Annotated in this window: 58 protein-coding genes and 1 riboswitch (2 of these 59 only partly in view); of the genes, 15 read left to right on the top strand and 43 right to left on the bottom strand. The window is 40.8% G+C overall.

Annotation, left to right across the window (positions count from 1 at the left end):
• The 7 genes from sigK to AC2YHV_RS01330 form a co-directional block, all read right to left on the bottom strand.
• Positions 1-179 carry the 5' end (the start) of an RNA polymerase sporulation sigma factor SigK gene (gene sigK, locus AC2YHV_RS01360; protein WP_034308596.1) on the bottom strand. It extends 544 nt beyond the left edge of the window, so 179 of the gene's 723 nt are visible here — the first part of the coding sequence; the start codon lies at positions 177-179; its stop codon lies beyond the left edge, outside the window.
• A 699-nt stretch (positions 180-878) separates the two neighbouring features.
• The gene (locus AC2YHV_RS01355) at positions 879-1,019 is read right to left on the bottom strand and encodes a YrzI family small protein (protein WP_076365157.1); all 141 of its coding nucleotides are present in this window, start codon (positions 1,017-1,019) and stop codon (positions 879-881) included.
• Between the two features lie 486 nt (positions 1,020-1,505).
• Entirely contained in the window at positions 1,506-1,772 is a 267-nt protein-coding gene (locus AC2YHV_RS01350; RefSeq protein ID WP_268563517.1) for a YrhC family protein, read from the bottom strand.
• 116 nt (positions 1,773-1,888) lie between these two features.
• Positions 1,889-3,025, bottom strand: coding sequence for a bifunctional cystathionine gamma-lyase/homocysteine desulfhydrase (locus tag AC2YHV_RS01345; protein ID WP_034308604.1), 1,137 nt, complete (start codon positions 3,023-3,025; stop codon positions 1,889-1,891).
• A gap of 1 nt (position 3,026) precedes the next feature.
• Positions 3,027-3,950, bottom strand: a complete 924-nt coding sequence (locus AC2YHV_RS01340; protein ID WP_487372459.1) for a PLP-dependent cysteine synthase family protein — start codon at positions 3,948-3,950, stop codon at positions 3,027-3,029.
• Between the two features lie 94 nt (positions 3,951-4,044).
• A complete protein-coding gene (mtnN, locus tag AC2YHV_RS01335) occupies positions 4,045-4,740 on the bottom strand; it encodes a 5'-methylthioadenosine/S-adenosylhomocysteine nucleosidase (RefSeq protein ID WP_034308609.1) in 696 nt (231 codons plus the stop codon).
• A gap of 16 nt (positions 4,741-4,756) precedes the next feature.
• Positions 4,757-5,395 carry a class I SAM-dependent DNA methyltransferase gene (locus tag AC2YHV_RS01330; protein ID WP_487372458.1) on the bottom strand — a complete coding sequence of 213 codons (639 nt, stop codon included), beginning with the start codon at positions 5,393-5,395 and terminating at the stop codon, positions 4,757-4,759.
• A 154-nt stretch (positions 5,396-5,549) separates the two neighbouring features.
• Here AC2YHV_RS01330 and AC2YHV_RS01325 point away from each other — a divergent pair, with 154 nt between their 5' ends.
• The gene (locus tag AC2YHV_RS01325) at positions 5,550-5,762 is read left to right on the top strand and encodes a DUF2536 family protein (protein WP_076365145.1); all 213 of its coding nucleotides are present in this window, start codon (positions 5,550-5,552) and stop codon (positions 5,760-5,762) included.
• 70 nt (positions 5,763-5,832) lie between these two features.
• Here the strand turns inward: AC2YHV_RS01325 and AC2YHV_RS01320 are convergent, their stop codons facing one another.
• The 8 genes from AC2YHV_RS01320 to mltG all read right to left on the bottom strand — a co-directional run bounded on the left by AC2YHV_RS01320 (position 5,833) and on the right by mltG (position 14,425).
• Positions 5,833-6,540 (bottom strand): YrrS family protein, encoded by a 708-nt coding sequence (locus AC2YHV_RS01320; protein ID WP_454861499.1) that lies wholly within the window; start codon positions 6,538-6,540, stop codon positions 5,833-5,835.
• An 88-nt stretch (positions 6,541-6,628) separates the two neighbouring features.
• The gene (locus AC2YHV_RS01315; RefSeq protein ID WP_487372457.1) at positions 6,629-8,380 is read right to left on the bottom strand and encodes a peptidoglycan D,D-transpeptidase FtsI family protein; all 1,752 of its coding nucleotides are present in this window, start codon (positions 8,378-8,380) and stop codon (positions 6,629-6,631) included.
• Positions 8,381-8,724: 344 nt separating this feature from the next.
• A complete protein-coding gene (gene greA, locus AC2YHV_RS01310) occupies positions 8,725-9,201 on the bottom strand; it encodes a transcription elongation factor GreA (RefSeq protein ID WP_034308617.1) in 477 nt (158 codons plus the stop codon).
• Between the two features lie 304 nt (positions 9,202-9,505).
• Positions 9,506-10,144, bottom strand: a complete 639-nt coding sequence (udk, locus tag AC2YHV_RS01305; protein ID WP_034308619.1) for a uridine kinase — start codon at positions 10,142-10,144, stop codon at positions 9,506-9,508.
• Between the two features lies 1 nt (position 10,145).
• Positions 10,146-11,417 (bottom strand): peptidase U32 family protein, encoded by a 1,272-nt coding sequence (locus AC2YHV_RS01300; RefSeq protein ID WP_034308621.1) that lies wholly within the window; start codon positions 11,415-11,417, stop codon positions 10,146-10,148.
• Positions 11,418-11,449: 32 nt separating this feature from the next.
• On the bottom strand, positions 11,450-12,379 hold the full coding sequence (locus AC2YHV_RS01295; RefSeq protein WP_487372456.1) for a peptidase U32 family protein: 930 nt from the start codon (positions 12,377-12,379) through the stop codon (positions 11,450-11,452).
• Entirely contained in the window at positions 12,366-13,031 is a 666-nt protein-coding gene (locus AC2YHV_RS01290) for an O-methyltransferase (protein ID WP_034308624.1), read from the bottom strand. The genes AC2YHV_RS01295 and AC2YHV_RS01290 overlap by 14 nt, the downstream gene beginning before the upstream one ends.
• Before the next feature lie 257 nt (positions 13,032-13,288).
• Positions 13,289-14,425, bottom strand: coding sequence for an endolytic transglycosylase MltG (gene mltG, locus AC2YHV_RS01285; protein ID WP_487372455.1), 1,137 nt, complete (start codon positions 14,423-14,425; stop codon positions 13,289-13,291).
• A gap of 695 nt (positions 14,426-15,120) precedes the next feature.
• On the opposite strand from mltG, the gene AC2YHV_RS01280 reads away from it, so the two are divergent.
• Positions 15,121-15,276, top strand: a complete 156-nt coding sequence (locus AC2YHV_RS01280) for a hypothetical protein (protein ID WP_487372454.1) — start codon at positions 15,121-15,123, stop codon at positions 15,274-15,276.
• Between the two features lie 277 nt (positions 15,277-15,553).
• On the opposite strand, the gene AC2YHV_RS01275 is transcribed toward AC2YHV_RS01280, so the two are convergent.
• The 14 genes from AC2YHV_RS01275 to cymR form a co-directional block, all read right to left on the bottom strand.
• Positions 15,554-15,844 carry a DUF1292 domain-containing protein gene (locus AC2YHV_RS01275; RefSeq protein ID WP_034308630.1) on the bottom strand — a complete coding sequence of 97 codons (291 nt, stop codon included), beginning with the start codon at positions 15,842-15,844 and terminating at the stop codon, positions 15,554-15,556.
• 11 nt (positions 15,845-15,855) lie between these two features.
• Positions 15,856-16,281 carry a Holliday junction resolvase RuvX gene (ruvX, locus tag AC2YHV_RS01270; protein ID WP_034308633.1) on the bottom strand — a complete coding sequence of 142 codons (426 nt, stop codon included), beginning with the start codon at positions 16,279-16,281 and terminating at the stop codon, positions 15,856-15,858.
• Positions 16,281-16,550, bottom strand: a complete 270-nt coding sequence (locus AC2YHV_RS01265) for an IreB family regulatory phosphoprotein (RefSeq protein WP_034311358.1) — start codon at positions 16,548-16,550, stop codon at positions 16,281-16,283. The genes ruvX and AC2YHV_RS01265 overlap by 1 nt, the downstream gene beginning before the upstream one ends.
• 65 nt (positions 16,551-16,615) lie before the next feature.
• The gene (gene alaS / locus AC2YHV_RS01260) at positions 16,616-19,252 is read right to left on the bottom strand and encodes an alanine--tRNA ligase (protein ID WP_268565104.1); all 2,637 of its coding nucleotides are present in this window, start codon (positions 19,250-19,252) and stop codon (positions 16,616-16,618) included.
• Positions 19,253-19,562: 310 nt separating this feature from the next.
• Positions 19,563-20,639: an AI-2E family transporter gene (locus AC2YHV_RS01255; protein ID WP_487372453.1), complete on the bottom strand. Its 1,077-nt coding sequence runs from the start codon at positions 20,637-20,639 to the stop codon at positions 19,563-19,565.
• 226 nt (positions 20,640-20,865) lie between these two features.
• The gene (locus AC2YHV_RS01250; RefSeq protein WP_034311361.1) at positions 20,866-21,081 is read right to left on the bottom strand and encodes a hypothetical protein; all 216 of its coding nucleotides are present in this window, start codon (positions 21,079-21,081) and stop codon (positions 20,866-20,868) included.
• Positions 21,071-21,529 (bottom strand): PRC-barrel domain-containing protein, encoded by a 459-nt coding sequence (locus AC2YHV_RS01245; RefSeq protein WP_487372452.1) that lies wholly within the window; start codon positions 21,527-21,529, stop codon positions 21,071-21,073. Before AC2YHV_RS01245 ends, AC2YHV_RS01250 begins: the two co-directional genes overlap by 11 nt.
• A gap of 363 nt (positions 21,530-21,892) precedes the next feature.
• Positions 21,893-22,663, bottom strand: coding sequence for a TPM domain-containing protein (locus AC2YHV_RS01240; protein ID WP_487372451.1), 771 nt, complete (start codon positions 22,661-22,663; stop codon positions 21,893-21,895).
• The gene (locus AC2YHV_RS01235; RefSeq protein WP_372464783.1) at positions 22,663-23,232 is read right to left on the bottom strand and encodes a LemA family protein; all 570 of its coding nucleotides are present in this window, start codon (positions 23,230-23,232) and stop codon (positions 22,663-22,665) included. The genes AC2YHV_RS01240 and AC2YHV_RS01235 overlap by 1 nt, the downstream gene beginning before the upstream one ends.
• Positions 23,233-23,314: 82 nt before the next feature.
• On the bottom strand, positions 23,315-25,720 hold the full coding sequence (gene recD2 / locus AC2YHV_RS01230) for an SF1B family DNA helicase RecD2 (protein WP_487372450.1): 2,406 nt from the start codon (positions 25,718-25,720) through the stop codon (positions 23,315-23,317).
• Between the two features lie 36 nt (positions 25,721-25,756).
• Positions 25,757-26,422 (bottom strand): tetratricopeptide repeat protein, encoded by a 666-nt coding sequence (locus AC2YHV_RS01225; protein ID WP_487372449.1) that lies wholly within the window; start codon positions 26,420-26,422, stop codon positions 25,757-25,759.
• A gap of 121 nt (positions 26,423-26,543) precedes the next feature.
• On the bottom strand, positions 26,544-27,659 hold the full coding sequence (mnmA, locus tag AC2YHV_RS01220; protein WP_370021581.1) for a tRNA 2-thiouridine(34) synthase MnmA: 1,116 nt from the start codon (positions 27,657-27,659) through the stop codon (positions 26,544-26,546).
• Positions 27,660-27,689: 30 nt separating this feature from the next.
• Positions 27,690-28,835: a cysteine desulfurase family protein gene (locus tag AC2YHV_RS01215; protein ID WP_487372448.1), complete on the bottom strand. Its 1,146-nt coding sequence runs from the start codon at positions 28,833-28,835 to the stop codon at positions 27,690-27,692.
• A 60-nt stretch (positions 28,836-28,895) separates the two neighbouring features.
• Positions 28,896-29,315, bottom strand: a complete 420-nt coding sequence (cymR, locus tag AC2YHV_RS01210) for a cysteine metabolism transcriptional regulator CymR (RefSeq protein ID WP_034308657.1) — start codon at positions 29,313-29,315, stop codon at positions 28,896-28,898.
• Between the two features lie 327 nt (positions 29,316-29,642).
• Here cymR and AC2YHV_RS01205 point away from each other — a divergent pair, with 327 nt between their 5' ends.
• A complete protein-coding gene (locus tag AC2YHV_RS01205) occupies positions 29,643-30,914 on the top strand; it encodes a replication-associated recombination protein A (protein ID WP_194719339.1) in 1,272 nt (423 codons plus the stop codon).
• 446 nt (positions 30,915-31,360) lie between these two features.
• Here the strand turns inward: AC2YHV_RS01205 and AC2YHV_RS01200 are convergent, their stop codons facing one another.
• From AC2YHV_RS01200 to AC2YHV_RS01180, 5 genes are all read right to left on the bottom strand, one after another.
• Positions 31,361-31,765: a hypothetical protein gene (locus AC2YHV_RS01200; protein ID WP_487372447.1), complete on the bottom strand. Its 405-nt coding sequence runs from the start codon at positions 31,763-31,765 to the stop codon at positions 31,361-31,363.
• A gap of 191 nt (positions 31,766-31,956) precedes the next feature.
• Positions 31,957-32,223 (bottom strand): hypothetical protein, encoded by a 267-nt coding sequence (locus tag AC2YHV_RS01195; RefSeq protein ID WP_487372446.1) that lies wholly within the window; start codon positions 32,221-32,223, stop codon positions 31,957-31,959.
• A 241-nt stretch (positions 32,224-32,464) separates the two neighbouring features.
• Complete coding sequence (locus tag AC2YHV_RS01190) at positions 32,465-33,157, bottom strand: ABC transporter ATP-binding protein (RefSeq protein WP_487372445.1); 693 nt, start codon at positions 33,155-33,157, stop codon at positions 32,465-32,467.
• Positions 33,154-33,531 (bottom strand): GntR family transcriptional regulator, encoded by a 378-nt coding sequence (locus tag AC2YHV_RS01185; RefSeq protein ID WP_487372444.1) that lies wholly within the window; start codon positions 33,529-33,531, stop codon positions 33,154-33,156. The genes AC2YHV_RS01190 and AC2YHV_RS01185 overlap by 4 nt, the downstream gene beginning before the upstream one ends.
• A gap of 3 nt (positions 33,532-33,534) precedes the next feature.
• On the bottom strand, positions 33,535-34,326 hold the full coding sequence (locus AC2YHV_RS01180; RefSeq protein WP_487372443.1) for a hypothetical protein: 792 nt from the start codon (positions 34,324-34,326) through the stop codon (positions 33,535-33,537).
• Between the two features lie 155 nt (positions 34,327-34,481).
• Between AC2YHV_RS01180 and tagU the strand changes: the two genes are divergently transcribed.
• Positions 34,482-35,411 (top strand): polyisoprenyl-teichoic acid--peptidoglycan teichoic acid transferase TagU, encoded by a 930-nt coding sequence (gene tagU, locus AC2YHV_RS01175; RefSeq protein ID WP_034308672.1) that lies wholly within the window; start codon positions 34,482-34,484, stop codon positions 35,409-35,411.
• A gap of 463 nt (positions 35,412-35,874) precedes the next feature.
• Here the strand turns inward: tagU and AC2YHV_RS01170 are convergent, their stop codons facing one another.
• The 5 genes from AC2YHV_RS01170 to AC2YHV_RS01150 form a co-directional block, all read right to left on the bottom strand.
• Complete coding sequence (locus AC2YHV_RS01170) at positions 35,875-36,333, bottom strand: hypothetical protein (protein ID WP_487372442.1); 459 nt, start codon at positions 36,331-36,333, stop codon at positions 35,875-35,877.
• A 203-nt stretch (positions 36,334-36,536) separates the two neighbouring features.
• Positions 36,537-36,668 (bottom strand): YwzD family small protein, encoded by a 132-nt coding sequence (locus AC2YHV_RS01165; RefSeq protein WP_255294649.1) that lies wholly within the window; start codon positions 36,666-36,668, stop codon positions 36,537-36,539.
• Positions 36,669-36,939: 271 nt separating this feature from the next.
• Complete coding sequence (locus AC2YHV_RS01160) at positions 36,940-37,077, bottom strand: hypothetical protein (RefSeq protein WP_487372441.1); 138 nt, start codon at positions 37,075-37,077, stop codon at positions 36,940-36,942.
• Between the two features lie 507 nt (positions 37,078-37,584).
• Positions 37,585-37,689, bottom strand: coding sequence for an anti-repressor SinI family protein (locus tag AC2YHV_RS01155; RefSeq protein ID WP_283915243.1), 105 nt, complete (start codon positions 37,687-37,689; stop codon positions 37,585-37,587).
• 18 nt (positions 37,690-37,707) lie between these two features.
• Positions 37,708-37,791: riboswitch (cyclic di-GMP riboswitch) on the bottom strand.
• A gap of 524 nt (positions 37,792-38,315) precedes the next feature.
• Complete coding sequence (locus AC2YHV_RS01150) at positions 38,316-38,453, bottom strand: hypothetical protein (RefSeq protein ID WP_328166278.1); 138 nt, start codon at positions 38,451-38,453, stop codon at positions 38,316-38,318.
• 402 nt (positions 38,454-38,855) lie between these two features.
• On the opposite strand from AC2YHV_RS01150, the gene purF reads away from it, so the two are divergent.
• The 11 genes from purF (at position 38,856) to AC2YHV_RS01095 (ending at position 52,346) form a co-directional block, all read left to right on the top strand.
• Positions 38,856-40,226, top strand: a complete 1,371-nt coding sequence (gene purF / locus AC2YHV_RS01145) for an amidophosphoribosyltransferase (protein WP_487372440.1) — start codon at positions 38,856-38,858, stop codon at positions 40,224-40,226.
• 1,698 nt (positions 40,227-41,924) lie between these two features.
• Positions 41,925-43,100, top strand: coding sequence for an acyltransferase family protein (locus tag AC2YHV_RS01140; RefSeq protein ID WP_487372439.1), 1,176 nt, complete (start codon positions 41,925-41,927; stop codon positions 43,098-43,100).
• A gap of 56 nt (positions 43,101-43,156) precedes the next feature.
• Positions 43,157-43,900 carry a YveK family protein gene (locus AC2YHV_RS01135; protein WP_487372438.1) on the top strand — a complete coding sequence of 248 codons (744 nt, stop codon included), beginning with the start codon at positions 43,157-43,159 and terminating at the stop codon, positions 43,898-43,900.
• Entirely contained in the window at positions 43,890-44,510 is a 621-nt protein-coding gene (locus tag AC2YHV_RS01130) for a CpsD/CapB family tyrosine-protein kinase (RefSeq protein ID WP_487372437.1), read from the top strand. Before AC2YHV_RS01135 ends, AC2YHV_RS01130 begins: the two co-directional genes overlap by 11 nt.
• 17 nt (positions 44,511-44,527) lie before the next feature.
• A complete protein-coding gene (locus AC2YHV_RS01125; protein WP_057276580.1) occupies positions 44,528-45,166 on the top strand; it encodes a sugar transferase in 639 nt (212 codons plus the stop codon).
• A 22-nt stretch (positions 45,167-45,188) separates the two neighbouring features.
• Positions 45,189-46,181, top strand: coding sequence for an NAD-dependent epimerase/dehydratase family protein (locus AC2YHV_RS01120; RefSeq protein WP_487372436.1), 993 nt, complete (start codon positions 45,189-45,191; stop codon positions 46,179-46,181).
• A 17-nt stretch (positions 46,182-46,198) separates the two neighbouring features.
• Positions 46,199-47,665, top strand: a complete 1,467-nt coding sequence (locus tag AC2YHV_RS01115; protein WP_487372435.1) for an oligosaccharide flippase family protein — start codon at positions 46,199-46,201, stop codon at positions 47,663-47,665.
• Positions 47,646-48,866 (top strand): O-antigen ligase family protein, encoded by a 1,221-nt coding sequence (locus AC2YHV_RS01110; RefSeq protein ID WP_487372434.1) that lies wholly within the window; start codon positions 47,646-47,648, stop codon positions 48,864-48,866. The genes AC2YHV_RS01115 and AC2YHV_RS01110 overlap by 20 nt, the downstream gene beginning before the upstream one ends.
• Positions 48,844-49,647, top strand: a complete 804-nt coding sequence (locus AC2YHV_RS01105; protein ID WP_487372433.1) for a glycosyltransferase family 2 protein — start codon at positions 48,844-48,846, stop codon at positions 49,645-49,647. Before AC2YHV_RS01110 ends, AC2YHV_RS01105 begins: the two co-directional genes overlap by 23 nt.
• 5 nt (positions 49,648-49,652) lie before the next feature.
• A complete protein-coding gene (locus AC2YHV_RS01100) occupies positions 49,653-50,699 on the top strand; it encodes a glycosyltransferase family 4 protein (RefSeq protein WP_487372432.1) in 1,047 nt (348 codons plus the stop codon).
• Positions 50,700-50,804: 105 nt separating this feature from the next.
• Positions 50,805-52,346 carry a hypothetical protein gene (locus tag AC2YHV_RS01095; RefSeq protein WP_487372431.1) on the top strand — a complete coding sequence of 514 codons (1,542 nt, stop codon included), beginning with the start codon at positions 50,805-50,807 and terminating at the stop codon, positions 52,344-52,346.
• A gap of 172 nt (positions 52,347-52,518) precedes the next feature.
• Here AC2YHV_RS01095 and AC2YHV_RS01090 read toward each other — a convergent pair whose 3' ends face one another.
• The 4 genes from AC2YHV_RS01090 to AC2YHV_RS01075 all read right to left on the bottom strand — a co-directional run.
• Entirely contained in the window at positions 52,519-53,442 is a 924-nt protein-coding gene (locus tag AC2YHV_RS01090) for a hypothetical protein (RefSeq protein ID WP_487372430.1), read from the bottom strand.
• Positions 53,443-53,807: 365 nt separating this feature from the next.
• The gene (locus AC2YHV_RS01085; RefSeq protein ID WP_487372429.1) at positions 53,808-54,839 is read right to left on the bottom strand and encodes an SDR family NAD(P)-dependent oxidoreductase; all 1,032 of its coding nucleotides are present in this window, start codon (positions 54,837-54,839) and stop codon (positions 53,808-53,810) included.
• Entirely contained in the window at positions 54,814-56,190 is a 1,377-nt protein-coding gene (locus tag AC2YHV_RS01080; RefSeq protein WP_487372428.1) for a UDP-glucose dehydrogenase family protein, read from the bottom strand. Before AC2YHV_RS01080 ends, AC2YHV_RS01085 begins: the two co-directional genes overlap by 26 nt.
• Positions 56,191-56,403: 213 nt before the next feature.
• Positions 56,404-57,671: the 3' portion of a nucleotide sugar dehydrogenase gene (locus AC2YHV_RS01075; RefSeq protein WP_487372427.1), read on the bottom strand. 52 nt of this gene lie beyond the right edge of the window; only the last 1,268 of its 1,320 coding nucleotides appear in the window; the start codon falls outside the window, past its right edge; it ends in the stop codon at positions 56,404-56,406.

Genomic DNA, 57,671 nt, shown 5'->3' with positions numbered 1-57,671 from the left:
CTGAGATTATGCTCGATCAGGATGTTACGGGCATCACCGTCCCCCTCACTCATAAGCTTCAGATATTTCTTTTCATCCTGAGATGACAAGGGCTGGGGAAAAGCATTGTTTTTCACATAGGAAACGAATAAGTAAAATTCTTTGATAATATAACCGACAACTGTAAGTATTCCGGGCATTGGCTTCATCCCCCGTTTCTTTGGCTTCCCTATTCATACCTATGCAACAGTGGGCTTGTTCGTGCCTGTCCCGCTAAAAGAAATCGTGAAAGTGTTAAATGTTCAAACCAGCCTGGATGAATTCCCAAACGAACGAAGGCAAATGTTCATATAATGATAGGGAATTTTTTAGGGAAAGGGGGTTTTTGCGATGGGATATAACTATGGACCATACGGATGCAGCTATGGTTATCCGGCTCCTGCGCCTTGTTATTCAGGGTCCGGTTACGGCTTTGGTTATGGCCTGTTTATTGTCCTCCTGATTTTATTGCTCATCTTCGGGTTTTGGTGGTTGCCGGGATGTGGATTTGGTTATGGTGGGTCAGGTCCGTGCTGCTGATTCAGGCAAAAAAAAACTCGGCCATCAGGCCGAGTTTTCCCATTTTACCTATTCATATCTAACGTTGGCGTTCCGAGTTGATCAGCGTCATGACCATCTTGATCAACATCTCTTCAATTCATCACGTTTCCAATGGCATTTTCCGCTGTTCTTATACATACAAACCATGACAATGCTGGCCATGCACCGGCAAACACGTTAGCCGGTATCCTTCTCCTGCCAATAGCAACGCTTCTCTCCTTTTACGTAAAACAAGTTCAACATATTAACCTCCACCTTTCTTTATTTTTTTAAGAACGGAATACCTACCTCATATGTTTTTAGAAAAAAGGACGATGCTTCAACGCTTTATCTAGATGTTCTTCTCGAATCTTGTGGATTCTCTCCTGTTGCAAACATTCCTCGGCAGTCATTTTTTTCATTTTAATCGTGATTGTGAAAAAAAGCATATTCAGTGTCATACTATCACCTCCTTTAAGGGAGCGGCCCAACAAAAAGGCATAAAAAGGCCGCAGAAAGTTACGTCCTCCTGCGGGCTTTTTTAGAGAATATAAAAAGACCGCAGGATAAAACACTTCTCCCTGCGGCCGCTATGTCTGAATGATTAATAAAGCCAAATTGCTTTAGAAATATTCCGCTTGGCACAGGTCGAATGTTATGTGATTGTCATTTGAAACGGACCGGCTGATTGCGACGACTCCATGTAGATACAATGTCATTTTCTTCGACCTCCTTTGGAATATTTTTTATTACTTGGTAAGTATATCCACAAATTCGATATTTGTAAACGGCTTTTGCCTATTTTTTTGAAAATTTCAATCTTTCTACCCATTTTCATGAGCTATTATTACCTAAAGGAGGTAATTTGTATGTTAAATCTGCCCCTTAATGGGCTACAACACTAGAAAAATAAAAAACCTGATTCTTTAAAAGAATCAGGTTTGCTTCTATTGTTGTAGAGTGTCCTGGTCATCCATTTCGGCCAAGATCTTCTTATATTTCTTTGATAATGAGAAAAATACTATGGATATGCCCAGGAACATGATTGTCGCTCCCATATAGACATATGTGTCAATCATCGCTTTTTCGCCAGTGGGAAGGATGGTTCCTATATAGAAGAACGAACCCACACATAACAAAGTGATCGCAAATTGTTTAAAATCGACCATTTTCGAACGCAGCATTGCCGCCGTTTGTTTTTTGCGGTTTTTCATGCCATTCCACCTTCTTTCAAGCTAATAAGATATCGATATCTCATTCTACCATATTTATTCCAAATGACAGGGTGTAAATAATGGCAGTCAGCTATGAATTTCGGGTCCCTAAACGATTATCCTTGCAGCGCTTGTTCCAAGTCTTCCAATAAGTCTTCAACATCTTCCAGACCTACTGAAATACGAATCAACCCATCCGTTATCCCAAGTTCTGCACGACGCTCAGCCGGAATGGAAGCATGTGTCATCAAAGCCGGAATGGAAATCAAGCTCTCCACTGCCCCCAGACTTTCCGCAAGTGTAAAGTATCTCACTTTGTTCAAAACGGACTCGGCCTTTTCCGCACTGCCGACATCAAATGAAACCATACCGCCGAATCCACGCGATTGTTTTTTGGCAATATCATGATTTGGGTGGTTTTCAAGACCTGGGTAATAGATTTTCGAAACGCCTTCATGCCCGGATAGGAAACGAACGATTTGAGATGTGTTTTTTTCATGTTCTTCCATCCTGATTCCCAGCGTTTTAATGCCTCGCATCAGCAACCATGAATCCTGGGGCCCTAGCACGCCTCCTGTGGAGTTCTGGATGAAATGAAGGTCATTGCCAATCTTTTCATCATTCACCACGACAAGACCCGCTACAACATCGCTGTGTCCCCCCAGATACTTCGTTGCACTATGAAGCACGATATCGGCTCCAAGTGAAAGCGGATTTTGCCAGTAAGGCGTACTGAAGGTATTGTCCACAATGGTGAGGATGCCGTTTTCTTTTGCTATTTTTGATACTTCTTCCAAATCGGTGATTTTCAATAATGGATTCGTCGGAGTTTCAATGAACAGTGCTTTCGTATTGTCCTTTATCTCTTTTTCGATCGAGTGTATGTCACTCGTATTGATGAACGTAGCTTCCACCCCGAAGCGGTTTAGCACTTTAGTGATGACCCGGAAAGAACCTCCATAAACATCATCTGTCATCAATACATGATCACCATGACTGAACAGCATCATAACCGCAGTCATCGCTGCCATTCCTGATCCGAAGGCGAAACCTCTTTTTCCTTCCTCGAGATCCTTGATCAATTCTTCGAGGGCATGGCGGGTCGGGTTGCCTGTACGGGAATATTCATAGCCCCGATGATTCCCCGGACCATCCTGTTTATAGGTGCTCACTTGATAAATCGGCACCGAAACCGCTCCTGTTTGTTCATCCCCAAAAATGCCGCCATGGATCAATTGTGTTTTTTTTCTCATTTTACATTCCTCCCTGATAAATTTTTTTACTTAAGTAACGTTCACTTGAATCCGGGAATATGACGACGATATTCGCCCCCGGGGAAGCCTTGGCCGCTTCTTTCATGGCCGCTGCAAATGCCGCACCGGAAGAACTGCCGACAAGAAGGCCTTCTTTAATCGCCAATTCCTTCACCATATCGAAAGCGTCACGATCGCTTATCGTATGGATTGCGTCAAAATACGTTTCATCCATATAGGCGGGTAGAAATTCCATCCCGATCCCCTCTGTTTTATGGGGTCCGGCTTTTCCGCCGTTTAAAATCGATCCTTCTGGTTCGACAATGACCGTTTTGACAGCAGCGTTCTTTTCTTTCAAATATCGCGATGTTCCCATGAATGTCCCGCCCGTCCCGGCACCGGCAACAAACACATCCACATCGCCTTCCATCTGTTCCCATATTTCAGGTCCCAGCGTTTTATAATAGGCATCAGGATTGGAAGGGTTGGCGAACTGCTGGGGACAATATGATCCCGGAATTTCAGCCAGCAGCGCCTTAGCCTTGGCGATTGCTCCTGTCATCCCTTCCTCTGTCGGGGTTTGGATCACATTCGCTCCAAGGGCACGCATCAATTCCTGTTTCTCGGTACTGAATTTCTCCGGAACGCAAAATATCACGTCCACCCCACTGTTTACCGCAGCCAACGCCAAGCCAATCCCGGTATTCCCGGCAGTCGGTTCGATGATCGTCCCGCCCTTTTTCACCTTCCCTGTCTGCAGCGCTGTGGCTAACAGTTCTTGACCAAGCCGATCCTTCACACTGCCTCCCGGATTGAAGTATTCCAGTTTGGCAAAGATACGGACTTCATCCGGAAGCGGGAAATGGGTGATTTCCATCATCGGCGTTTCCCCTATCAGCTCATGAATATTTTTAAAGACTTTCATATTCGGACATCCTTTCATAGTTATCCTACCAATTTAATAAGGATTATGCAATAAAGAATGATCAGCAGAAAAGCTTCCGCTGATCACTTACCATTCATTTCATTTTTTCAACCATTTTCAAAATCAGTGCCGCTGAATGAAGAGCCGCAGTTTCCAGGAATTTATCAAAGGAAATATTGGACTCCTTACCTGCGATATCCGAAAGGGAACGAATGATGACAAACGGTGTTTTGAATTGGAAGGCTACCTGTGCAATGGCTGCCGCTTCCATTTCCACCGCGTATAAATCAGAGAATTTCCCTCTGACGAATTCAACCCTGTCAGGATCATTCATGAAAGAATCCCCCGTCACGATCAACCCTTTCGCCACTTGTATATCCTCGATTTCTTTTGCTGCTTCTTCTGCGATTGCAAAAAGCTTTTCATCCGGTGTAAAAGCTGCAGGCAGCTGAGGGACTTGACCGTATTCATATCCAAAAATCGTCACATCGACATCATGGTGCCGCACTTCCGTGGATATGACCACATCCCCTACGTTCAGATCTGGATGATAACCGCCGGCAGAGCCAGTATTGATGACCGCATCCGGTTTGAATTTTTCTAACAGGATTGCAGTGGACATTGCCGCATTCACTTTACCGATACCCGATTTAAGTAAAATGACCTCGATACCATTCAGTGTGCCTGTATTGAACTCGGAACCGGCAATGGTCACCTGCTCCAACCCTTCCAATTTATCACGTAAAATCGTAACTTCTTCTTCCATTGCTCCGATTATGGCTACCTTCATTAGTAAAAACCTCTTCCTATAATTTTTCCGCCTCCATGATCCAGACGAATTGATTGCAGCGCTCGAAGTTCACTTTATATCCATTTGCTTCAAGCACTTTTTCCAAAAAAGGAATCGTAGTATAATATTCCGTTTGCAAATCGTTCGCCAAATTATGAAAGCCTGCCTGCCTTGCATCTTGAATCGCTCGTTCATGAGCTTCCTTTGATTGATACATTGTGTCAGCAAACACTATTTTACCACCAGTATTCAGTAACTTTCCATAGTTGGCTATCGCTTTTTCTTTTTCTTCATCGGTTAAATGATGAAACGCGTACGTACTCACAATCGAATCAACTTGTTCCGGCTTCGGAAAATCGATAAAATCACCATCTACAATTTCTGTTTTTCCGCTCAGCTTGCTTTCCGCTATTTCCCTCATCGCAGGAGAAGGTTCTATTCCCGATACCTTTAGGCCCTTCTTCAAAAGTCTTTCCGTCAAATTCCCGGTACCCACCCCGAACTCCAGCACATGACCAAAAGCCCGATTGGTGACGCTGTCCAATATGCCATCATAATGTTTAAAAACCTCTTGATACTCAATATCGTGTCCACCAACCGTATCATCATACGATTTCGACCATTCTTCAAATAAATCGATAAATTCTCTGCCCATTTTTAATCACCTTTTATAATAAGATAATAAAACCTATAAGCATAATATGAAATAAACAGAGAAACAGTTCTTGTTTTTAGGCAAATTCATTAGGTTCAGATTCGGACAAAATGGTGTTAAACTAACAGTATCTGAATGTTGGAGGGGAATAGTCATGAGTTTTCAACTCGACTTAAACTTATTCGAAGATAAAATAGAATTTTTCGAGGCAGAAAGCATCAAGAATCTTGAAGAAAAAATCCAAGCACAAATTGAAATCAATAAAGCGATCATGCTTCAGGTGGAATCCGTGTCACACCAAATGTATGTAAGTGAAGAAGGCAGACGTTTTTATAGTGCAGTCGTCCACTTTAAAGCTAAAAAATGATCACCATGAAAAACCCCCGAAAAGCGGAATACCTTTCGGGGGTTTTTCGTATATACATTTTTTCTGAACATTATCTTTTATCGTTTGTCTTCAGCTCTTCGACTTTTACAGGTTTCCAACCTGATCCGTCCACCCATTCAATATAAACCCGGAATGTTTTAGGGTTGTCTCCTTCAGAAACCGTACCGATTGCCGTGGTCGACGAACCGCCGTTTTGCAGCCACCATAGCTTCATATTGCCTTCATCGATTCCAGCTCCGCTTGCTATCGCTTTACTCATTTCATTCCAATCGACCGAGCCCTTTTCGAAGCTGGTAGTGTGCTCCCCGGATTGCTCCGTTCCTACTGGTTTCCAACTCTCACTTGTATATGTAGACGCAACATTGCCATCGCCGCTGCCTTCCACTTCCACAAGTTGGGCATCTCCTGCTTTTTCTGAATCTGCATCATCTTCAGCCTTCTCTTCTGCATCTTCCTCTGTTGCTTTACTATCTTCTTTTTCGGCATCCTCTTTTGTTGCTTCACTATCACCTACTGCGTCTTCCTTCTCTGAATCCGTTTCTTCCTCTTTGCCAGAAGGTTTGTCCACTACTTTCCCTTTTTCTGTCTCGGCGACTTGCTTTGGTTCAGTCGTGGCTTTTTTTGTTTCGGTGCCACCATCACTTAAGAAAATCGAGACTGCGACAATGACGATTAAAATGGAAACGATGGTGATTGCAATATTATATATTTTATTTACTTTTCTTTTTTGATCTCTCTGATTGAAACGTGAGCCCAAGGTCCATTCCTCCCCTTACCATTTCTTACTGCCTCATTTTAACATGATTTAGCCAGAGATAGAAGGGAAGGGTTTCCTACACTTTTCGTCAATTCTCGCTAATGTCCTGGTCCTTCGAGTACAGGACTTTTACAATATCTGAAAAAAGAGGCGTCATGCTGGAACTGTTTTCCTTCGTTTCAAAACTTACGGTAACAAGAGCATATTTGGGATCTTTATAGGGAAAGTAGCCTGCAAACCATTTATTGAGCTCCCCTTTTTCGATATTGGTCTGAGCTGTCCCGGACTTGCCGGCGACCTCCACAGGCAAATCTCTCAAGGAGGCGCCCGTCCCTTTCTCTTCCGTCACGACCTTCCTAAGAAGATGCTGCATCTTCATCGCTGTATATGGAGACAGTTTCTCGCCGCCAATGCTTTGATTGGGAAAATCGACTACGGTCGTACTATTGTTAAATTCGACCTTGGAAACGGCTTTGACCTGTTCCTTCTTGCCGCCGCGGGCAATCGTTGCCATCATATTCGCGATCGCGAGCGGCGTCGTTTGGACATCCTGCTGGCCAATTGCCGTTTTGGCAACCATTTTGGGATCTTTTTTTAAATCGTCATCATACCAGACCTTTCCTGTTTGCTCATGATGCAGCTGAGTGACTTCCGTGTGATATACGTCCCCTTGCCAGCCCGTTTCACCAACCAGCCCTAACATTTTTGCATATTTGTCCAAAAAGTCCGGATCCTTCTCCGCTATTTCCTGTGACAATTCGGCAAACGTCCTATTACAGCTTTGGGCAAAGCTATTTTCAAAATTAAGTACGCCCAGTTCCCTCTGTTTATCCGTTTTGCCGTCTATCGTCAAATTACAGTTAAATGTCCTGGTGGGACTTGCCGCTTCATAATCGATGGCCGCTGCTGCCGTGACCGTTTTAAAGACGGAACCCGGCGTTTTTTGAGTCAGCATCATGTTGACGGCCCCTTCGCCATTTGGATCTTTTATATTAAGCGCCGGACGTGATACCATGGCGACGATTTCACTTTTTTCGATATCGATCAGGACGAGACCGCCTTTTTTTATCCCGCGTTCATCGACGAGCTTCTCCGCTTTCTCCTGAATTTCTTTATCGATCGTCGTCATGACCTTCACCGGGTAAAGCGGATTTGCTGGTTCCACATATTTAACATCGACACCGAACATCGGTCCTCCGCTGGCGTCCACGTGAAAAACGAGCTTCGATTCCCCAGCGGAAAGCAAGAACTCATCGAAGGTCCTTTGCAGTCCCGTATTGCCTATTTTCGTTTCAGGAGATAAATTCATGTCCGGGTAACGTTTTTTCTTCTCCGCATCAGATATATTCGTCGTTCCGATCAATTGTGCTGCAGGCATTCGATCATGATATAATTTCTCATTCACGGCAAAGACCCCGGGAATCTTCAATTCATTGATTGCCTTCGACTGGCTGGACGTCAACTCTATCGGTTCATCCCCGCCAAATACGAATGGTTCATCCGCTTCTTCTATCGCCCTTTTTAACTCCGCTTCCGATTTCCCTATTATCGAGGCCACTTCATCTATGGGCCAAGTCATTTTTTTTAGAAAGGGAAAAAGGACGAGCGTCGGGATTTCTTCATGTGCCAGCGGTTCTCCATTTCTGTCATAGAACTTTCCGCGTCCATCATCAATCTTTAATATTTGTGAACGCTGATTCACGCTTGCTTCCAACAGGTTCACATCATGCTTTGAAAAAGATTCTGTCGATACAAGTTGGATGTAGGCAAGCCTGCCTATGAGCATCAGCATGAAAGTGGTCAAAAAAAGTGCCAGCAACCTCATTCGTTTCTTTTTCATAAAATACACCTCGATAACCATTGTTGACGAGGTGCGAATTTTTAAACAATTATGAACAAATTTAACGCGTCACTTTTCCATAAGGCTCTTTTCGTAAAGATTGTTTTTAAATGAAACTATTTAAGGTTGATTGGAGCGGAAGTGCGAGACTCCTGCGGGAGCAGCGGGACAGGTGAGACCCCACAGGCGTTTACGCCGAGGAGGCTCACCGCCCGCACCAAGGAAAGCGAGCTTCTTGAGGGGAAATCAACCACAACTCACTACTGGTAAATAGCAACAAAGTATGTGAAAACAGCCTTACATAAAAAAAGGATGCCCCGATGGACATCCCTTTTGCATTTTATTTAGTCGATGGATACAATCTTGACGCTCATTTCGCCGCCAGGTGTCATGATCGATACCTTGTCGCCGACCCTTTTTCCTATCAGGCTTTTCGCGATCGGGGAATCATTGGAGATTTTTCCTTCGAATGGGTCCGCTTCAACGCTTCCTACGATGGAATATGTTTCTTCGTCACCATTTGGAAGTTCCACGAAGGTTACCGATTTTCCAAGTGAAACTGTATCTGTATTCGAATCATTGCCTTCAATGATTTTTGCATTGCGGATCATGTTTTCGATCGTTGTAATACGTCCTTCAACGAAAGCCTGCTCTTCTTTTGCGGAATCGTATTCTGAGTTCTCGGAAAGGTCGCCAAAACTGCGGGCGATTTTGATTCTTTCCACCACTTCTTTACGTTTAACCGTTTTTAACTGTTCCAGTTCCTGTTCAAGCTTTAACTTACCTTCTTTAGTCATTGGATATTCTTTTTCAATTGCCAAAACCCTTCACTCCTTCTAATTCTTTACAGCAAGCATTCGCTGTGACAAGTTTATGTACTATATCGTGCTTAACCCTAAATCGAGTCAAAAAATATATAATTGCGCGACTTAAAAAGTCGCGCTTCGATACTAAGAAACAATCCGTTCCTTAGTATATAAACCGACTGCGGTGAGCAGCCGGTTCGTTCTGTATCAAGAATAGAGTATTGCGTTTTCCAACATTTGTCCAGTCTTTCCCAATAAATAAATGGGATTTTTAAATAAACGAAGGAAAATGGCACCTATCATTATTTATGCTATGTTATTACAAAAAAGACTTTTGTTCAAGGATTGTTTGAATTTTTGTCACCATAAGGTCAATCGCCACATGGTTTTGGCCGCCTTCTGGTATGATGATGTCGGCATAACGCTTCGTCGGTTCTATGAACTGATTATGCATCGGACGGACGACACTGATGTATTGTTCGATGACGGAATCTATGGAACGGCCGCGTTCTTTAATATCACGGGTCATCCGGCGAAGGATCCGCAGGTCTGCGTCCGTATCGACATATAGCTTCATATCCATCAGGTCTCGCAGGCGCTCATCCTCCAGTACAAGAATCCCTTCAAGGATGATGACATCCTGTGGCTCAACTGTGATGACTTCTTCCGAGCGCGTATGGATAGAATAATCATAAACCGGTTTTTCTATCGTTTCATAGCGCAGCAATGCGTTAATGTGATCGATTAACAAATCATTATCAAATGCAAGCGGATGATCATAGTTCGTTTTCAGGCGCTCTTCAAAAGGCAGATGACTTTGATCTTTATAATAATAATCTTGTTCGATCATCAAGATGGAATGTCCTTGGAAGAATTCAAAAATGGAACGGGTAACACTTGTTTTACCTGATCCCGACCCTCCGGTAACTCCGATGACCACTGGTTTCTTTCTTGTCATATCAATTCTCCTTCCGCATCATATTGTTCACATAAACTCTATTATCTACTTGAATGCGGACAATTTGAAGCGGATGGCGGGCTGCCTCCAGCTCCTTACCTGACTCATCCCAGATCGTACCGATTTTTTGAGTGAAGTTTTCGATTTCCGGTCCAAAAAACTCCACTTCATCCCCAGGCTTGAAGAAATTACGTTGCTGCATGGTGACGATTTTAGTTTCCTCGTTGTAATCAAGCACCAATCCTGCGAAGTCGAAGCGAGTCTTTACGGTATGATTCCCGAACATTTGCTGTTTATACCCAGGAATTTCCCCTTCCATGAACGATGATGCCGTCTCACGGTTCGCACACTTATCAAGCTCTTCCAGCCATTCTTGTTTAATCTTGAAATTGTCGGGATCGGCACAATACGCATCAATCACTTTACGATACACGCTAACAACCGTTGCAATATAATGAATCGATTTCATTCTTCCTTCAACTTTTAAGCTGTCTATGCCAATTTCAATCATGCCAGGCAGTGATTCAATCAGCTTCAAGTCTTTTGGACTCATTGCGAATGGAGCATCTTCTTTATCGAATAAAGCCTTTTCCCCATCTTGATCCAACTCATATAAATCATAATCCCAACGGCAAGACTGACAGCAGCCGCCGCGGTTCGAATCACGCGCCGTCATATGGTTCGAAAGGGTGCAGCGTCCAGAATAGGCAATGCACATGGCCCCATGAACGAAAGCCTCGATTTCGATATCGACCTTTTCCTTCATTTCACGGATTTCATCAGCACTCGTCTCACGTGCCAAAACAACACGCTCCAAGCCTTCCTCTTTCCAATACTGAACAGCCTTCCAGTTCGATAGCGATTGCTGTGTGCTTAAATGGATCTCGACTTTCGGAGCGACCCTTTTACAGGTTTCGATGATTAATGGGTCGGCGACGATGATACCATGGACCCCTGCCTCCTGAAGACCTTCCAGATATTCATCAAGACCATCGATATTTTCATTATGTGCGAAGATATTTGTAGTTACATATACTTTGGCACCATACTTATTAGCGAATTCGACGCCTTCCTTCATTTCCTCAAACGTGAAGTTACCGGCATTGGAACGAAGGCCATATTCCTGACCGCCAATGAACACGGCATCTGCGCCGTAATGGACGGCAATTTTTAATTTTTCCAGGTTGCCGGCCGGAGCCAGCAATTCCGGTTTTTTTACAATGACTCTCTTTCCATCAACGATCTTGGAAATTTTATCAGCAATAGCATTCAAGGCTATTCCTCCTCTTTCTCTTACCCTTTTCTTTAATAAACCGATTCTTTAAAGAAGAACCCAGTATCCAACTCACGGTTATCCGGCTGAACCGCTTTGACTTTTTCAAAAAGTTCCAATTTGATATCATCATAGCGGTCAGGGTCTTCAGCACATACGTCAATCGCTTCCCGATATAACCTTGTCATTTCAATGACATATTCCGGAGTTTGTAGTAACCCTTCGATTTTCAGTGAATCAATTTCCGCTTCAATCAATTCCTGAAGTTCATCAATCATGCACATATCATTCGGACTCATGATATGTGTACCATTTTCATCTTCATAAATCGGGTATTTATTTTCGCGTTCCTTATCATGCAAGAACATATTTCTATGTTCCTTCCGATTTTCCACTTCCAATGCCTTGCCTTGGTATTCAAAGTAATTACCTAGGAGCGTTCGCTTCGATTGGAACATGCATGTCATGCCATGCACTTGCACTTCAATCTCCACTTCGGCATTTTCCTTCATTTCCACGATCTCGTCCAGACTTATCTCACGGGCAGCAACGGCACGGACAGCACCGCGTTTTCCCCAGTAATTACATGTGTACCAGTTCGTTACCGTCATCTCTGTATTCCAGTGCAGGGGCATATCAGGTGCCACGGCACGGACAGCCATCAAGACTGCGGGATCACCGAAAATGATCCGGTCGGCACCAGCCTCTTTAAGGAATGTAACATACCCTTCAAGCTCGTCCACTTTTTCATTATGAAAAATGGCGTTCATGGATACGTACACTTTCTTGCCCGCAGCATGTGCAAGTTCAATTGCCTTCTCTACATCTTCACGATTGAACTCCCCTGCCAGCCTTAGTGCATAACGTTGTTCGCCAATGACAAAGGCATCAGCGCCAGCATCGATGAGTTCTGTTATATGATCGACATTTGTCGGAGTCACGAGTAATTCAGGCTTTTTCATTTTTGTCACCTCTATGTTTACTAATGGCCACACCATCACCAATCGGCAAAATTACAGTATCGAAATGGGGATGGTCATGTAACCAGATGTTAAAGTCTCTGATTTTTTTGATAAGAGCTCGCTTTCTTCTCGTCATTTCCATTTCTTCAATGTTTTCGGCAACCAAGCCTTTGAATAAAACATTGTCAGTAATGATGATGCCAGCATCAGCAAGGAATGGTTCAAACAGTTCAAAGAATCGCTTGTACTGCCCTTTAGCTGCATCAACGAAGATGATATCGAACGGGCCATGCTCCATCACTTTCGGTCCCGCTTCAAGGGCATCCCCTTCAATGAGGGTGATCCTTTCCGACAGTCCCGCCTTCTTGAAGTTAGCCCTTGCCTGCTCAATGCGGGCTTCATTCCGTTCAAGTGTGACGATTTCTGCTTCCGGAAGGGTCTCAGCCATCCTTATGGCCGAATAGCCAATTGCCGAACCTACTTCCAATATCGCTTTTGGCTGATGAAGCCTTAAAATCTGAAGCAGCACTTCAATTCCTTCGGGCTCCATGATCGGCACATTATTTTCCATCGCAAAATCTTCCAACTCCTTAAGCAAACCCGTACGCTCCGGAATTAAGGAATGAAGATATTGTTCTATTTTTCCGTTCAAAACGTTTCCTCCATTTATAAGGAAAACAAAAGCGCTTGGTCAGTAACATGAAAAAATTGATTGAACAATTTCTTCACAAGGAGCTGAAACAAGTATGCTTGACGATCTACATTTCCTTATCTTTCAAAATAAAACCCGGCATTCGCCGAGTTACGTCACCGATAAGAATCGGATCAAAAATTCACTTGTACTATTCTATCATAAAAACAAGGGGAAAGTAATATCTCTCCCCCCTCGGTGTCCTTGCATTTTTTTATTTATTTATTGGAAATATGCTCTGCCTTTTTGTTATTGTGGTCATCCAAGGTCTTGGAGTAAAGGACTTCCCCTTCAGGTGTTGCCAAAAAGTACAGGTAATCCGTTTTCTCAGGTTTCAATACCGCATCGATCGATGTCGTTCCGGCATTTGCAATCGGCCCTGGCGGAAGCCCCTTGTTCTTATACGTATTATAAGGGGATTTCACCTCAAGGTCTTTATAATACACCCTGCTCTTATGTGAACCCTTCGCATACAAAACGGTCGGATCCGTTTGAAGCGGCATACCTTCCTTAATACGATTGTAAAAGACGGAAGCTATCTTTCCGCGATCGACTTGTGCCGTCGCCTCTTCTTCGACAAGCGAAGCGAAGGTCAGCATCTCGTGTACGGAATAATCGTTCTTATCCATTTGGCCCTCGTAAGCCTGCAAAGTCTCTTCGGTTTTCTTCAGCATCTCGATGACGATTGACTCCAGGGTCGGCTTTTCTTCATAAAAGTCATAAGTAGCTGGGAAAAGGTACCCTTCCAGCGGATATAAAACCTTTTCATTTTCAATTTCCGAGGTCAATAGCTGCGGAAATTGCTCTTGCATGGAATTAACGAACTTCTTATCATTCAATTTCTTGAAGACCTTTTTCGGATCTTCACCCGTCTTCCCCGCGATGATATCGGCAATTTGGCTTAGCTGCTTCCCTTCAGGAATCGTTATCTTCATTGCCGCTTCCTTCATGAGTTTCCCGGTTTTGATGCTTGTGACAATATCTTCAATCGGCATCGAAGGTGATAATTTATACTCCCCTGCCTGAAAACCGGATTCATTGCGGAATTTAATATAATATTTGAATACGCGTGCGTCCTTGATTATTCCCTGCTCTTCAAGCAGCGTTGAAATTCCGTTAACGGATGAACCGATCGGGATTTTCACTTTCTTGATGGTGTCATCATCCGGATCGACTGGTTTCATGGCTGAGTTGATATATAAAAAGCCCACAAGACCAACTATCCCAATTAGTAAAATAAGCGAAGCGATCGTAATCATGATGATTTTACGAACCAGCTTGGCTTCTCCTTGCTGTTCTAACAATTTCATTTGGATATGTTCCTTTTTAGATAGATTTTTATCTTTTTCATCCATGTTTATTCCCCCTGCAAACTCACACCAACTACAGATTGGTTTCTAGATGATGCTTTTCTCTAATTAATCTTTGCTTCGAACATTATACTAAAATCAACAAATAATTACATGTTTTTTGCAAAACTACATTCATCAATACTCTATTTATGGCAAAAATGCACTAGTTTTGTCAATATACAGGTATTATTTAATAGGAAAATGGTGATATCTTTGTCTACAGTTTTTTTGAGGGCATATTGATTTCCGCTCGAGGCATTCCCTTTGACGCGTTTTTCCCGCAGAGACCCGCTACCTTACTCCCCAATCAACTATTTATTAACTTAGAAACCATACTCGAGGAGTTGATGGTGCTGCTTGGGGTCAGTTGGTTCGGGAACATCATTTGATGAAAGATATGTTTCCGAACTCCTTTTGCCCACAGTCTTTTTATGGCTTGTACAATTTAGACGTTGATTTACGCTCCAGGGACTCGCTTTCCGCGGGCGGTCCGCCCTCGGCGCTTTTGCGCCTGTGGGGTCTCCCTTGGACACGTATTCCCGCAGGACTCTCGCACACCCGCTCCAATCAACTTTGTTTTAATTATTTACTCAGCTTAAAAATTTGTTCCCTGCATGTATTAGGCATTTCAAGAAATAGCAGGAATATTCATATAGGAATGCCATAATGATTTGAGGAAAAGGAAAGGTGTGGAGGAGTTGGATCAGTATTATTTTGTAGGTTGGGGGACATTGGCACTCATAAACGCCGGACTTGCTCAAGGGAAAAATAGAACGGCGCTGAACTGGTTCTTGCTATCATTATTTTTGGGTCCGTTCGCTACTTTTATGCTTTTATTCGCAAAGAAAAGATAAGGGGTTACTGGTACAAAAATGAAAAAACGATCTTCATGTCCACAGTTTATTATGGGTTTGTACAATTTGAACGTGATTTCCACTCCAGGTACTCGCTTTCCGCGGGCGGTGGTCCGCCCTCGGCGTAGACTCCTGTGGGGTCTCACCTGTCCCGCTGCTCCCGCAGGAGTCTCGCACTTCCGCTTCAATCAACCTAAAATAGTTTCGTTTTAAAAACAACAATCTTTACGAAAAGAGCCAAGAAAAAAACCGACCTTTAGGGGCCGGTTTTTTTCTTTTATTCTTCTTCCGCTTCTTCTTGGTCTAGGAATGTATTTAACATTTCTTCGACAAGATCCCACTCTTCTTCTGTTTCGATCGGTGTAAGTTCACCATCTTTATTATCTTCGCTCGGTACGAATGATGAAGCGTGGATTTCAATTTCTTCCTCTTCATCTTCTGCAGACATCGGATAGTAAAGTACATAAGATTTGTTGAATTTATCTGAGTCGAATGTGAAAAGGATTTCGCAAAGCTGCTCGTTTCCGTTTTCATCTACTACTGTAATGTTGTTTTCGCCGTGTTCCATTTGTATTCACCTCATATTGAATTTGTTTGTCTGTCCAAGAATCCTTGCAGAATCATGACAGCTGCCATTTTATCAATGACTTTCTTGCGTTTGCTTCGGCTCACGTCCGCCTCAAGAAGGACACGTTCAGCCGCCATAGTTGTCAACCGTTCATCCCAGAGAAACACCGGCAGCTTGAATTTGTTTTCTAATCGTTTAGCGAAATCTTGGCTGATCTCGCCTCGCGGTCCAACAGTCCCATTCATGTTCTTAGGTAAACCGAGGACAATTTTAGAAACATCATGCTCTTTTATAATTTCATTGAGGCGTTTAAAGCCGAAGTCATTTCCAGCTTCATTAATTTTGATCGTTTCCAATCCTTGTGCAGTCCAGCCCATCGCGTCGCTCAAGGCGACGCCGATGGTTTTTGAACCTAAATCAAGTCCCATTGTGCGCATTAGTATTCCTCTCGATGGTTCTTAAGATACGATTTAACCAATTCTTCGATGATTTCATCGCGTTCAAGCTTACGAATAATGTTTCGAGCATCCATATGGCGCGGGATGTAGGCCGGGTCACCAGATAATAGATAACCGACAATCTGGTTTATCGGGTTATAACCTTTTTCCTGAAGTGCAACATACACTTGAGACAATACTTCTTGTACATCTCTTTCGAATGGTTCTTCGGGAAAATTAAATTTCATCGTTTTATCAAAGGAACTCATTAACATGCACCTCTCCTCAGCGTCCAAATCCACTATTACCTACATTGTACAACACTTTCCATTGATTATGAAATCGATAAGACCCATTCTTCAACAAAATTAAGTGCTGCATCCAATTTTTCAGGGTCTTTTCCGCCGGCTTGGGCCATATCTGGACGTCCGCCACCGCCACCGCCGCAACGGGAAGCAACTTCTTTGACCAATTTACCAGCATGGAAACCGCGGTCGATGTAATCCTTCGTCACCCCGGCAATCAAATTGACTTTATCGCCTTGGGCAGAGCCTAATACGATAATGACAGAATCGAGCTTTTGTTTCAAATCATCCGCCATGGCACGCAGATTATTCATGTCGGTAGCTTGAACCTTCGCCACCAATACTTGAACCCCATTTACGTCTTTTACGTTAGAAACAAGACTGCTTGCTTCAATATTACTTAATTTTGCAGTAAGGCTTTCATTCTCGCGATGAAGATCCTTCACTTCAGCCAGTACCGTTTCGATTCTTGAAGGTACGTCTTTCAAGTTCGTTTTCAATTTTGCAGCCGCGTCCTTCAGGACACCGATTTGATCGGTCATCAATTTGTACGCCCCAGCACCCGTTACCGCTTCTATACGGCGAGTTCCTGCACCGATGCCGCTTTCGGAAACGATTTTGAACAAGCCGATCACCGCTGTATTCGGAACGTGGACACCGCCGCAAAGTTCCAAGCTGTAATCGCCTATTTGAACGACACGTACAATCTTGCCGTATTTTTCGCCGAACAAGGCCATTGCGCCCATAGCCTTTGCTTCTTCGATGTTTTTATAATCCGTATTCACTTGTAAGCTTTGCCAAATCTTTTCATTTACAATCGTTTCGATTTGTTCAATCTCTTCCGCCGTTATCTGGCCAAAATGAGAGAAATCGAAGCGAAGGCGCTCAGCCTGTACGAGTGAACCCGCTTGGTTGACATGTGTACCAAGCACATCTTTCAACGCCTGATGCAAAAGGTGTGTCGCTGTATGGTTTTTCGTGATATGGATGCGATTTTCTTGATTTACCGCAGCAACGATATGGGAATCTGCTGTTAATGTGCCGGCAGTAACTGCTACACGGTGCAGATTTTGGCCATTAGGAGCTTTTTGGACATCAAGGACATCAACCTTCACCGATTCACTGGCCATCGTTCCTATATCGGCTATTTGTCCGCCGCTTTCCGCGTAGAAAGGAGTCTTGTCCAGTATCACTTGAACTTCTTCTCCTTCTTGTGCCTCCGTTACAAGCTCGCCATTTTGTATGATGGCAGCAACTTTGGCTTCAACAGCAACTTGATCATATCCGACAAATTCACTTTCAACTTTAATATCGCCCAATACCCCGCCTTGGATTTGCATGGAATCAACATCTTGACGCGCTGAACGGGCACGTTCACGTTGAGCATCCATCTCTTTTTCAAATCCAGCTTGATCGACCGCCATGCCTTCTTCTTCTGCATACTCTTCCGTTAACTCAATCGGGAAACCATATGTGTCATATAAACGGAATGCATCGCTGCCCGGAATGGTCGTATTGCCTTTTTCCTTTTCCTTTTTAATGACTTCAGAAAGGATGGACAGTCCATCATTCAGGGTTTCATGGAAACGTTCCTCTTCATTTTTGATTACTTTTGCAATGAATTCTTTATTCTTGAGGACTTCAGGATAGAAGTCTTTCATGATTTCACCAACGACCGTCACAAGCTCGAACATGAATGGTCGGTTGATGTTGATTTGCTTAGCATATCGAACCGCTCTGCGAAGTAAACGGCGCAATACATAACCGCGGCCTTCGTTGGATGGAAGAGCCCCGTCACCAACTGCAAAGGCTACCGTACGAATATGGTCGGCTATGACTTTGAATGCCACATCTTTTTCTGAATCAACACCATATTTCACATCGGATATCTCTTCGACTGCGCGGATGATTGGCATGAATAAATCTGTATCATAGTTCGTCGCCACATCTTGAACGACGGAAGCCATACGCTCAAGGCCCATCCCTGTATCGATATTTTTCTTTGGAAGCGGTGTGTAAGAACCGTCCGGATTATGGTTGAATTGAGAAAATACAAGATTCCATACTTCCAAATGACGTTCATTTTCCCCGCCTGGATATAGTTCCGGATCATTCGGATCATCGCCATATGCTGGTCCGCGGTCATAGAAAATCTCCGTATTCGGACCGCTTGGACCTTCCCCGATATCCCAGAAGTTTTCTTCCAGGCGAATGATCCTTTCAGCAGGTACACCGATTTTCTTATTCCAAAGTTCGAATGCTTCATCATCTTCAGGATGGATCGTCACAGCCAATTTATCTTTGTCGAACCCAATCCATTTTTCATCGGTCAAAAATTCCCATGCCCATGTAATGGCTTCTTCTTTGAAATATTCACCAATGGAGAAGTTTCCGAGCATTTCGAAAAACGTATGATGACGTGCCGTTTTCCCCACGTTTTCGATATCGTTTGTACGGATCGCCTTTTGAGCATTCGTAATCCTTGGATTTTCAGGAATCACCCGTCCATCAAAATATTTCTTTAACGTCGCCACCCCGGAATTGATCCAAAGCAATGATGGATCTTCATGAGGAACCAATGACGCACTTGGTTCGATGTTATGTCCTTTTTCACTAAAAAAGTCTAAATACATTTGGCGGATTTGAGCACCAGTTAAATACTTCATATATATATCCTCCTTTTAAAAATTATGTAATTTTGAGCACACAAAAAACCCCCATCCCAAAAACAGGGACGAGAGTTGACTCGCGGTACCACCCTGATTATGGACGCAGGAATTGATCCCAGGTCCATCACCTTCATAAAAGCCTTAACGCGGCGTGACGGCAGGTATTAGCTGCTCTCAGGACTAGCTTTCTGCTGCTCTTCACCTGGCAGTCCCTTTCAGCCTGGGGGACCCCTCTCTTTAGATGGACTTCAGCATACTTCATCCTTCAACGAATTATCTTATGTTATGGATTATATTCACAAGACTTTTATTTGTCAATAAGGGGCGGCTTCTTTCTAAAGTGAACGCGGGCATGAAGTACAAAAACTTTCAACACAGCCAAGATGGGAATCGAAACGACCATGCCGAAGATACCGCCTATTTCGCCTCCGGCTAATAATGCAAGCATGATGAACAGCGGATGCATATGAAGGCTTTTACCGACTATTAGCGGAGACAGAATATTTCCTTCGAGAAATTGAAGGACAAGCACGATGACCGCGATGATCAACACCATTTTCACTGACATTGTCGCGGCAATGACCACAGCAGGAATGGCCCCAATAATCGGTCCGAAATACGGAATCACATTCGTTATTCCGATTATCGCCCCCAAAAGAAGCGGATATTTCATTCCGGCTATCCAGAAGAGCAGCGAGGAAATCAAGCCGATCACGACACAGACGATGATTTGTCCGCGGATATAGCCTCCAAGCGATGCATCGACATCACGGACGAATGCCCGTCCCTGATTGCGCCATTTTTTCGGGGTCATATACCATGCCATTTTTTTTAAAACGGTGAAATCTTTCAGGATATAAAAAGCAATGAATGGAATCAACGCTATCAGGACGATGAAATCAATCATCTTCATTGCATACTCCATCGCCTTTTCCGGTATACGCTTCAGCCACCCTTCGAAAAGGGTGACACCCTCTTCGAATCTTTCATGAATTCCGAACGGCCAGGCCGCCGTTTGATGATTGAGCTTATCAATACTGCCCCGGTACTGTTCAACCAGTTCCGGCACGCTTTCCGACAGCTCGCGAACCTGGCTGACGATCACTGGAATCCCTTTATAAACGGCAAAACCGATCCCCCCGAAAAACAACAAATAGATGATCGTAATCGAAAGCCAGCGACGCATCCCTTTCTCATTCAAATATTCCACTACAGGGTGCAGCAAGTAACTGATGAACGCACCGACCAAAAAGGGCAGCAGCACCGTCACACATACAGTAACGGCAGGTCCCCACATGGGCTTAAGTTTCATAAAAATATAGATGACGAAAAATAAGAGCAATAAAAAACCCAGGCGATAAAACCACTTTAGCCGAATACTCACAATAAACACCCCCCGCTCATTTATTCTTCGAAAGGCGGAAGGTTTTCATACATAAAAAAGAGTGCCCTCATTATCAGGACACCCATTCCTGCTATAATAATGACTTTAATCTTTTGCGTATTTTCTTCATGTTCCGTTTGATCATCTTCGAGTTCATCAAGTCCGAACCCATATTCATTAGAGTATTGCGTGAACGTCTAGCCATTGCAAACACCTCTTCCGTTATTTACATACCGAAGCGGCGGTCATTTTCCTCAAACAAATCGTCCAATGAGCTTAAACTTCCATCTTCCTCGACTTGATGCGTATTGATGAGCCCTTCGGACAGAGTCATTTCAATAAAGCAATTCCAACAATAATATTGATTTACGCCAATCTTCCCAACATCTTTACTGCGGCAATTCGGACATTTAATTTCCAAAATGGACACCTCACTGTTCATAAACTGAAACAATGATGGTATCCTTCCCTAATGCAGGCGGCTGTTTTGATTCTATCACTGTCGACTCCGAGAAAAACCCATCCGTTGTTTCATACGCTATAATCGTGCCCATTTTTTCCTTGAAATATACATCCTGCAGTAAACCAAGTTCTTCGCCCATTTCTGAAAACAGCATGCGTCCCAATACTTCGTCCTTCGATAGGCAAATGGAATCCGCAGGCACTTTCCTTAAGGTTGAATCTTGGTGGCTGATGACGATCCCATCTGGACCGAATGAAGAAATATCGTCAAGTTTCAAATGAAAAGCTCTTTTGAACAATGCTTGCTGATGAACGACCAAGCCCGTTATCTGTCCCATTTCAGAAATTGATAAATCGTGGACCGTGCCGATTCTTTCTCCTTTGATTGTGAAAACCGGCATTCCTTTCAATAAAGAAAACGTCCGCAAGGTCATCCCGCCTTTCCGAACATTTTTATTATCTCTTTACTACTGAAAATAGATGTGCTGAAAGGTTTTCCATTGTTGGTCCGACACAGGGGCCATACATAAAAAAAGGCTGTTTTCACATACTTTGTTGCTATTTACCAGGTAGTGAGTTGTGGTTGATTTCCCCTCCAGATGCTCGCTTTCCTTGGTGCGGGCGGTGAGCCTCCTCGGCGTAAACGCCTGTGGGGTCTCACCTGTCCCGCTGCTCCCGCAGGAGTCTCGCACTTTCGCTCCAATCAACCTTAAATCGTTTCGTTTTAAAAACAACAATCTTTACGAAATGAGCCTAAAAAAAAGACCGGTTTCCCGGTCAGACCCACTGCTTTACCAGCCCCTGCTGGCACCTCCGCCCCCGGAACTTCCGCCGCCGCCGCCCCGTGGACCGCCGCTTCCGCCTCCACGGCCGCCGCCGCCGCGACTTATGAATATCAAAAGGATATTGATTAGCGTTTGAAGGAAAAACCCTTTAAAGAACTTGGCATCGAGGATGAATACGATGATGACGACGATGATAATGAGGAAAATCTGTAAACCAGATGGCTGAAAGGTTTCTGACTCGGGCTGAACGGAGAGATCTTGATAAAACTCGTCACCTAGGTTGTATTCTTTCGTGACGTCATTATATACAGCCTTATAGGTCTCCGTCAGGGCAACATCATATTTACCCTCTTTCAGCGCGGGGATAGCCACATCATCCAAAATCTGTCCAGATTTTATATCGGTGATGGCCCCTTCCAAACCGTACCCCACTTCAATACGGATTTTCTGTTCTTCCATGGCCAGCACGATGAGGACCCCATTGTTCAGCTCGGCATCACCAAGCTTGAATGATCTTAATGCCTCGACCGAGTACTCCTCGATCTCGGATCCTTCCATCGAATCAACCGTCAAAACGGAAATTTGTGCTTTTGTGGCATCATCCAATCGTTTCCCTAGTTCGATGAGTTCCGATTTTTCCTGATCATTCAGGACTCCGGCGAAGTCCTGAACATATATATCCCCCACTGGTTCAGGAATGTTAGGTTGTGCTGCGGCCACGTTTGCTAAACTGAACGTGAGAATGAAGAATAGCGCAAACACAGCGAGTTTTTTCATTATTTATCGCTCCCGAAATCAACCTTTGGCGTTTCTTTTTCTTGATCGGTCACTTCAAAATATGGTTTGGCATCGAACCCGAACGCTCCTGCCATCATATTCTTCGGAAAGCGTTTAATCATCTTATTATAGTTGGTAACTTCATCATTATAGTCTTTTCGTGCTACCGTCAGCCGATTTTCCGTGCCTTCCAAACTATCCATGAGGCCCTTAAAATTCTCATTGGCCTTTAAGTCCGGATAGTTCTCGACAACAACCAAAAGACGGCTCAAGGCCCCGCTCAATTCTTGATCGGCTTCAATTGCATCTTCGGTCGAATTGGCACCTGCCAGCTTCGAGCGTGCATCACTCACCGCTTTAATGGCTTCCGTTTCATGCGAGGCATAACCCTTCACCGTTTCAACAAGATTCGGAATCAAATCCGCTCTTCGTTTTAATTGGTTATCCACCTGTGACCATTTATTATCGACGTCTTCACTGGCACTAACAAGTCCGTTGTACGAAGATGCGCCATAAATGACCAGTAAAACGACAACGACTATCCCGATTATCCAACCTTTTTTCATCAAATCCCCCCTGCTTACATATAAGTTATATCCTTATTAGTTCCACCAAAACCATGAATTTTAAACAAAATCAATCAAAAAGTACCTACATAAAATCATATGGCGTGACATTCTCCATCCCGATCATCGGGTCAGCATGCATAAGAATATCAAGATAACTTGCCTCTTGATGCACCTCTCCCTTTTCAACCGGCATTTCTTCTTCACTCAAGATCTCCCTCAGCTTTTCACGCAAAGTCGTTTTCCGGCGCATCTCATCATTACGTTCGATCCCTAAACGGAATGCATCTTCTTCACCACATAGGATCAAGAAATTTTTACTGCGGGTAATCGCCGTATACAATAAATTACGGCGGAGCATCCGGTAATAACTTTTCACTACAGGTAAAATGACGATGGGGAATTCGCTTCCCTGCGACTTATGGATGGAGCAGCAATAGGCATGTGTGATCTGGTTCAAATCCTGCTTTGTGTAAGTCACTTCGATGCCTTCGAACGATATGATCACTTTATCGACAGAATCGGTATTTTCTTTAGCGAACAATATGGACACGATTTCCCCCATATCGCCATTAAAGACACCCTCCTCTGGCTGGTTCACCAGTTGAAGCACCTTATCTCCGGTTCTGTATATCACATCGCCGAATTTTATTTCCCGCCGCTTTTCATTCGCATTGCTATTGAACACTTCCTGAAGCATTTTATTCAGTGCATCAATTCCGGCAGGCCCTCTATACATGGGAGCCAGCACCTGTATATCTTTGGCCGTGAAGCCTTTCGTCCTGGCATTGGCAACCACTTTCTCGATCACTTGGGGGATTTGATTCGTTTGGCAGCGAATGAACGATCGATCTTCCTGCTGTTTCGTGACATCATCCGGAAGCCTTCCTTTTTTGATTTCATGGGCCAATTCAATGATCGATGACCCATCAGCTTGACGATATATATGTTCGAGACTGACAGTCGGTACACAATTCGATGCAAGCAAATCCTTTAAAACCTGCCCAGGTCCAACAGATGGCAGCTGATCTTCATCACCAACCAAAATCACCTGGACATTTTCCGGCAGAGCTTTAAACAATTGATGGGCCAGCCACGTATCCACCATCGAAACCTCATCGATGATCACGATACGGCCATCCAGCTGATTATCCTCATCATGGGAAAACCCGTCACTCCCGTTCCACCCCAGCAAACGGTGGATCGTGACTGCGGGGAGCCCCGTCGACTCGGCCATGCGTTTCGCGGCACGGCCAGTAGGAGCCGCAAGTACGAATGGAAAGGGATCGCTTCCTTCTTTTTTATAATCGTTAATGTCCATGGATACACCATGCAGCTCTGCATATAGCTCAACGATGCCTTTGATGACTGTCGTCTTACCGGTACCCGGTCCCCCAGTCAAGATTAACATCGGCGATTGCAAGGCTGTCTGGATCGCTTCCTTTTGGGCCGGGGCATAGGAAACATCCAGCCGCTCTTCCAGCTCCCCAAGTGCCAGCAAGAACTCCGATTCGGGGAACTGGTCCTCATACTCGGTTTGAGCAAGCAGCCGCTTGATGTTCATCACGATTCCCTTTTCCGAATAGAATAGCGAAGGCGGATAAATTCGTTGATCCTCGACAACGATTTTCCCCTCTTGCGTCAATTCGATTATTTCCGAGGAAATGTTGGTGAACTCAATGCGATCCCGTTTATTTTCCTCCAGCAGCCGTTTGACAGCTTCCAAAAGCTGCTCGGCTTCTATGTATATATTTCCGTCCTGGAGGCATTGGGATTCAAGCGTATACAAGCACGCAGCCTTGATTCGGTCGGGGTGGCTGCCGGAAATGCCCAGCTGATGCCCAAGCTCATCCGCCCGTCCAAACCCAATCCCTTCAATATCCTCTACGAGCTTATACGGATTACCCTGAACCATCGTGATCGTATCCTGCTTATACATTTGATAGATTTTCATCGACAGCTGCGGACCGAAGCCATATTGATTCAAGGCGATCATCACCTGCTCCAGACCTTGATGCTCGACTAATGTATCATAGAGGCCTTTTGCCTTTTCCCCTGATAGCTTCGGGATATCATCAAGCAGCGAAGGCTGAGCCAGAATTTTTGAAATGGCCTTATCACCCAGTGTCTCAACAATGCTTTCGGCTGTTTTTTTCCCAATGCCCTTGAAAAGGTCACCTGATAAATAACTGACGATGCCTTCCTTGGATTGAGGCAGATCCTTGCGAAAATGCTCTACATGGAATTGAAGGCCAAAACGCGGATGTTCCTTCATGGCCCCATAAAAAATATAGATCTCATCCTCATGCATCCTTGGAAAATAACCTGTTACGACCGCTTCCTTCTCTTCATAATCCAGATTCGTTTCATGCACACGAATTCTCACAACCGAGTACATATTTTCTTCATTATGAAAGATCGTCACTAAATGACTGCCTTTCATGAACTTTTTCTCTTCTGAAAACAAATCCAACGAATCTTGCTGGCTCAACTCTTCTCCCCACCTTTCCATGCATATGCTTTTTATTTACTCAGCATTCATTTCTTCCATCAGTTTCTTACCGTGCGCAGCAAGCATATGGTCAGGCTGTGCTTCCAAAGCCTTATCAAAATAACCCATCGCGGCTTTCGCATCCTCACGATACCCTGCAAACGCAACACCTAAATTATAATAAGCATCCGCATGGCCCGGATCCTGTTCCACAACTTTATTCAGCTGATCGATCAATTCATCATACAATTCCGCATTAGCAAGACATAACGCATATTGGAATCTTGCATCAACATCCTCAGGGCTCAGCTCCACCGTTCTCTGCAGATAAGGCATCGCCAATTTCGGTTGATCCAATGCCATCAATGTCAATCCAAGCATGAAGTAAGCATCGCTGTTATCCAGTCCCAGACGGATGGCCTTTTCAAACATATCCTTCGCTTCGACCAGTTTAGAATCGGATTCATAATATAAGTTTCCTAATGAATAGTACGCCGCTGCTGCATTTTCATCCAGCTCGATCGCCTTTTTGTAAAACTTGACCGCTTTATCCGTTTCACCAACGGCAGTCAATACATTCCCAAAGTTTATGTAAGCAACAGGCTCATTCGGATTTTCCTCGATCGCCTCATTAAAAACTTTCGCCGCTTCTTCGTATTTCCCTTGCTGCATAAATTCAATGCCTTGTTGATTCTTATCCATATCCATTCACACTCCATTTTTATATTAAAAAGTATAGCATAAGCCAGTGGTCGAATTCAGGCGGTCACCCGCAATCCAAAAGAAGTCCCCAACCGCAAACACAGCTGGGGACATGATTATTTTACCCTACGTAAGTCAGTTTTTCACCTTTTTTAAATACTTCATCAATCGTACCGCCGCCAAGGCACACTTCACCATCATAGAAGACGACTGCTTGTCCAGGTGTGATCGCACGGACTGGCTCGTCAAAGATGACTTCGACATCACCATTGTCCAAGACCTTCACCTTAACACCGCTATCGTCCTGACGGTACCTGAATTTTGCCGTGCATGTGAATTCATCGGCAGGCGCATGTTCCGCTACCCAGCTGACATTGACTGCACGAAGGGAATTGGAATAAAGCACATCATTATCAAAGCCTTGACACACATACAGTATATTGCGCTTCAAGTCTTTTCCCGCAACAAACCAAGGATCGCCGCTGCCGCCAATTCCCAGACCGTGACGCTGACCGATCGTGTAATACATCAATCCGTCATGCTTGCCCATTACCTTGCCATCCATCGTGACCATATCACCCGGCTGAGCTGGGAGGTAATTGCTTAAAAACTCTTTAAAATTGCGTTCACCGATAAAACAGATTCCTGTAGAATCTTTTTTCGTTGCCGTGGCAAGACCCGCTTCTTTCGCAATTTCACGGACTTCCTTCTTATCAATATGTCCAAGCGGAAACATGACTTTTTCCAACTGTTCTTGAGTAAGCTGGTTCAAGAAGTACGTTTGATCTTTATTATTATCGACACCGCGCAGCATTTTGTATTCGCCATCCCGGTATTCAACCTGTGCGTAATGACCTGTAGCCACATAGTCGGCACCAAGGCTTACCGCATGTTCAAGAAAAGCCTTGAACTTGATTTCCTTATTGCACATTACATCCGGATTCGGGGTACGGCCCGCTTTATACTCATCCAGGAAATAAGTGAAAACTTTATCCCAATACTGCTTCTCGAAATTGACCGCATAATAAGGGATGCCGATTTGATTACAAACGGCAATTACATCATTGTAATCTTCGGTTGCCGTACAGACTCCGTTTTCATCTGTATCATCCCAGTTCTTCATGAAAATCCCGACCACATCATAGCCTTGATTCTTCAATAGCAGGGCTGACACAGAAGAATCCACGCCTCCTGACATACCCACGACGACGCGGGTGTCCTGTGGTGCTTTTCTCATTCTGTCACCTCATTTATTTTAAAGTAAGAATTATCTTCTCACTAATCTATTAACGATTTTAACGGTGGTTTCTGCCGCCCGCCTTACTTCCTCTTCCGTGTTGTTCAGACCGAAGCTGAAACGGATCGAATTCTTCGTCCGCTCCGAATCTTTCCCGAACATCGCCACAAGCACATGCGACGGATCGATTGACCCGGCAGTACAAGCGGATCCGCTCGATACAGCAACACCTGCCAAGTCCATATTTACGAGCATCGATTCCACATTCGTACCCGGAAAACTAACATTCAGCAAATGCGGCAGCGACTGTTCCATGGATCCGTTAATTTCATATTGTACATCCGCCTCATCAAAGACGGCAAGCAATACGTCTTTGAAGCGCTTGTATTGCTCCTTTTTCTTTTCCATCGTGCTCTGTGCAATTGAAACAGCTTCTGAAAAACCGGCAATTGCCGGCACACTCTCCGTACCAGCACGGCGCTTGCGTTCTTGCTCCCCGCCATATAAATGCGGATTCAGCTTCAACCCTTCACGAATATAAAGAAAGCCAATTCCCTTGGGACCGTTGATTTTATGTGCGGATACACTCAGTAAATCCACACCCAGCTCACGAACGTCGATAGAGATCAAACCATATGCCTGAACCGCATCCGTATGGAAAATGGCTTGGTGATCTTTGAGCACCTGCCCTATTTCAGCAATCGGCTGGATCGTACCCACCTCATTATTGCCGAACATGACCGAAACCAAAATCGTGTCGTCCCTCAATGCCGCCTTTAAATCGGCAATTGAAATAAGCCCCGCCTCATTCACAGGTAAATATGTGACCTCAAAGCCAGACTTCTCAAGGTATTGGCAAGTATGCAAGACCGCATGATGCTCAATCTCCGTCGTAATGATGTGCTTCCCTTGTTCTTTATAAGCATTCGCAACACCAATGATCGCCGTATTATCAGCCTCGGTTCCACCGCTCGTGAAAATGATTTCATTCCGCCCGGCACCGATGCTCGCTGCAATACTCGAACGCGCCTCATCCAAAACATGCCGCGCCTCCCGTCCGAAAGCATGAATGCTCGACGGATTTCCGAAATCATTGCTCATGACCCTCATCATCACATCGATCACATTCGGATGCATCGGTGAAGTCGCAGCATGATCTAAATATATTCTGTCCACTTTTTTGTCGCCTCCATTAAAAAACGCAAGCGCCTACATAATAGGCGCATTGCTGATCAATTAAATATAGTACATATAAGAATCGATTTCACCCGTATCCTTGTAGCTCGCCAAATCCATAAGCGTCGTATTATCCAATACATCCTTCACGGCATCGCGAATCCTGATCCAAAGCTGACGCTTCACCGGCTCTTCATCCTCGATACCCTCAACAGGCGTAATCGGCCCTTCCAATACACGAATGACATCACCTGAAGTAATCTCCTGAGGATCTTTGGACAGGACATACCCGCCATATGCACCGCGGACACTCTTCACCAACCCCGCATTACGAAGCGGCGCAATCAACTGCTCCAAATAATGCTCCGACAAATTATGCGTCTGGGCAATCGATTTCAAACTCTTCGGGCCTTCTCCATAATGTTTAGCAAGCTCGATCATGATCGTCAAACCATAACGGCCTTTAGTAGATATCTTCATACATATACACCTCAAATTATTTATCCGTTTCTAAATTCTTTTGAAATTATAGCATATTCCCGCCGGAAATGCATTCACCCGCCCTTCCTTTGTCAAATTATCCTAATTGGAGAGGTAGGATAAGTGGAAATAAAGAATGAAATGTAAACCGATCGAGGGGCAGGATCGAATTATTCGCTCGTGAGGCTAGGTCGATTGATAAACCCTACATCGCACATTAAATCCCCATAGAGACTGCCATAATGGGAGATCACCCTCTTTTTATAGCATAATCAGCGCATTTCCCCCATCAGTTGTGATACCTTATATAAAAAGGAGAGGTGCGCAATGAATATTAAACCGCTTGCTTTCCGGATGCGGCCTCGATCGATTGATGAGATCATCGGGCAGGAGCATCTGGTCGGTGAAGGAAAAATTATCGCAAGGATGGTCAAAGCCAAGCAGCTTTCTTCCATGATCCTGTATGGTCCCCCGGGAATTGGCAAGACATCGATCGCAAGTGCGATTGCCGGAAGCACGAAGTTTGCGTTCCGGACGCTGAACGCAGTGACTAATAATAAAAAGGATATGGAAATCGTGGCAGCCGAAGCTAAAATGTCCGGTAAAGTGATTCTGCTGCTTGATGAGGTTCATCGGCTCGATAAGGCGAAGCAGGATTTCCTATTGCCTTATCTTGAAAACGGGATGATCACCCTGATCGGTGCAACGACCAGCAATCCCTATCATGCCATCAATCCGGCCATCAGAAGCCGGTGCCAGATTTTCGAGCTCAAATCATTGGTAACCGAGGATATAACCAAAGCGCTGGAACGGGCACTTCATGATGAAGAGCGGGGACTTGGTGCATATGAAACCGAGGTCAGCTTTGATGCCCTTACCCATTTCGCGACTGCTTCGAACGGAGATGTCCGCAGTGCCCTTAACGCACTTGAGCTCGCCGTCATTTCCACAGAACCCGATGAGTCCGGAACCATTCATATAGATCTGCAAATTGCCGAGGAATGCATGCAGAAAAAAAGCTTCTCGCATGACAAGGATGGAGATGCCCATTATGATGTCCTGTCCGCTTTCCAAAAATCAATTCGCGGCAGTGATGTGAATGCAGCCCTTCATTATTTGGGTCGCTTAGTCGAAGCCGGCGATCTTGTAAGCATCGCCCGCCGCTTGGTAGTCATCGCTTACGAAGACATAGCTCTTGCCAATCCCCAGGCTGGCCCCAGGGCCCTCGCTGCAGTCGAAGCCGCTGAACGACTCGGTTTTCCTGAAGCCCGGATTCCACTTGCCAACTCAGTGATCGAGTTATGCCTATCACCTAAATCGAACACGGCCATTGTCGCAATCGATGCAGCCCTATCAGACATTCGCAGCGGCCATAGCGGCGATGTACCAGATCATCTTAAGGATGCCCATTACAAAGGGGCCACAGAACTTGGCCGCGGCATCGACTACCTTTATCCGCATGACTACGAAAATGGCTGGGTGAAACAGCAATACTTACCGGACAAACTGCGCAGCAAAAAATATTACAAACCGAAAAAGAGCGGGAAATTTGAACAAGCACTTGCCTCGGTCTATGAAAATATCGAGAAAAAGAAATAACTCCGGATCACTTCAAATCCGGAGTTTTTTTATTGTGGGAAATAAAAACATTTAACATGCCTCATGTTGACAAAACTGCCTCCCAGTTTATTGGTTTGTAAACAGAAAAGTGTACAGCCACATTCCACTTCTATTAAAATCCGAACTGCATGAATCTTTCCAAAGAGTTCCAGTTCAATATATTGGCCATTATCCCGCAAAAAACCACCAGTAAACCATTGTGTTTTAATCATCCATAGGCAATATGTACAATTGTCAGCCAAACACTCCGGCTAGGTCCTTTCTTAAGAAACCGCTTAAGCTAAATTCCCTTTGAATTGCCTTGCTTGGCCAATTTTTCCCGTATCTAGTAAATGGATTACAATCCTAGCGTCAATTATGAGTCTAGCGGCATGTCCCTTTACAAAAGAAGGCACAACAACTCTTTGGTTGCTGTACCTGTATGGTCAATCTTCGTCTTTATAGATACCCTTCGATGCTTTAATCATATTTTCCAGCCACATTTTCTTAAATACATTCACACGACGAGGAGTGCCATTTTCCTCTCCCTCAGCTGAATTTTCAGTTTCTTCTTCTGCAGCCTCGGAAAGGATTTCATTTGAACTGCTTTCATCTGATGAACTTTCCGTTGAACTGCTTTCATCTGATGAGCTTTCCGTTGAACTGCTTTCATCTGATGAGCTTTCCGTTGAACTGCTTTCATCTGATGAGCTTTCCGTTGAGCTGCTTTCATCTGATGAACTTTCCGGTGAATCACTTTCGTACGATGAGCTTTCCGTTGAATCACTTTCGTACGAGGAACTTTCCGGTGAATCACTTTCGTACGATGAGCTTTCCGTTGTATATTCCATTTATTCTTTAACCTCCAAAATTTATTTATCCTCTAGGGATATCCGTACTGCATATATATGTTCCTACTTTCTAATAGGGACTTTGCTTATCACCCATTTTTAAGTAAATCTCCGTTCTAATTTAACTAGTTGTTAAATCTGATTAGCTTTCAGTTGAACTACTTTCATCATCTGATTGGCTTTCCGTTAACTCACCCTCGTCTGATGAGCACACTCTCATACGATGAGCTTTCCGTTGAATCACTCTCGTACGATGAGCTTTCCGCTGAATCACTCTCGTACGATGAGCTTTCCGCTGAATCACTTTCGTATGATGAACTTTCAGTTGAATCACATTCGTAAGATGAACTTTCCGCTGAATCACTTTCGTATGATGAACTTTCAGTTGAATCACATTCGTAAGATGAGCTTTCCGCTGAATCACTTTCGTATGATGAACTTTCAGTTGATAATTCCATTTGTGCTTAGCCTCCAAGACTTATTTATTCTTTAAGGATATCGTATTGCATATATATGCGCCTTCTTTCTTGGAGGGACTTTGCTTATCACCAATTTTGAAGGAACACTCTCCATCCATTTTAAAAAATCCGGCCAATCCATTTTGACTGGTCCAATTCATTAGATTCATAGTTTTTCTCATTCCAAACAAAAAAAGTAACCACGGACTCTTTTCCGAAGCTACTTTATTATTTCTTCATATTAGTTATGATGTCCTTTTAGCCAACCGATCACTGATTTCCCACTAGATTCTCGAAGACCCTCGACACTTTCCTTAGAGATGATCTCGCCATCCTTAATCAGAATGACTTCATCAAGGATTTTATCAATTTCCTCGATTTCATGAGTCGCCATGATAACCATTTGCCTTTCAAAATCGATATAAGACAGCAAGCTCCGTACGATCGAATCCCGGACCATAACGTCCAACCCTGAGAATGGTTCATCCAATAACACGACAGGTGCCTCCCGAGACAAAGCTAGCACTAATTTAAGCCTTCCGCGATTACCTTTCGACATCGTACGGACCTTCTTCCGTACATCCAATTTCATGAATGCCAGCATTTCAATTGCCTTATCCCGATTAAAATCAGCAAACTGCGAGGCATGAAAATCAATATACTGACCTGCCGTAAAATGAGGATAAAAAAAATCAAGCTCTGTCAAATAAGAAACATGTGAAGCCGACCTCCTGCTTACCGGCACCCCATCGACCGTAACCTCTCCTTGATCCGGTTTGACGAGACCGGCAATCAGTTTGAGCAATGTTGACTTACCGCTTCCATTGGTCCCTAACACCCCATAAATCTTCCCCACTTCAAACGTGAGTGTTACACAATCAAGGGCAGCAATGCTGCCATACTTTTTAGATACATCATACAGCTCAACCGTCATTCCGCATCCCCCTGCTTCTTCAGAAATTGCTGTACCGCTGTAAGCATTTCTTCTTTCGACAAGCCGATTTCTTTCATGTTCTCAAAGAATGTCTCAATAACTTCCGTTTGAATCCTAGTACGCAATGAAGCAATCAGCGCAGGATCACTTTTAACGAATGTACCCTGCCCCCTTCTCGTCTCCACGATTCCATCCCTCTCAATCTCGGTATAAGTGCGTTGGATTGTATTCGGATTGACGCCCATCTGGACAGCCATTTCGCGAACCGATGGCAGCCTATTCCCACTCTTTATCTCACCGCGTAATATTGAATAACAAATTCGATCTGCAACCTGTAAATAAATCGGCTTTGATGCATGAAATTCCTCAGACATCATTTACACCTCAATCTTTCGGTCCAAGAGCCAACATGAAGCTAGGAACAATATCAATAATCCAATAACATCCAATCCGCTTGTCAAAAGCGAAATATTCCCTCCGCCTTCCAAATAAAACTCCAAATTGGTTTTAGATAAGCTAAACGATGACGAACCGCTAAATGCCGGAACAGTCCATATTTCATCCAGTTTCTGATATACCTTTGTATTTCCAACCCAATTTTTCAACAAAATCATTCCTATAAACAAAAAAAACACAAACAGCCAACGAATATTTTTAATAAGTTGAATCCTTGCGAGTGCATGATACACTACCCATAAAAACATCATAAGCACTGCAATGACAATACTGACCGCCGTCATAACCCCGCCTATCTGTAACACTCCACCTAATTCCGTTATATTTTCCACCTGAAAGTCTTGCTGAAAATAACTAGTCGGAACCTTAAGAGCCACAAAAACTAAACAGCTGGCAAATAAAATGGAAACCACTTGAAACAGCACACTTGACAATAATTTACTTCCAAGCAACATCGCTGCAGACTGGGGATTGTAAATCCACAATTGCGTCTTCCCATCAGAATTCAAACATCCAAAAATCAAAGAGAACATAATAAATGGCTGCAAGATCATGATTACCCATGTAGACATATAAAAAATACCTGCAACTTCCCAATACCTGGATACGAAAAAAGAAATAAACACAAATCCAACTTGCACAACCAACAACCACAAAAGTGTGGATTTCCCAATCAACCACTCCTTTAGCACTAAACCCTTAAATGAATTCAATTTTTCCAGCCCCTTAAAAATTGTTCTAGCTACATAGTACACAGTTACACTAAAATATGTCAAAGGTATTATAAAATAGTAAAATATACTATTCTTTTACTATGAAATTAAATATAATAGATGAAGTGGTTACAAAAAGAGGAAGGAAGTAAACTATGAGACATGAAAAAAAGAAGAAAAAGAAACGGACATGGCTGAAGGTAGTCGGGATAATTGTCCTACTTTTTATACTAGCTGGGGGAGCCTTTGCCTACTCCGTATGGAATTCACTGACTAAAACCGTTGACACGATGCATACACCAATAGACCGTACCACCGATAAACGAACGAAAGACCTTGCACTGTCAGATCAGGAGCCATTCTCGATGCTCATGCTTGGTGTCGATGAACGTGATGGCGACAAAGGCCGTTCAGATACAATGATTGTCTTGACAGTCAATCCACAAAAGAAATCAGTCAAAATGCTAAGCATTCCGCGTGATACACGGACCGAGATCGTCGGTCATGGGACACAGGATAAAATCAACCATGCATTTGCCTTCGGCGGCGCGAAAATGTCCATGGATACCGTTGAAAACTTCCTGGATATCCCAATCGACTATTATATGAAGATCAATATGGAAGGCTTTAAGGATATCGTTGACGCAGTCGGCGGCGTGACCGTTCAAAACGATTTGGACTTCACATCCGATGGCATTCATTTTGCAAAAGGTACGCATACCCTTAACGGGAAAGAAGCCCTTGCCTATTCAAGAATGAGACATGATGATCCTAGTGGTGATTTCGGCCGTCAATCCAGACAACGTGCCATCATCGAGGCCGTCATCAAGGAAGGCGCTAGCCTTTCATCATTGACGAAATACGATGAAGTCTTCGCTGCACTCGGTAATAATATCCAGACGAATTTGACGTTTGATGACATGATGGACATCCAAAAGAACTACAGGGACGCAAGCAAAAGCATTACCCAATCGTCCATAAATGGAAACGGAACGAAAATCGACGGCATCTACTATTATATTGTGTCAGATGAAGAAAAAGAAAAGGTTCAATCCGAATTAAAAGAACAATTATCCATAAAATAAGAAAAAATAAAAGAGCTGTCCGGACCCGCATCCTGACAGCTTTTTCATTTTCCCCGTCCAATATTCTGACAAAAAACGAACACCAAATGTAGAGATTTGTTGGAATTTTTGTTGTTTATTAGGCATGAAAAGACGGTATAATCTAATATGAGCTGACAATCCCATCTTCCCCTTGCCCCTTTCATCACTTGACACTATTATTCTTTGGACCCGGAATTCCATCAACCGTCATTCATCAACTATAATAAATGATCCTAAACAAAAGGAGTGGATTTAAATGAAAATCAAAGCAGGCAGCTGGGCTATGCTAAGCAAACAGGACAAAATGTTTATTCTGAAAGCCATCAGTGACCGTTCAAGAATGAAATATGTTTCATGAGAAGTAGATCTTTTCGGCATTATATGAGAGCAGCGCCTCTCCCTTTTCAATAAAACGAACTTGAGCCTGAAAAAGGAGAGGAATCTATTCAAATTGATAATCCCATAACAAACGCCATTCGCCTTTTTCTTTGACGACATAGCAATTTTGTTCCAAAGTAAACATTCCAAAGCGAGAATTGAAGACCTGTGTAACTGGAATTTCATAGGCCGTTTTATGCAGCCTTCCACTCTTATCCAACTTCCAGTTCTTCACTTTCTTAGAATGGCCTACATCATACTGAAAGGACTCCACATCCATATGCTGTAAAAATACATGTGACCGATTTTGCACATAATCTGCCCGATTCGGAAACCGCTGCTTCATTTCAGAACTTAACAATTCCCAGGACTTCCCGAACTCCGCTTCACTTTCATACTCATAGAAATCTTCACCCACCCTTTTTGATCCGTTGGGAAAAAGAAAAATGATACAGGCCCCTACAGCTAAAACCACGAGAATAGCCGTCAATACTCCTATTGGAATCTTACTGAGTCTCCTCACCCTCATCACCCTCACAGGTTATCATTCATTTATATATATATATGTGAAAACGATAAAAAAGAAGCATGTTGTTAGACATGCTCCTAAAGTATATGTAGCTGAAATGATTTTCTTAGTTTCATTGACGCCTTCTCCATCGATAAAAGAAAAGAAGATGACCATCGCCCATAAAACGAGCAAAATGGGGAAAAGGTATCTACGGATCATATACTATCAGGTTGTTCAATGATCCCGCTTAATTTCTCCTTAATCTCTTCCACAAGTTCATTTACAGTAACATCTTGTCCAGACTCACCCTTGGCAAAAGTGTCTTTTAAAATATCAAAAAAATCCATGCGAAATTTCCACTCCAATATATAATTGAGCCACCATTTCATACTGTTGTCCTATTATTTTTTCAAAAATAAGGAATATAGCTCATGTATTTGATAATCACATATAAAGCGGGAATTGGCAAGCAGAAACTAGTTTAAAAACCAAAAATTTACCCAATTTTAACATTTCTGAAATATCCCTTAGGAATGAATACTAGTAAGTTATAAGGTAGATAGTTTGGGTATAAAAAACAAAAAAGGACCGATTCCTCAGCCCCTTCGATAACATAAATTATGCTTGTCCCATTAAATAAGTCATTAATGATATCAAAACTAAAGTAATTGTAATATAAGTCCCAATAAAAATTTTCTTGCTTCTTTGTTTCTTTTCATAAACTTCCTCGAACGTAATGAATTTATTTTTTGTCATCAAATAATCTCCTTATATTTTGATGGCAGCTATCTGACATCGCCTTTTGCGAGGTCCCTTTGCTTAATCTCTATAATGTAGTATCGGCATATAACCAAAAATATTTAGGTATTATTAACTATTTTTTTCATAGGCAATATTTCTTAAATGTGTAGAAGGTTAAGACTAACGCATTATGTACAATAACTAAATTCTATGATGATCATGTTAAATCCTGCCTAGGCATCCGTTTAATTAAGCGCTTACTTTATGACATTCATTATTATTTTTATCCAACCTAAAAATGACAACCATAACGGTACACTGAATAAAGTTCCCCAGATTAATCCCTTTATAAAAGCATTAAGTACATCCATAATAAAAATCCCTCTCAATTAGGTTACATTTTTATTATTATCGCCATGTTCTTTATTCTGGATACCTTTTACGTTAATGAAAACAAAAAAAGAAGACTGTATAACAGCCTCCTCTAACATAATTTTTATCCCCTGATTTGCGTTTTCCATTTCATTTTCCTTTTATGAACTTCCGCACATCTTCAATAGATAATCCTAGATTTTTAGCCTCTAAAATTAGATAAACCCATTCTTCCCGTTCATTGTTAGCTTCCATGATAAATCCCACCCAACTTGTGGTAATACAGCCGTCTTAGCATTTAGCCTTAGACCTGTAATTTTGCGTCCCTACTTTTCAATAGGTTTGCCCTTCTCAATAATATTTCACATTAATTTTCTTAAAAATTAATAAATCTCTAGAATCCCTGTTTCCATGGTAATAAATAAACCATCTTGCCCTAAAACATTTCCCCTTAATTAAAACTATATTAATGTTAATTATACTTAAAAACGTAATAATAGCTCATAATACTATTCGTTTTTTTACGTCATTTTTCAACATCATTCATCAAAAAGTGACATTACAATGGAAAAACATTGGTATAATGCGTTTTATATAAAACACTTTTATTGAAAATAGAGATATAATCGCAATTAAATTTTCATATTTGCTATTTCACAAAAATGATATTTTGAACCATTAATTCAGTTTTAATTAATTTCCCCTAAGAAAAAAGCCAGCATTACAAACCATAATATGGCTGTAACCTGACTGTTCGTGACTCTATAAATATTTACACACCTGATTCCATTTGGGTACATAAGGAGAACTCCCTGCATATTTTCTAATTCACCTTCTTAACACAAAAAATGGACTGATTTCTCAGCCCTATTTAACACCCGTTATGATTTACCAAGAAAAAAAGTCAATAATGAAATCAAGATTAAAATAATAGTAATATAAGACCCAATAAAAATTTTCTTACTTCTTTCTTTCTTTTCATAAGCTTCTTCGAACGTAATAAATTTGTTTTTTGTCATCAAATATTCTCCTTATTTTTGATGGCAGCTATCTGACAGCGCTTTCTGCGAAGTCACTTTGCTTGATCTTCATATTAAAGTATCGTCAAATCGACAAAAATATTAACTGTATTATTCACTATTTTTATAATGGGCTAGTTTTTATAAATTAATATCTGTTCTTTACTATATAGTTTACTATAAATCAAACAAAATACATTTATTCAATATATTCCATTATACCCAAAAGTCTTTCATACCAAGATAATAATGCTAAGCAATTATCCCTACCTATTCCATAGAGCTGTTTTATGGCTGCAATTAGTTTAATCCATATCCATTTACCGATTAGTAAATAAAAAGGATAGAAATTCACCATTTGCCAAAAATAAGAATAATGGCATTAAGGGGAGGAAGAGAAAAATGGATTCAGAAATGCAGGAGAAATGCGGGGTATTTGGAGTGTTTAATCACCCCAAAGCAGCCGAATTAACTTATTACGGACTTCATGCACTTCAACACCGTGGTCAGGAGAGTGCAGGAATTGTGGCTAGTGATGGGAAATCATTCAGGAATCACAGGGGAATGGGATTAGTTACCCAAGTATTTTCACGGGACATCCTTGATGGATTAAGCGGAAATATGGCCATTGGTCATGTACGATATTCAACTTCTGGTGAAAGTTTACTGCAAAACGCACAACCCCTCGTTTTTAAATATAGCGAGGGGGACTTGGCTGTTGCTCATAATGGCAACCTCGTAAATGCAAGGATAGAACGGGATGTGTTACAACAGCAGGGAAGCATATTTCAAACAACAACCGATACTGAAATTATTGCTCACTTAATAGCTCGTTCAAGTAAAAAGCATTTCGCAGAAAGCGCACCTGATATGCTTAAACGGATCGACGGTTCCTTTGCCTTGATTATTATGACTGAAAAACAAATGCTAATTGCCCTGGATCGTCATGGGTTACGTCCGCTTAGCCTTGGAAAAATTGGTGAATCAATCATCGCCTCCTCAGAAACATGCGCTTTAACTGCGGTTGATGCTAAGTTCTGGCGGGAAGTTGAACCGGGTGAATGGCTTCTTATAGATGAAAATGGTATTCAAACTGGAAGATTTGCGGAAAAAGGCAAGGTTTCCCTTTGTTCCTTTGAATTTGTCTATTTTGCCCGTCCGGATAGCGTTATTCAAGGAAGAAGTGTCTTAACAATCCGGAAGGAATTAGGTGAAATTCTATCAAAAGAACATCCGACACAAGCTGATGTTGTCGTTGCCGTTCCCGAATCAAGCGTCCCTGCCGCCATTGGTTTTTCCCAACAATCAGGAATTCCATATGAAATGGGAATTATTAAAAACCCTTATGCTGGTCGTTCATTTATTGAGCCCACGCAAGAATTGCGCGACTTAGCTGTTCGACTGAAATTGAGCGCTGTGCGAGAAATTTTGGAAGGAAAAAGGGTGGTATTAGTCGATGATTCGATTGTTAGGGGAACGACAAGCAAGCGCATTGTCGAATTGATTCGGCAAGCAGGTGCCAAGGAAGTCCATGTAAGAATTAGTTCACCTATGGTTAGAAACCCTTGTTTTTATGGAGTAGATATGCCAACTAAGGAAGAACTATTTGCCAACAAACACGAACACGAACGAGCTATGGGAAAAGTTATCGGGGCAGATTCATTAGCCTTTTTAAGCACCGATGGGTTATTAGAGGCAGTAGATGTGGATCTTGGAGAAACTAGCAGTCGCTGTATAGCCTGTTTTAGTGGTGCCTACCCAACTAATATTTGAAGTGCATACAGCTTAAGTAGGATAAAAATGGAAGGCACCACACAAAGACAGTTGTTTTTGTGTGGTGCCTTCCATTTTCATAATATTAACTTGGAATTTGTCACTGTTTTCTCCTACCACTCACAATTACTTACCACTCTCTTTCTTTCTCTCTACAAATGGATGGGCTACACTTATCTATACAACTTTTTTAAGGTGTTCAAGTTTATGCTGAACCGGGATTTAAGAGATTCGTGTTACTAGGCTTCTTCACCCTACTCCAAAACCAATACTGATCCACATTACGACTTGTAAAATTCATTATAATTTTACTCGTACCAAAAAATGACAACCACAATGGTAAACTGAATAATGTGCTCTTCAATAGTCCCCTCACAAAATTGTTAGGTTTATTTATAATAAAATATCCCTCATTTAAATGTTTTTTTATTATTGTGAACTTGTTCCAATTAATTCTATTTAAACAAAAGGAATAGAAACAGTTTGTGGTTGATTAGAAAACAGTTCATAAAAAAAGAAGGCTGATTAACAGCCTTCCTCATGTATACATATTCTTGACTTTTCAAGTTCTGTTCTCTCCTAATGAAGTCACGAATGATAATCCTGAATTTTTTCCCTTTATACATACCATTCTTTTACTCTGTACCTATTACCATACAAAATACCTTTCCTTAAATGATCTGAAGTTTGTATTTTTATGACAGGTGCTTTCACCGATTTTCTTCATACCCATGTGTCCCCATAGACACCTTTTATCATAATATTACTTCGCTTACACATATCAGAATGGATCTTTAAAACCACGCATACTAAGGAGCCTAAAACTTTTTTATTTTTGGCTCTCAATAAACAAACTAATGACTTTTATTTAACACGCTGGATACTATGCTAAAGTGGTTCTCCTAACACTTTGGAGGTACATTTAGGTTAATACTCCTTATAACAAAACAAATTACTTTAACCTTCTTCGATGTTGGTTAAAAACCTTGATGAAAATACTACTATCATCTGATTTAAAAAACTTAACTCCAACTAATTTTAAGGGTGTCCATATTTCTCTCATTTGGTATAAAGGCATTTTAAAAAAATTCATCCTTTCATCTATAACTCATTAATTGAGCTTTTGCTTTTAATAGGTATATATATAAATAGTAGAATTTATTATTTTACATTTTTGTACTCCATTTTATGTCTTGAGATAAAATTTACAGGTTACTTCATAACCCTTAACGAACAAGCCGTTCTTTATAAAGAATAATTAAGTTGAACCTACCCTCTTTACATTATTATTATGTCAATTGGTTTCATTATTAAATCTATTAGCATATCTAGTAATTTGTTTCCCTCATTACAGGAATAATAAACATCACCTGAATGCCTAATCCTTAACTTACTAGCTGATCCCCAAACTTCCATATCTTAAGTAAATTTAGGTATGTGGAACAGGATTTATCCATTGGCCAATGGCCTGAAATCTCTTATTAGGGCATGATGTGTTCCGGCTTTCAACTATTCTCCTTTTATTTATTGCAAATAGTTTTTATTCACCCATTAAACATTTCATAAGAGTATAAAAATTGGTATATTGTGGTTTATTTTGTATTTTTCTGTCTATTCTTGTATGTTTTAAAGAACTAACTATACTTTATTGAGAACAAGTGCTATATTATAAAAAAAAAGGTTCTTATGGAGGAGGATATGACTAGATATAAGGAATTCGACTCATTAAGGGGTTTAGCCGCTCTCATTGTATTAATCGGGCATTATTTGATGATATACCCTTCATATGCTAATTATCAGTATGATTCAAACAGCACCTACATGATTTATTTGTTCAAGGAAACTCCTCTACGCCTTTTTTTCAGTAGTGGAAATGAATCTGTCATTCTATTCTTTATATTGAGTGGTTTTGTTTTGTATTTATCAATTAATAGTGCTAAATTCCACTATTCTACATACTTAATAAAACGAGTGTTTCGAATTTATATACCATACCTAGTAGCAATAAGCGTGGCTATATTGGCTAAAATGCTTTTAAGCCATATTGATTTGCCCTTTATCACCAACTGGTTTAGTAAATCTTGGACAGACCTTGATACTCCTTCCTTATTAATAGAACATCTTTTGTTTATTGGGCAGTACAATACAGATGCCTATAACAATGTGATATGGTCCCTTGTACACGAAATGAGAATTTCGATTATATTTCCTGTACTGCTTTTTTTGTTTGTACGAAAAAAGCTTAAATACTCTTTATTATGGCTTTTTGTTTTAATTTTTTCATCGACTTTATGTTTATATTTAGTTGGTTCCAGTGTGGATATTACCAACATTCTTTTAAGTTTCCACTATAGTACTCTTTTTTTAATGGGAGCAATAATAGCAAAATATCGACATGAACTTATTGCCTATACCTTGAAAATGAATAAACCTGTAAAAGTCGCATTGTTTTTGGGGGCAATTATCTGTTTTATGTACGAAGGCATCATTGGCGAAGTGGACTTTTTAAACAATTATATTTTCAGGGATTATGTGGTCTCGTTCGGTGTTTGCATTTTTATCCTCATGAGCGTATGTTCCAAAAGAATTTCGACGGTCTTAAGGTCTAGATTGCTAACTCTTCTCGGGAAAATTTCATATAGTTTGTATTTGTACCATCTCATATCCTTATTCTCATTGATGTATCTATTCTATAACAAGCTGCCTACCGGTTTAGTATTGACTTTTTCATTTTTCTTATCTTTTTTACTCTCTTCAGCGTCCTATCTACTCGTGGAAAAACCATCCATGAGGCTCGGATCGTATTTCACAAGAAATAAACAAGAAAAAGTAATATCCAAAGATCACATAGCTTTAAAACGCAAAATAGGATAATTGATTATTATTCTTTTGAACGTATTCTTACTATCTCTAAAAAAGTGGTGAAATCGATGAATGAAAAAGTAAAAATTAAAGATTTTATACGAATCTTAAAAAAGCGAATATTTATCATTATTCTATCTACCCTTTGTATTACTGGTTTCATTATTTTCTCGTCCATGTACCTTATGAAACCAACCTATCAGTATTCCACTCAAGTTCTGGCAGGATCTTTAAGCATGGATGAAAAGGAAGCTTCCATAAACAAAGTTCAGGAGAACAGACAGCTTGCCCTTTCGTATATGGACATCATTAAAAGTCCGCAAATCATGATAGGAGTTAAAGAGGAATTGAAACTTAAGGCTTCAAGCTATGACTTACTTAAGCAAGTTTCCATTACAAATAGAGATAATTCCCAAATCATCACGATAACCGTCAAGGATTCGAATCCTGAATCCGCTAAGGACATTGCCCAGACTGTCGCGAGGCATTCCATATCTAATTTTAAAGACCTAACAAACGTTAAACAGATTAGTATTCTCAATGATAATAAAATGGAACAAGCAGAACTTCTTTTCCCAAAACCGAAATTCATCATAGCCATTTCAATCGTAATAGGCTTTTTCGCTGGAATAGGTTTAGCACTTCTTAGAGAACACTTTGATGATTCGACCTACTCCGATAGGGAGCTTGAGCTCCTTGGAATTCCATTATTAGGGAGGCTTGATTTGAATACCAAAAGAATAAACAGAAAACGTAAAACAACTTATAAAACCTTACCTTCCACAAAACGAGGTGAATATAGTGAGTATTAAATTCACAAGGAAACAATCCTTTTACCTAAATGAAATCAATAAAGAGCAATTTTATTCTATTTGTACCAATATCGAGTCGCATCTTCAAAAAGGCGATTCTACATTGATGATTACCTCACTTTCACAATCACAGAATATTTCAAATGCTACCGCGTACTTAGCACTTGCCTTTTCTGAGCAACGTAAACGGGTGCTTGTAGTGGATGCTAATCTGCGACAACCTACGCTGCATCAAGTGTTTAATATTGATAATTCATTCGGTTTGACTAACCTGCTTTTAAATGAGACGCCCATTAACGAACATGCTATACATATTAAGGGTCATCTATTCTGTATCCCTACAAGCGAAGCCATTTATGAACCAGCAACATTATTAACATTAGAGACCCTTCCGACTCTGATTGAAGAGTGGAAGAAGGATTTTGACATCATTTTATTCCATACATCAGACAGTTTAAATAAACCTGATGCAAATATCATTGCTAAATATTGTGATGGCATAATTTTAGCGATACAAGAAGGAAGAGATAAGTTAGAGAAAATTGCCGGTGTGAAAATGCAATTTGAAAGGGCAAATCTTGAAATTTCAGGATCAATGATCATTTCTTAATTCAGGGAGGATAACCAGTGGATTCGAAAGTCAGAGTCGATAGGCAGGAAGAAATCCTGACAAAACCACTATCGACATCATCTAATTTTAATATAAAGCGCACTATGGATTTAATCATCTCGTTTTTTATGCTTATACTTACAGCACCTATTTTACTTTTATTCTGCATTCTTATCCCTATTGATTCAACTGGCTCCCCTTTTTTTTATCAGCAAAGACTAGGCCTGGATGGGAAGCCCTTCAACATGATTAAATTGCGTTCCATGGGCATCGATGCCGAAAAAAATGGTCCTAAGTGGGCAAGTGCAAATGATTCCAGGGTGACTAGAATAGGAGCCTTTATACGAAAAACACGGATTGATGAAATCCCTCAACTTATTAATGTTTTAAAAGGAGATATGTCACTCATCGGGCCAAGACCTGAAAGAGAATATTTCTATAAAGAATTTGAAAAGTTTTTGCCTGGCTTTAAAAACCGTTTATATGTAAAACCTGGAATTACTGGATGGGCACAAGTAAATGGGGGCTATGATTTATCACCAAAAGAAAAGCTGCATTATGACCTATATTATATTCAACACCGCTCATTTGCTATGGAAATCAAGATTTTGTTCCGAACATTGACCATAGTCTTTACTGGTAATGGAGCTAGATAATCTAAAAAAGGGGTAGTGAAAAATGAAAAAAGTACTAGTAACTGGGGGCTTTGGATTTATTGGTTCTCATATAGTTGATACATTAATCCGTAATAATTATGAAGTGGCTATATATGATAACCTCTCCACCGGATCCATCGGAAATGTCCAGGCCAAAGTCACTCCCTTCTTTGGAAATGTTGAAGATGAGGTCCTGCTTGAAAATGCGATGGAGACGTTTAGGCCTGACTATGTCATTCATCAAGCTGCACAAGTTAGTGTACAACAATCCATTTCGGATATTACGAATGATGCAAGGATCAATATCATGGGAACGATAAACATCGCTAAGCTTTCTCACAAGTATGCCGTTAAAAAAATCGTGTTTGCCTCATCAGCAGCTGTATATGGAGATGCTGATGTCATGCCAATCACATTATCACATCTTACCTCTCCATTATCACCATATGGTGCATCAAAAAAAACGGCAGAGGATTATCTAAAGCTTGCTAAAGAATTATACGATTTAAATTATGTAAATCTTCGATACAGCAATGTATATGGACCAAGACAGACAGCTAGTGGCGAAGGCGGTGTTATATCAATCTTCACTAATCTTGTCATAAAAAATGAGCGGCCCGTCATTTATGGAGACGGCACTCAAACAAGGGATTTCATCTATGTAAAGGATGTAGCCGATGCCAATCTGAAAGCGTTGGAATATGAAGAAAGCGGCACCTTAAATGTCTCATCAACAACCAGTACAAGCATCAATCAATTATTCTCGATTATTCAATCCTTTGGCAGTAATGATTTATCTCCTATTTATCAGCCAGCGAAAAATGGGGATATCAAAGAAAGCATACTCTGTAATAAAACGACACTTCAAAAATTGGATTGGCACCCCGCTCATTCACTTGAACAAGGCCTTACGAGCACATATGAATATTATTTAAACCAAAATCAGCATTCTTTAACCAGCAAGACAATTCATTCACCTGCACCTCTACTCAAGCCAACGACTTTATCGTCATAAAATCGGGAGCGAATAAAGTGAATACTAAGAAGAACTCTATTTTAAAAAATATTGTCCATTTATTTTACAGTACCATTCTATCCAATGTTCTTAATGCGGCCACGCTCATTCTATTAGCAAATTATTTTAACTCAAAAAACTATGGAATTTTCAGTGTGGCATTGGCTCTCGCCATGGTCATGAACTTTTTTACAGATCTCGGTACAAGTAATACTTTTTTAAGGGAAGGATCAAAAAAGGAAAACCTAGGAAGAACATTTTCTTCCTATATTAAGATTCGGATTGTTTGCTCCCTTTTGACCTTTTTTGTTTTTTTTGCCGGCATTCATATTCTTTATCAAGAACAACAAATTCTTTATATGATCTATAGCTTAATGATCCCAATGGTCATTGGCCTGGCGATGCAAAGTATTGGAATAACCTATTTTCAATTAACTGAAAGGATGCAATTCATCGCGTCGATAAAAATCTTCTCTTCCTTTGCGTTGATACTTTCAACCACGGTGAGTATGGGATTAAAAGTGGATGTTCATCTGGCAGCCTTTTTATATGGATTCTCTTATTTAGCTGGTGGATTTTACAGCCTTTATTTACTGCTGAAAAAAGCGGAAATAAAATGGAAGTCTCCTTTTGAAAAACAATTATTAACGAATATTAGTCCGTTTTTAATCAGTGGGTTATTTATTATGCTAACCCCACAATTGGGTCCATTGGTGCTGGAAAAAACACTGCCTTTAGCGCTTGTCGGCCTCTTTGCAGTAGCCTATCGGATTCCTTCTGCTTTATACCAAATACCAGGGGTCATCGCAGGCGCTTTTTTTCCGCTTTTATTTAAGCGATATAACCAAGGGGAGCTTGCAGAACACACAAGATTGAATATCCTGCAAATGAAAATCATGTCCTATATCGGCATGTGCATGACTATAACCTTATTCTACTTGGCCACCTATCTCGTTACCATTTTATTTGGACCCGAGTGGGGATCTGCGGTTCAGCCTTTAAAAATATTGGCTTTTATAATCGTTCTGCAAGGCTTTAACATTGCCATTGCTGACGGTCTCACTACAAGGGGATTACAGAACCGGCGTACAATTGTCCAGTTTATAACCATCACCGTTGGTTTAGTTTCCTTCTATTTTATGAGCGTTAACTATGCAGTGGCTGGCTCAGCTTTTGCCGTCCTTACCATGGAAATCGTCTCATTCATTGGCTATGTCGCTGCCAATCCAGAAAAAAGAGCGGTACTTTTCAAGGTCATCCTGCCGTATGGTACTTTCTTTTGCATTAGTTTCATCCTAATGCAAAACTTATTATCCAAGTATCCTTTTATAGCCATGATTTCTACCATCATTTTCGTCACTGCTCTAATTTTGCTGCTCGATAAGAGCATCAAGCAATTAATCGTTGGCTTTATTAAAAAGAAACATGCTACCGAACATTTACAAGATGGGAGACAAAAAGAGAATGGAAAGATTGCTAATTAATAAAAACACCTCTATCTGGTCAGTCTTTCTCTTGTTATTTTTTATTACGCTCAGTAAATATAATATCTCCATTGGTTTTTCATTAAAAATTTACATGATTTTTCTAGCCATTTTCTTTTGCATTCATTTTCGGGACTTTTATTTCCATACCCTTTATCATTATGAAATCCTTTTGCTCTTATTTTATTTCACCTATTGTCTGAGCGGCGCTTTTTCTCAGTATCCTGAATCGAGCATTCGGGTCATTCTAGGAGTGATACTCGTACTTGGCTGTTATTTCATCATGAGATATGTATTGGAGCTAACTTCGTTAAGTGCGATTGAGAAATCGATTGCAAATGTCGGAATCATCTTTAACGTCATTAGCCTATTATTGTACTTCATCGGCATAAAGGTGACAGGAAGATTTCCAACAGGTGTTGAGATTACATCATATGGATTATTATTGGACCGGGATTATCCAAGATTAATCGGTTTGCTGGATGACCCCAACATCTTCATTTTTTTTAACACAATCTTTTTTTCCTATTATTTAACCAATTTAAAGGGATTCAAGCATTCAATCGGGTTCCTCCTATGTATGATTACTTCCCTCCTTACATTTTCTAGAGGCGGTGTTTTAGCGCTTGTACTGGTGGTCTTTTTGTACATGCTGTTAGCTAATTTCTCAAAAAAAATTAAAATGTTAGCTGTTTCCTTATTATTTTTAGGGGTGATATATGTTGCTGGATCTCTTATCAATATAGATCTCAATGAAATCGTCACGAGCCGCATTTCTGACTTTTCAACTGATGGGGGCAGCGGAAGGTTTGAATTATGGGGGCAGGCGATCAACTACTTTATGTCAAATCCCCTTTTTGGCATTGGCGCTTTTAATTTTTCCGATTATTACGCTTTTGAGCATAATGAAAAGCTTTATGTTCACAATACATATCTTGAGGTTTTAGTAGAGTCTGGAATCATTGGTTTTCTTTTTTACCTTTCCTTTTTATTAATGCTTATCATCACTTTATTCAAGACTAAATTACATAAAGAAAAACCGTTCATTGTGCTAACTCTTTTTGCTTTCTTAATACAGATGATGTCCCTTTCACTCATGATAAATGAAGCATTTTTTTCCTTTTTAGCACTAACTTTAAAATATATTTCGGTATATGAGAAAAAAGAGGTGGAATGTAATGACCTACAGCAAAAAGGATGATAGACCTTTAGTTTCCGTGATAACTCCTTCGTATAACTGCTCGTCTTTTATCCCTGAAACGATAAAAACTGTCCAGAATCAAACCTATTTTAACTGGGAGATGATCATTGTAGATGATCAATCAAAGGATGATTCTGTTTCTATCATTAAAACCTTTGCAGAGCACGATTCACGGATCAGACTTATTCCCTTATCCAAGAATGTCGGAGCTGCCTGCGCAAGAAATATAGCCATTAAAGAAGCCAACGGAAAATATATCGCGTTTCTTGATAGTGATGATTTATGGCTCCCAACTAAATTGGAAGAACAAGTCGCATTTATGAAACAGGGAAATCTCGCTTTCTCTTTCACCTCCTATTCTTTAATAGATGAAGAAGGTAAGTCTCTTGATGTTGAAGTAAAGGCACCTATTGAGGTGGATTATAAGCATCTGATTGGAAATACAACAATTGGCTGTTTAACCGTGATGCTGGATAGGCTGCAATTCAAGCATATCGAAATGCCCGATATTCAGCCTGAGGATACTGCATTATGGCTGTTACTGTTACGACAAGGATATAAAGCACATGGCTTACCGAGAGTGTTATCCAAATATCGGATTGTAAGTAACTCTACATCAAGAAATAAAATTAAGGCTGCTTACCGATATTGGAAGCTGTTACGAAGCCAGGAAAAATTAAATTTCGTAAAAGCTAACTTCTATTTTAGCAAGTACGCCTATAACGCATACAACAAAAACAGAGGTTCACAGCCTGCCTCTTTACTAAATGGAGGGAAATAAGGTATATGAACAATGTCCTGCTACTTACAGATAAACTCATAACAGGCGGAGCTGAGATGTATTTTTGCAAATTGGAAAACCATCTCCAGGATGAAAACATGAAGTTTTACTCTGCTGCTGCGACGGGGGAATTGTACAAGCAAATTCATAACAAACAACAATTCATTCCTTTAAGCTTAAAGAATCACCTTGCCAACCTTAAAATACTGACTAAAGAAGTCAGCTTAAAACACATCGATGTCATTCATGCCAATAGTTTACGAATGCTGCTATATTCGATCGCCATCAAGAAGCTGACCAGAAGAAATATCAAGCTGGTGTATACCAAGCATAATGTAACCATCCTAGAAAAAAAGATGCCCTTTCTATTTAAAAGAGTGCTGAATCAGTATGTGGAAGAAATTATCGCAATTAGTAATTTTGAACGAGATAACTTACTTCAGCTTGGTGTTAGGAATGAGCTTATTCGGACGATTTACAACGGCGTAGATGTTGAACACTTTTCATTTAAACAACTACAGCCTAAAGAAACCTTTAATGTGGGAATCTTAGCCCGCTTATCAAAAGAGAAAAATCATGAACTTTTCTTAAAAATCGTTAATGAGTTAAAGGATGTTCCTAATGTGATGTTTTATATTGCTGGTGATGGACCGGAGCGGGCATTTGTAGAAAAGATGATTAAAGACTTAAAGCTAAGTCATAAAGTGATGCTCCTAGGCAATGCCTCCAATCCGTATGAATTTATATGCAATATGGACGTACTTCTTTTAACATCACTTAGAGAAGTTTTTCCGATGGTCGTCCTGGAAGCAATGGCAGCAGGAACACCAATCATGTCAGTCGATGTAGGCGGCATTAAAGAGGCGGTTGTGGACCATGAAACCGGGATTCTCATTTCACACCATTCAGAACAGGAATTTGCCAAACAAATTAAAACACTTCAAGATAATGTGGATTTAAGACAACGCTTGGGAAGCAAAGCAAGACAAAAAGTAGAAGAATCCTTCTCCCTCTCGAATATGATTCATTCAACACTGAAAACCTATCAATGAACAAAAAACAAACGATGACCTCGTTTGTTTTTTGTTTTTTATACCTATACATACTTTTTGGACAAGCATATGCTATATAACATCACCATAAAAGGAGTGTTATATATGGCAGACCCACTCAACCTCCCTGAGGATTGCCAGAACAGGAATGTCGCTAATATAGATTGTTTTGGAGCCGATCCCAATCTAGCGGATAATTCACCAGCCATTCAAGCAGCGATTGATTATTGTGTAGATAATAACTACTCTAAAGTTGTCATTACAGGGAAGAAACAATATACCCTCTCCTCCCCCATTATCATTAAGCAAAATGTCCATCTAGAAATTGATCCGACGATAACATTAATAATTAAAGGTAATTTCCAGGTTTTTGAACTGCAAAAGGATGCTTCCCTCTCCGGCGGGACGATTGAAGTAGTCGATACCAGCTTCAATTCATCCGTCATTTTCCTTTCGGGGGCGCAGCAAATAGAAATCCATAATCATACAGCTATATCGAATATCAATATTATTAACCGTACTACAACATATCAAGGTATAGCCATCCATCTATACTGCAACAAAGCATGGGATTTCATCAGTTTCTTTAAGGCAAGCTCCCTCCAAATTACAAACTTCCATACAGCTCTCTATTTAAAAACTGAAAAACTATCAAATGTAGATACCCCATGCTGGATTAATGCCAACTCCTTCGATTCCATTTTTATAGATGGCTGTCAGTACGGTATCGAGATTGTAGGAAACAGTGATTTACCTTACGAAATTTCCGGAAATATGTTTACCGGAATCCAAGTTCAATGCCGGAGCCAAACAAAGAAAGTCATCCGTTGTTCGGGTGCCTATAATATTTTTGAAGGAGTTATATGGGATACCTATCGTATGGATGCTCCTCCTCTGGTCATCGAATTCTCTTCTACATCTCATCACAACTACCTCTTTTCGAACCAAGTAGCTACATCAATTCTAGACCGTGGCCAATACAATCGGTGCACATCTCCTCATGAAGAATCGCTCCAAGTAATTCCACCTCTTGCCTTAGGAAAAGCCCATCTGGTCGGGAATCAAGACGATATCCTCGTAAACACAAACGTTCGCTACGCAGTACGTCAGCTTTCTGGAAAAGCTCCTTATGGAGGAAATATCAATAACTGTTTCAATTTACTCGATGAGCAAAGTGTAAATTACCTTGATGTCCCTAGTTCCCAACCGGTTGTGATTGAATTGGATTTTACCAAACAGCCTATTAAAATGCTAAATTGTTTTGGTATTTATTTTGGATGGAATGAAAGTCCCAGCCGAGTATTAATTGAATATCAACAAAGCTTAAATGGACCTTGGACAGTTGCAAAAAATCTCCCTTTTAATGCCGGTAATACTGTAATCTCAGAATCTAGAGCAGAAACGCTGTACAAAATTAGACTGACGTTAAGCGGCTATACACAAGAGCACAAACGATTCCGGATCAATCGGATCTTCGCAAGATCATCGTTACAGCAAGGTGCAGCTTGGTTGCCGACTACAGGCGGAACATTGTATGGAGATTTAGAACTTCAAAAAGGGAAAGCTGTGACAATGGCTTCACCAAACGGAACTAAGTGGAAAGTGACTATTAATGATCAAGGTCAAATTATCACTACAAAGCTATGACCATTAAATATAAAAAAACTGGCATATATACTCTTTATCCAAAGAGGAAAGGATTATTCCCCAGTGATAAAGAACAATAGTACCAGTTGATTAATGGTTATTAATGTTATCTCCAATTACATTACAGGGTGTGTGCCTATCCATTAGCTGCTAATCACCCTTTTCAATTTTATTATTGATTCAAGATATTGGCTTGGCCTCTGTCGATGATTCGGCTCATAGGCAAGGATGGGATATCAATGGTAGTGCCCATGCTATGTTCATTAAGTTCAATAACATCGTTTTGAAGTGTGATTTTGTCCAAATCCCAAACCATGCCCTCAAATTTATTGTATTGCCCACTTACCTTCAAAATGCTCTTCGTTTTGCCTGAAGGCTGTATCTGTAAGTTGGTAAATTGATTACCACTTACCTCATTCGGTATAGTAGAATGACTATCTATGTAAATCATATTTACACAATCTTCTAAGGATAGATTCAAAAAACGATTAGCATTAATCCATGCCTTACCAGAAGACGGTTCTTTAGCTATTAACTTTACTCCAGTCTCCATCCCAGCAACCTTGACATTTTCAAAGTTCACGAAAGAAATCTCATGTTCCTTACCGCCAGCATATAAAGATATCCCTGTACCCTGATTACTCTCAGACCAGTTAATAATATTGACATCCTTCACTTGCGTTTTGTTCCAGGTATTATAATATTTATATTTACCATCTAAGTAAATGACCTCTGAATTAAATTCAGCATCATTTATCACTACATAAGCACCTTCAATGGAAGCATTCTGCTCAAGCTCAAGCACCCGGAAGTTACCCTCAACAATGAACTTCGTTCCGTACCCGAAAAGCAGCTTAACACCTTTCCTAACTTTGATCGGTGATGAAATCGTATACTCCCTATCATCCAGCATAACCGTCTTTAACTTATTGTTTTTTGCATGATCAATGGCAGACTGAATCTTCGCAGAATCATTGGCCCCTTTAAAATCTTCAACGTATATCTTTTCTTTATGGTTAGATAGAGAATGTTTCTGCTGAAAAATGAAAAATACAATAAGCACTATACATATAGATAAACCGATGATTTTTTTCATGAAACACTTCCCTATTTAGTTTTTTTTAGTATTGTTGGAGTACAAATTTGAAGTTGCTGTCAATGAATTCTCTTTCAGGAGATAAGAATCTCCTCATCAGTATTATTGCATAATACTCTTGTTTCAGTTACTGTCAAAGCTAATAAAATGTTTCGATTTTACAAATTATGACTGAAATGTTTGTGTAGAAGCAAGTGTAGGTTAAAACGAAGTATTTATAATAGTAGAAGAATCCCTCATCCAAGTTTAATAAAAAAGACAAAGAGCTTTCAAAGACTCTCTGTCTGTATTAATCTTTAGTGAAATTCTTAGTTTTGACAGGCATCGAAAAAAGGTTTTCATCGCCATTTATCTGTATACTGTTCTTACTTTTTATTATAATATTCCACATACCAATTTACGAATTTTTGCAAACCCTCTTCTATCGAAGTTTCCGGCTTAAATCCAACAGCCTTCTGCAGCAAATCAGTAGAAGCATAAGTTGCAGGTACATCTCCAGGTTTAATTGGTTCAAAAACCTTATCAAATTCTATTTCTTTACCTAGAGCATTACTTAAACATTTCTCCAAAGCTCCAATGAAAGCCATCAACTTTTCAGGATTGTTATTTCCAATGTTAAATACTTTGTGTGGAACGCTATGATCTCCTACTGAAGGGTTGGATAGAAGACGTTCTATTCCCTCGACAATGTCGTCAATGAAGGTGAAGTCTCTATATAAGTCATTTTCAAAATCACCATTATTAAAGATCTTAATTGGTTCACCAGCAAAATACTTATCCGTAAATCCAAAGTAGGCCATATCCGGTCGCCCCATAGGGCCATAAACCGTAAAGAAGCGGAGTCCTGTTGCAGGAATATTATATAGATGACTGTAAGTATGGGCCATCAATTCATTTGATTTCTTAGTCGATGCATATAGAGATACAGGGTTGTCCACAAAATCTGTTTCTTCAAATGGAACCTTTTTGTTAGCTCCATAAACTGAACTGGAAGAAGCATAGACAAGATGGTCGACAGGATAGTGCCTGCAAGCTTCAAGTATGTTGTAAAAACCAATGATATTACTTTGAATGTACACATCTGGATTCTCGATCGAGTATCGTACTCCCGCTTGTGCAGCCAGATTTACTACAATATTAGGTTTATACTCTTTGAAGATATTGGAGATCATCGCTTTGTCAGAAATATCACCTTTGATAAAGGTAAATTTCTCATAAGGTTTAAGTTGCTCCAACCGAGCATATTTAAGCTTCACATCATAGTAATCATTTATATTGTCAACACCGATCACATTACAGCCCTGTTCTAAAAGTTTCCTTGATAAGAAAAACCCGATGAAACCTGCCGCCCCAGTGATCAGGTATGTTTTATTAGAATCTAGGGATTTGTAATTCAACGTGTCTCGACTCCTTTATGCCTTCCCTACTTGCAGGTTTTCTTCCAATGGAGTGATACTCTACCCCTGATTCCTGCATTTCTTCAACATTATAGATATTTCTGCCGTCATATACTAAAGGAGTCCTCATCAAGGTCTTATATGTCTCAGGCGTTAAGGCTTTCACTTCTCCCCATTCAGTAAAAATAAAACAGACATTTGCACTTTCTAAGGCATGTTCTATATTCGAAACATACGTGATACTACCTTTGCCATTCTTACCTTCTGGATACACTCTAGCAAAATTCTCTGCTCCAACAGGATCAAAAGCATAGATATCGGCACCTTGCTCTAATAATAAAGGCACGTTTTCAAGTGATGCAGCTTCTCTTAAATCATCAGTACCAGGCTTAAAAGTCAACCCTAGTACCGCTACTTTCAGTCCGTTAAACGTAATGAGTCTTTTACTAGCTTTTTTATATAGCATCGTCTTTTGATCCTTGTTCACATCAATGGCTGCTTTGACGGTTTTAAGCTCATAACCGTTTTGTCTTGCCAGGTACTCCAAAGCTTTAGTATCCTTAGGAAAACACGAACCGCCATAGCCTATACCTGCATTTAAAAACTTGCTTCCGATACGATTATCGAAGCTCATCCCTCTAGCTACATCCTGAATATCCGCGCCAACAAGTTCACAAAGATTGGCGATATCATTCATATAAGAGATTTTTAGAGCAAGAAAATCATTGGAGGCATACTTGATCATTTCTGCGGATCTTCTATTGACTGAAACAACAGGTAAATGAAATGGCTCATAGATATTCTGCATGAGTTCTTCAGCCCATTTACTTTCCGTTCCGATAATAATCCGTTCGGCATGCAGTGTATCATGCACAGCAGAACCTTGTGCCAAGAATTCCGGGTTCGATACAACTTCCACTTTTACATCATTAACTAAAAAGTCTTGGATAAACTGCTCGACTTTATCATTTGTTCCAACTGGGACCGTTGATTTCACAACGACTAAACAGTCCTTTTCCACCGATTCAGCAATTTGCCTAGCCACTGTTGCGATGTATGAAAGATTTGCAGAACCATCTGCCTGCTCTGGAGTACCGACTCCGATAAAGATTGCATCTGCATCCCTGTAAGCTGTTTTATAATCTGTCGTATAATCTATTCTCCCAGCGGCATAATTCTTTTGCATCAAATCTTCTAGATCAGCTTCATAGATAGGAGAAACTCCAGACTTCATTACCTTTACTTTATTTTCATCTATATCAACACAGGTTACTTGATGGCCAACTTCTGCAAAACATACACCTGCCACTAAACCAACATAACCTGTTCCTGCTACTGCTATTTTATTCATAGTTGAGCCTTCCTTATCTATTATATTTTGTTGGTAACAACCTCTCTGATACCCTATTCAAATTTCTATTATTTAAACATTTATTATGGCATTTATAAATTTTAATACCTAACATTATCTTCAATAAAAAAAGGAAGAATCACGAGTAGGCTGATAAAACTCACCCCACTCCTTTTTTAATAGATTTGTTAGTCCCTTTTAGTCGATATATATTTATAGATTCCAATAATCATAGCCTTTTTTCTCTATCGCTGACTTATCTAAGATACCCTTAACATCAATTATCACTTTCTCTTTGTTATCAAATCTTCCAAATAAGGAGTCAATTTGTTCCAATTCCATATTAATAAATGTATCATGTGCAACTGCAAAAACTATACAATCAGCATTTTTGACATCTTTTATGTTAACAATATCTATCCCATATTCATGTTTAGCTTCTGACGCATTTGCTTCAGGATCTACTACAATTGGTTCAATACCGTATTCTTTTAAACTTTTTATAATGTCTATTATCTTTGAATTTCTTGTATCAGGTGTATTTTCCTTAAATGTAATACCAAGAATTATAACTTTAGATTGCTTTACTATTTTATTAGCAAGTATTAATTTTTTAATAATTGCATCTGCTACGAATTTTCCCATACCATCATTAATTTTTCGTCCAGATAATACAATCTGACTATGGTATCCTAATCTTTCTGCTTCGTAAACAAAATAATACGGATCTACTCCAATACAATGACCACCCACTAATCCCGGATAAAACTTTAACGCATTCCATTTTGTGTTCATTGCATCAATAACTTCTTTTGTGTCTATACCCATACGGTCAAATACCATCGCTAGCTCATTCATAAAGGCTATGTTAATATCTCGTTGACTATTCTCAACAACTTTTGCGGCTTCAGCTACTTTTATCGAACTAGCTCTATGCACTCCTGCTTCAATTATTAATTCATATAATTTCGCAATTTCTTTTAAACTTTCCTCATCCATGCCAGATACTATTTTGATGATATTTTCCAATCGATGCACTTTATCACCTGGATTAATTCTTTCCGGAGAGTATCCGATTTTGAAATCAACACCACATTTAAGGCCTGATTCCTTTTCTAGAATGGGAATACAAATATCCTCAGTAACACCTGGATATACTGTTGATTCATATACTACAATAGATCCTCTAGTCAAGTTTCTTCCAATGATTGAACTGGCTCCCTCTACAGGAGAAAGATCAGGAGTTTTATCTGAATTGATTGGAGTAGGTACGGCTACGATATGAAACTTAGCTTCTTTTAATTTTGATTCATCAAAAGTAAAATCAACCATAGTATTTTTAATAGCCTCACTCCCTACTTCATTAGTAGGATCAACACCAGATTTATATAACTCAATTTTTGATTTATTAAGATCAAAACCAATTACATCTACTTTTTTTGCAAAGGCAACTGCTAATGGCATTCCTACATATCCTAATC

This window comes from Peribacillus sp. SRI_006 (assembly GCF_057586375.1).
Note: the sequence above shows the minus strand (reverse complement) of the source record. Positions and strands in the feature narration are given on the sequence as shown.

Bases quoted from the DNA above. Each gene is read 5' to 3' on its own strand.
- AC2YHV_RS01355 (WP_076365157.1), bottom strand. From the start codon at position 1,019: ATGACACTGAATATGCTTTTTTTCACAATCACGATTAAAATGAAAAAA.
- AC2YHV_RS01350 (WP_268563517.1), bottom strand. From the start codon at position 1,772: ATGAAAAACCGCAAAAAACAAACGGCGGCAATGCTGCGTTCGAAAATG.
- AC2YHV_RS01345 (WP_034308604.1), bottom strand. From the start codon at position 3,025: ATGAGAAAAAAAACACAATTGATCCATGGCGGCATTTTTGGGGATGAA.
- AC2YHV_RS01340 (WP_487372459.1), bottom strand. From the start codon at position 3,950: ATGAAAGTCTTTAAAAATATTCATGAGCTGATAGGGGAAACGCCGATG.
- mtnN (WP_034308609.1), bottom strand. From the start codon at position 4,740: ATGAAGGTAGCCATAATCGGAGCAATGGAAGAAGAAGTTACGATTTTA.
- AC2YHV_RS01330 (WP_487372458.1), bottom strand. From the start codon at position 5,395: ATGGGCAGAGAATTTATCGATTTATTTGAAGAATGGTCGAAATCGTAT.
- AC2YHV_RS01325 (WP_076365145.1), top strand. From the start codon at position 5,550: ATGAGTTTTCAACTCGACTTAAACTTATTCGAAGATAAAATAGAATTT.
- AC2YHV_RS01315 (WP_487372457.1), bottom strand. From the start codon at position 8,380: ATGAAAAAGAAACGAATGAGGTTGCTGGCACTTTTTTTGACCACTTTC.
- udk (WP_034308619.1), bottom strand. From the start codon at position 10,144: ATGACAAGAAAGAAACCAGTGGTCATCGGAGTTACCGGAGGGTCGGGA.
- AC2YHV_RS01295 (WP_487372456.1), bottom strand. From the start codon at position 12,379: ATGAAAAAGCCTGAATTACTCGTGACTCCGACAAATGTCGATCATATA.
- mltG (WP_487372455.1), bottom strand. From the start codon at position 14,425: ATGGATGAAAAAGATAAAAATCTATCTAAAAAGGAACATATCCAAATG.
- AC2YHV_RS01275 (WP_034308630.1), bottom strand. From the start codon at position 15,844: ATGGAACACGGCGAAAACAACATTACAGTAGTAGATGAAAACGGAAAC.
- ruvX (WP_034308633.1), bottom strand. From the start codon at position 16,281: ATGCGCACAATGGGACTTGATTTAGGTTCAAAAACCATCGGCGTCGCC.
- AC2YHV_RS01265 (WP_034311358.1), bottom strand. From the start codon at position 16,550: ATGAGTTCCTTTGATAAAACGATGAAATTTAATTTTCCCGAAGAACCA.
- alaS (WP_268565104.1), bottom strand. From the start codon at position 19,252: ATGAAGTATTTAACTGGTGCTCAAATCCGCCAAATGTATTTAGACTTT.
- AC2YHV_RS01250 (WP_034311361.1), bottom strand. From the start codon at position 21,081: ATGAACAGTGAGGTGTCCATTTTGGAAATTAAATGTCCGAATTGCCGC.
- AC2YHV_RS01240 (WP_487372451.1), bottom strand. From the start codon at position 22,663: ATGAAAAAACTCGCTGTGTTTGCGCTATTCTTCATTCTCACGTTCAGT.
- AC2YHV_RS01225 (WP_487372449.1), bottom strand. From the start codon at position 26,422: ATGGATAAGAATCAACAAGGCATTGAATTTATGCAGCAAGGGAAATAC.
- mnmA (WP_370021581.1), bottom strand. From the start codon at position 27,659: ATGAGAAAAGCACCACAGGACACCCGCGTCGTCGTGGGTATGTCAGGA.
- cymR (WP_034308657.1), bottom strand. From the start codon at position 29,315: ATGAAGATATCTACTAAAGGCCGTTATGGTTTGACGATCATGATCGAG.
- AC2YHV_RS01205 (WP_194719339.1), top strand. From the start codon at position 29,643: ATGAATATTAAACCGCTTGCTTTCCGGATGCGGCCTCGATCGATTGAT.
- AC2YHV_RS01200 (WP_487372447.1), bottom strand. From the start codon at position 31,765: ATGGAATATACAACGGAAAGCTCATCGTACGAAAGTGATTCACCGGAA.
- AC2YHV_RS01195 (WP_487372446.1), bottom strand. From the start codon at position 32,223: ATGGAATTATCAACTGAAAGTTCATCATACGAAAGTGATTCAGCGGAA.
- AC2YHV_RS01190 (WP_487372445.1), bottom strand. From the start codon at position 33,157: ATGACGGTTGAGCTGTATGATGTATCTAAAAAGTATGGCAGCATTGCT.
- AC2YHV_RS01185 (WP_487372444.1), bottom strand. From the start codon at position 33,531: ATGTCTGAGGAATTTCATGCATCAAAGCCGATTTATTTACAGGTTGCA.
- tagU (WP_034308672.1), top strand. From the start codon at position 34,482: ATGAGACATGAAAAAAAGAAGAAAAAGAAACGGACATGGCTGAAGGTA.
- AC2YHV_RS01165 (WP_255294649.1), bottom strand. From the start codon at position 36,668: ATGGATTTTTTTGATATTTTAAAAGACACTTTTGCCAAGGGTGAGTCT.
- AC2YHV_RS01160 (WP_487372441.1), bottom strand. From the start codon at position 37,077: ATGACAAAAAATAAATTCATTACGTTCGAGGAAGTTTATGAAAAGAAA.
- AC2YHV_RS01155 (WP_283915243.1), bottom strand. From the start codon at position 37,689: ATGGAAGCTAACAATGAACGGGAAGAATGGGTTTATCTAATTTTAGAG.
- AC2YHV_RS01150 (WP_328166278.1), bottom strand. From the start codon at position 38,453: ATGACAAAAAACAAATTTATTACGTTCGAAGAAGCTTATGAAAAGAAA.
- purF (WP_487372440.1), top strand. From the start codon at position 38,856: ATGGATTCAGAAATGCAGGAGAAATGCGGGGTATTTGGAGTGTTTAAT.
- AC2YHV_RS01140 (WP_487372439.1), top strand. From the start codon at position 41,925: ATGACTAGATATAAGGAATTCGACTCATTAAGGGGTTTAGCCGCTCTC.
- AC2YHV_RS01135 (WP_487372438.1), top strand. From the start codon at position 43,157: ATGAATGAAAAAGTAAAAATTAAAGATTTTATACGAATCTTAAAAAAG.
- AC2YHV_RS01120 (WP_487372436.1), top strand. From the start codon at position 45,189: ATGAAAAAAGTACTAGTAACTGGGGGCTTTGGATTTATTGGTTCTCAT.
- AC2YHV_RS01110 (WP_487372434.1), top strand. From the start codon at position 47,646: ATGGAAAGATTGCTAATTAATAAAAACACCTCTATCTGGTCAGTCTTT.
- AC2YHV_RS01105 (WP_487372433.1), top strand. From the start codon at position 48,844: ATGACCTACAGCAAAAAGGATGATAGACCTTTAGTTTCCGTGATAACT.
- AC2YHV_RS01100 (WP_487372432.1), top strand. From the start codon at position 49,653: ATGAACAATGTCCTGCTACTTACAGATAAACTCATAACAGGCGGAGCT.
- AC2YHV_RS01095 (WP_487372431.1), top strand. From the start codon at position 50,805: ATGGCAGACCCACTCAACCTCCCTGAGGATTGCCAGAACAGGAATGTC.
- AC2YHV_RS01090 (WP_487372430.1), bottom strand. From the start codon at position 53,442: ATGAAAAAAATCATCGGTTTATCTATATGTATAGTGCTTATTGTATTT.
- AC2YHV_RS01080 (WP_487372428.1), bottom strand. From the start codon at position 56,190: ATGAATAAAATAGCAGTAGCAGGAACAGGTTATGTTGGTTTAGTGGCA.